Origin of the sequence: Vagococcus allomyrinae (assembly GCF_017829975.1) — a bacterium.
Classification (GTDB): domain Bacteria; phylum Bacillota; class Bacilli; order Lactobacillales; family Vagococcaceae; genus Vagococcus_D; species Vagococcus_D allomyrinae.
Genome location: NZ_JAEEGA010000006.1, coordinates 1 through 57,671 on the forward strand (window position 1 = coordinate 1; position 57,671 = coordinate 57,671).

Sequence of the window (57,671 nt, forward strand, 5' to 3'; positions counted from 1 at the left end):
GAAAGCAATCTCAACTTAATAGATAGTACATCACTTAAGTGTGGTGGCGATAGCAAGAAGGATACACCTGTTCCCATGCCGAACACAGTAGTTAAGCTTCTTAGCGCCGATGGTAGTTGGGGGTTTCCCCCTGTGAGAGTAGGACGTTGCCACGCTTAATTGTATTATTCCGGCATAGCTCAGTTGGTAGTAGCGCATGACTGTTAATCATGATGTCGTAGGTTCGAGTCCTACTGCCGGAGCTTAGACACAAGTTTACTTGTGTCTTTTTTTTTGTTATTTAAGACAATCATACCGCCGATTAATTTTAATGACTTTTTTCAATGCGTATGAAAAAGCGAGTCAAGCTAAATTAGACAGAAAAAAAACACAAGTGGTTTATCGCTTGTGTCTGTCCTCCGTATAAAAGCCAATAATTGTATTGACTCGGTCAATATCCTTGGGAGTTTGAATAATATATAGGTTTGTGTTGAACTCATAAAGCCTCTTTTTTAATTGAGGCATGTTTTTAGAAAAGCGGCGGTTCCATTTAAGCAGGGCAACAGCTCGTTTTAACAGGAAATTTTTGCGATCTTTACTCGCTTTTCGCATACCAAGAACCGTTCGTTTGATAACGCGATACTGTACAACGAAAAGAGGGTAATCCAAAACGATGACAAGGTCGGCCTCGGTAAATGTTTGACGACACCAACGTTGTTCTTGAACACCTTCAATAATCCAGCTGTCATGTTTATTCATTTCATTATGAAGCTTTCGACGTCTTTTCTTTTTGTCTTTTTGTTTAAGAAAGGAGTCGAGCGGAATGGAAGTAAATCCGTACTCAGTTTGAAGGTCTTTACTTAATGTCGTCTTGCCGCTACCAGCATGACCGATTATTCTTATTTTCATTTGCTTAGTTAATCTCCTATTTTGTACACCTATTAAAATCGTACAATAATAAAGAGACAAATGCAAGTTGATTTTACTACTTGTGTTGAAATAGCGCTATCTTATTAGCTTTTCATGAGAGTTGGACTAGGATTCATCAAAAATAAGACGACTACTAGTTAACTTTTCGTTATCAGTGATGATAAAAACTCTTAATAGCTATCAGTGCAATCTGATGGTCATTAAGAGTTTTTTTGGTAGACTCTAGTCTATTTTCAATAGGACTGCATTAATCGCGACAATAACAGTGCTGACTGACATTAGAACGGCACCGACAGCAGGGCTGAGCAATAGACCGATTGGAGCTAAGACACCTGCAGCTAAGGGAAGGGCTACAATATTATATCCAGCACCCCACCAAAGATTTTGAGTCATTTTACGAGTGGTGTTTTTGGCGAGAGCTAACAGATGTAAAATATCAGCTGGATCGCTTTTAACAAGTATGATATCCGCAGAATCGATGGCAACATCTGTTCCAGCACCGATGGCAACGCCGACATCCGCTCTAGCTAAGCTTGGGGCATCGTTGATGCCATCGCCAACCATCATAGTAGTATAGCCTTGTTTGCGATAGTCCTGAATCAGTTGATCTTTATCTTCAGGCATTAACTCAGCGTGCACATTAGTGATACCTAGCTGGCTGGCAACTAGTTCGGCAACCTGTCGATTATCACCGGTTAACATGACAGGCTGAATGCCTTTATTCAGCAATTCTTGAATCATTGTTTTGGCTTCTGGTTTGAGTTGATCTCCTTGTGCGATTAGCCCGACTATCTGATCGTCCACTATTAAATAGCTGATGGTATTTCCTTGATCGGCTAATTGTTGAAATTGATCTTGGTCATAGGCCAGAGCATTTTTTGCCAAGTAGGAGGGACCGACGATCTTAACCTCTTGATTATTTATTTTGCCACTTAATCCGACACCTGGTATAGTCGTAACATCTTCAGCAATCAGTAGTTCTAATTCAAGCTGGTTGGCTTTGGTGATAATGCCATTAGCTAGTGGATGACTTGAATATTGCTCAATCGTTGCCATGAGTGTCAAAATATCGTGCTGGCTAAAGGTTTTGTTAAGGGATTGTACCACGCTGACGGCAAAGTTTCCTTCGGTTAAGGTTCCAGTTTTGTCCATCAAAATCATATCCACATGACGAGTGACTTCTAATGATTGGCGATTTTTAACCAATAATCCATTTTGAGCCCCAATGGACGTTGAACGGGCGACAACTAAAGGAATTGCTAGACCTAGGGCATGAGGACAGGCAATAATTAACACGGTAACTAAGCGTTCTAATGCAATATTGAGATCTTTAGTTAAGCTGAACCAGATGACAAAAGCAAGAAGACCGATGACAATAGCGACGTAAAAGAGCAAGCTTGCGACTTTATCAGAAAGAGATTCTGCTTTTGATTTTTCTTGTTGGGCTTGATTAACTAATTTCATAACTTGTGACAGGTAACCACTTTCTCCAGTGGCGGTAATTTTAATGATAATGGTGCCAGAGCCATTAGTAGAACCACCGATTACTTGGTCATCAATGGTTTTGCTAACTTCTTTGGCTTCACCTGTAATCAGCGCTTCATTAACCGTGGTGGTTCCGTTAATAATAATACCATCTACAGGAATACTTTCTCCAGACTTAACGATGACGTGTTGGCCCTTATGGACTTGGTCAAGCGGCAAAATGGTTGTTTTCCCCTGTTCATCAATTAAGGTTGCTTCGCTAGGCAATAACTCCGCCATTTTTTTGAGAGCATTACCAGCATTGCTGACGGCACTCATTTCTATCCAATGACCTAGTAGCATGATCACAATCAAGCTGGCAAGTTCCCAAAAGAAATCCATAATATGGGTAGGGCTATGAAAAAGTTCATTGGCTATGAAAGCGTAAAGACTGTAAAAATAAGCGACCGAGATCCCTAAGGAAATCAAGGTCATCATCGCTGGCTTTTTTTGGGCTAATTCTGATTTGGCTCCTTGTAAGAAAGGCCAACCACCGTAGAAATAAAGGAAAGTGGCTAACGCTAAAACCAGCCATTCTGACCCTTTAAAAGTCATCTGAAATGGAAGTGTTTTGCCCATCATTGGGGCTGTCATAATTATCGGAATGGCACCAATTAATGAAATAAAAAACTTTTTCTTGAATTGGGCACCATGCCCATTATGATGATCATGTTCTCCCTGGTGTTCCATAGCTGCGTGATCGTGATGTTGATGTTCCATGAGAATCTTCTCCTTTTTTCTATAAGTAGCTGATAACCCAAGTTTACAATTGTAAACTTAAAAAGTCAAGAAAGATGGTTTGGAGAAGTCGATAAACAAAAAAAGTCTCAAGGAAGTGACTTCCTGAGACTTTTGTACGATGTAAGCCGCCTGCCGGATTTGAACCGGCGACCCCCACCTTACCATGGTGGTGCTCTACCTACTGAGCTAAGGCGGCAAATATGTAACACAAGTAATAGAATACCGTTTTACTCAGGTTTTGTCAACATCAAAAATGCTTTTTGTTGAAAAAGTTCCGAAATACTTCTTTTTGGAGTCTTGGTTTTGTTGACAACGACTATGAGCAAAGGATCTGACGGATTAGAGCGCATAGAATTAGTCGGATGATTGAATAAATGGTAAAATAAATTCAAAATAGATCATTTGGAGGGGAAGTAAATGAACATCTTACCAATTGCCGTCAATCAGCATGATTTAGGATTCGAAACCAAATACATCAATCGACACGGCTTTATTACAGGTGCTACTGGAACGGGGAAAACAGTGACCTTAAAAGTGATGGCTGAACAGCTAAGTCAAGCAGGTATACCTGTGTTTTTAGCCGATATAAAAGGAGATTTGGCTAGTTTAGCTCAGGCTGGTGGCGAGGAGAAAATGGTGGAACGGGCTCAGGCCTACGGCATTCAAAATTATGAAGGCCGTGCTTTTCCAGTCAGGTTATGGGATGTTTTTGGCGAATTAGGGCATCCCGTTAGAGCGACAATCTCTGAAATGGGGCCATTACTATTGGCTCGTTTATTTCAATTAAATGATACTCAAACAGATGTCTTACAGGTTATCTTTAAAATTGCCGATGATAAGGGCTACTTACTGATTGATATTAAAGACCTACAGGCGATTTTAGCCGAGGTTTCCAATCATTTGGATGATTATACTGGGACTTATGGTCATGTGACTAAACAAAGCCTAGGAGCCATTCAGAGGCATCTGTTGACGATTGAAGAGCAGGGTGGCGATTTGTTTTTTGGTGAACCAGCGATTCAGTTGAATGATTTTATGCAACACGACAGTCATGGTGATGGGGTTATAAATATATTAATGGCTCAAAAATTATACCAATCACCGATGATTTACGCCACAATGTTGTTGTGGCTGTTATCCGAATTGTTTGAAGAATTACCAGAAGTAGGTGATTTAGAGAAACCAAAATTGGTTTTCTTCTTTGATGAAGCTCATTTATTATTTAAAGATATGTCTAAAGGTTTGGTGGAGCAAGTCGAAAAAGTTGTCCGTCTGATTCGTTCAAAGGGAGTTGGCGTTTATTTTGTCACCCAGAATCCGGTGGACATTCCTGAGATCATTTTAAGTCAATTAGGAAATCGAATTCAACATGCTTTAAGAGCGTATACCCCCAAAGAACAAAAGGCCATTAAAGCGGCTGCTCAGAGTTATCGAAGCAACCCAGAGATAGATATTGAAAAAGTCTTAACTGAATTAGAAGTGGGAGAAGCCCTCGTCTCATTTTTAGATGAGAACGGCACACCAAGGATGGTGGAACGTGGAAAAATTCGACCGCCTCAGAGTAAGATGGGAACGATTGACGAAACACTTTACCAGCAATTAATTACTCAGTCACCTTATGATCGGATTTATCGGGAAATGCTAGATCGGGAATCAGCTTATGAGTTATTGGCCAAAAAAGTGTTATCGGAAAAGGAAGCCGAAGCAGCAGCATCAGCTCAGAAAGAACAGGAGAAGTTAGCGAAAGAAAAACTTAAAGAAACAGAGAAAAAAGCTAAGGAAGACCTTAAGAAGCAGAAAAATAATCCGGTCAATAAATTTACTAATACCTTTATGACGCAATTATTTAGAACGGCTAGTCGAGAAATTATTCGAGGGGCTATGGGGGTCTTCAAAAAGAAATAGCTAGATAGTTCCCCTTAAATAATCATCCAATGGAACTATCTGTTTGATTATTTAACATGATGTATATAAAAAGAAAGTTAGTTACGGGGCTAACTTTCTTTTTTTGTACAAAATTGTTTATTAATGTTTTAACGCATTAACGAAGCATGGGGAATCTTAAGATGAAAACAACTAACAGCCCTCTTAAAAAAAGTTTAGCAAATTTATGACAAAGTTTTAAGAATTTAGCATTGATTAGTCTCTATGGCAAACTATCGAAGTGTTGTATAATGAGAATAATTGAATATCATAGTCGGCAGAGACTCTTATGACAGGTTAATGGGAGAGATGCCATCTTAAAAATTATGTTTAATAGGCAGAGGTGAGTAAAAAATGAAAATATTGTTGGTGGAAGATGATAAAAAGATTGTTCAGCTGGTCCGTGAACATCTGGAAAAATATGACTTTCAAGTGGTGTCACCAGTTGATTTTCAAACAGTAGGAGCTTTTTTTAATGAGCAAGATCCCCAGTTGGTTTTAATGGATGTTAATTTACCTTATTATGATGGATTTTATTGGACACAGCAAATCCGTAAAAACTCCAAGTGTCCTATTATTTTCCTGTCGGCTCGGGAAGGAAATATGGACCAGGTGATGGCTTTGGAGTATGGCGCAGATGATTACATCACTAAGCCTTTTTCCTATGAATTATTGTTGGCCAAGATAAAGAGTCATATCCGCCGGGTTTATGGCGAATATGCGACGAATTCCGAGGAACGGGTTTATACAAAAGCAGGGTTAAATTACTACCCTGAGCGATTGGAATTGGAAAATGGTGAGCAAAAGGAATTCCTTACTAAAAAAGAAGGAGAACTGGTGGAATTGTTGATTGGGGCTTATCCGAATATCGTGACTCGCGAGGCAATTTTAAATAAGTTGTGGGACAATGAAAATTTTGTTGATGACAATACATTATCTGTCAACGTGACGCGTTTACGCCGAAAATTTCATGATCTAGGCTTTAAGCATGGCATCATGACGGTTCGCGGAAAAGGCTACCGATTAGATTTAGGTGAGGAAAGCTGATGAAGTTATTTCTAAGACAACAAGTTCCATTCATTGTTATGTATGTGCTATTGACCGTATTGTTAATTGGAATGGTTTGGTTGGATGGTTATCGCAAGACCGTTTTACTCATGTATGGTGTTTTGTTATCAGCGTTTATTTTGTTATTCTTTTTAGGGTTTGTCTATATGACTCAACGGAACTTGTATCAAACCTTATCTAGAGATCGCAAAAAAGATGTTTATGAAGAAATTGACAATGATGCTTCGCCCTTATCACAATCGATCAATGAATTGCTACAAGGTCAGTATCAACGTTATTTTAATGATCTCAAACAATTAAAAAATGCCAGAGACGAGCACACGCGGTTTATTAATCAGTGGGTTCATCAAATGAAAACCCCTTTGGCTGTTATTGAATTAATGATGCAAGACGAAGAGCTTGATAAAGATAGTTTGATTGAAGAAACTGATCGCATGAAGGAAGGCTTAAATTTGGCGTTGACCATGGCTCGAATTGAATCTTTTCAACAAGACTTTGTGATTGAACGAGTTAATTTAAAGTCTTTGGCCAATCGCGCAGTGGCAGATCATAAACGTAATTTTATTCGCAATTATGTCTACCCAAAAATAGTGATTGATGAAGATATAACTGTAGAAACCGATGAAAAGTGGCTGTCTTTTATACTGTATCAATTGATTTCAAACGCCATTAAGTATTCTGCTATGTCGGAAAAGACCATCGAGATAAGTGCTGCACAAGAATTTGGTAAAACTCAGTTAAAAATTACGGACCATGGCATAGGCATTGCGAAAAGTGATTTGCCCCGGGTTTTTCAAGCCTTTTTTACTGGCGATCAAGGACGGGAACATCATGAGGCGACCGGAATGGGCTTATATTTGGTTCAGCAAATTGCTCAAGAATTAACTCACAGTGTTGAGATAGAATCAGAAGTGGGGGCTGGCACCACGGTCAGTGTTATTTTTTAGCGTGGAGATTTATGATAAGTCCTTTGACTCTGAATGGTTAGATCAAGCTAACATGTGACAAGCAAGCAGTGTTTTATATTAATTGATATGAAAATTGAGAATATAGGGGAGTAGAGGATGACCTTTAAACAATTAGTTTTTCGCAATATCAGACGTCAGCCGCGAGTTTTTTTATCGTATTTTTTTAGCAGTGTCTTTTCGGTGACCATCTTTTTTATTGCGGCCATGCTTTATTGTCATCCCTTGTTGCAAGGTGATACACCAGAGGGAAATATGCAAACATCCCTATTTGCCAGTTTTTTTACAATTAAACAGATATTGGGCTACTCATTGTTATTGCTTGCCATTTTAACCATGCTTTTTTTGGGAACGATGTTCCGTTTATACTTAATTGAGCGCAAGCAGAATTTTTCCTTGTATTTAATCATCGGCATGACTAAGGGAAATTTAAGAAAAATGTTAGTTTGGGAGAACAGCCTCATTGGGGGAACGAGTCTTGTGGTGGGGCTTGCCATTGGTTTGCTAGTAAGTAAGCTAATGTTTCTAGTCGTTCAAAATCTTTTGAGTTTAGATTATACACTGGCCTTTTATCTGCCTGTAAAAGCCATCGTCATCACCTCGTTGATCTATTTGGGGATTTTTCTGTTTATCTCGTTTCTGACGATGTTTTTTATAAGCAGTAAACAGACCAATATGAACTTAAATATTGAGGATCCTAAATTAGTTGAACCAACGGGCAATCAATATTTGACATCGCTGGGGGTGTTGTTACTCTTCTTTAGTTACCTGGCCCTTTTTTCCTTATTGAAAATTACTAAATGGAATTTGAGTTTAAATTATAATTACACTAATGAGAGTGCCAAACCTTATGTTATTTTAGTGAGTCTCTCGATTATTTTTCTGTTTTTATTAGTCGGCGTGTATCTTTTCTTTAGTCAGAGTTTGGTCCATTTTAGCTTATTCATGCGCACTTGGCCAGTCATGCTAAAAAAAGGACGGGTGCTTATTTTAAGCAATCTTAGTTATCGGCTGAAGTATAATAGCTTAGTGTATTCATTAATCGTGACCTCGGCTACGGTTGCCTTTGTGGCGATGACCGTCACGATGGGTTTATCCGATCAAATTGTCTATGGAACGGATCAAGAGGTTAGTTTAGCGTATGTCTATGAGGGAATTGATGTCAAAAATGAGAGCGATAGACAATTTCATCAAAAAAACATTGAGTTTATCAAAGAAGCGATCGAGGCTGAAGGCTATCGATCTAAAGTTACGACACTTCGACAGGATGTCGCCCCTTCTGTTCAAAGTAAGCAATATATTCCAAGATTTTATGATGATAATATGAGTACTAAGGACTCTGTTGCTAATGGTGGCTCTTGGAAGCGTCTGTTTTTAATTCCATTGACTACCTATAATGAAATGGCAAGTTTTAAAGGAGAACCTGAATTGACCTTGAAAAACAGTGATGAACTATTGTTTTTGAATGGTCCGAGTTGGCAAGATCAAAAACATTATCGTGGCGTGATGAAATATTTCGAAGGAGAGGAAGAACGAACCGTCCCAATCAGCTTTCGTTACGTTGAAGGGAAATTTAATTTAGGCGGTGATTTTCCTAATATTACGATCGTTTCCGACAAGTTGTATGACCTAATTGTGACTGGCTGGGGGATGGAAGAGTCGTTTTCTCCCCTGCATATCATTGATTTTAACGAGTGGGCTCAAAGCTCGCAAATTGATAAAAAGATTGAGGCATACCTGATGCCCATTATGAAACAATCATTTGAAACAGCTGATTCAACCTACATGAACTATCAATCAGCTTATCAAACTCAACAACAAAACAAAAAAGAAAAAGGACTTACATTGTTTCTCAGTACGATTATTGGCGCTGTCTTTTTCATTTTTTCTGCTAGTACAGTTTATTTTAGAATATACGGTGAGTTAAATCGTGATAGGCGGTATCATAAAACCTTGCATATTGTCGGCGTACCAGAAAAAACGCGCCGACAGATTGTCACCATTGAGTTGATTTTAGTCTTCTTTTTGCCAATCTTGTTGGCAATGGGAAATTATTTGATGATTATGTGGGCTTTGAATACGATCTTCTCACTCGCAACTCTCATGATTGAAGTGTTACTACTGCTCATTTTTTGTGGTTTTCAATTGGTCTTTTTTCTAGTTATTCGACGGCACTATTTAAATGAAATTAATCTATATGTAAGATAGCTTGAAAAATTGGCGAAGAGGATAAGGTGATGACATGATAAAAAGGACTTACGTGATCTTTTTAAGTATCTGTGCGCTGAGCAACAGTATGCCGGTGGCGGTGTCAGCGACTGAACTGGCAACTGCACCACAAAGAGATGGAGGAGCGATCGAACTGAGAATCTTCTATCAAAAAAAACAATTTTTTGCGAGTAAACCGCCTAAAATGCTCGGCAAATTATCATTAATTAAGACTGAGAAAGCCAAGGGTGGGTATTACGGTTATTACAATTAAAGTTTATTAGCTGATCGCAACGATCTGACTACTATTGGAAGTAGCCAGATCGTTGCTTTTTAGAATCTGACAAAGCTGTCATATTGATGTCATTAAAATCCATACATTTTTCAGGGGCTAAAGGATACAATAATTATAGTTAGAAAACCGCTTTGATTAGGAGGAAACGAGAATGGCTATTTTAGAAATTAAAGATTTATCAAAAGTCTATCAAGGACCAGTGCCTTATGAAGCTTTAAAAAAGATAGATTTAAAAGTGGAAGCAGGTGAATTTGTCAGCATTATGGGGCCTTCTGGTAGTGGTAAAACAACTCTGCTAAACATGGTTGCAACCTTAGATAAACCAACTGCTGGCGTCGTGCTAATTAATGGGCATAACCCTCACGAGTTATCAAAAAACGACTTGGCTGAATTTCGTCGCAAGGAGTTAGGGTTTGTTTTTCAAAATTTTAATTTATTGCCAACATTGACGGTTGAGGAAAATATCATGTTGCCCTTAACACTGGATGATGAGAGTGTGATGTTGATGAAGGAAAAGACTCAGGATATTATGGAGGAATTGGGCATTTTACCGATACGGGATAAACGAACGTATGAAATATCTGGTGGTGAATCTCAGCGGGTGGCAATTGCCAGAGCACTTATTCATCGACCTTCGTTGATTTTGGCAGATGAACCAACTGGAAATCTTGATTCTAGATCTGCGGGGAATGTGATGCACCTTTTGGAAAAGTTTAATGATGAGCGGCAGGTCACGACCTTAATGGTCACTCATGATGCTGTTTCAGCTAGCTATTCTCAGCGAGTGGTCTTTATTAAAGATGGTAATTTTTTTAATGAAATATATTGTGGTGATGATCGTGAAAGGTTTTATCAAAAAATTTTAGACGTTTTAGCCCATTTAGGGGGAACCAATCATGAATTTCAAGCAACTCGTCGTACGTAATGTCTTACGCAATGGTCGCGCCTATGCCTCGTATTTTTTAAGTAGTCTGCTTTCAGTCATGGTCTTTTTTATTTTTGCATTGTTATATTTCCATCCGACATTACAAAAAAGTATGATTGCTAGTGGCGAGGTAATATCATCATTAGCTGCTATGGGTATCATGGTCGCCCAAGTTGTAATTGTCATCATGTCTTTTATTTTTTTGTGGTATACATTTAGTGTTTTTTTGAAAAGTCGAAAACGTGATTTTTCCGTCTATTTAATTTTAGGCATGTCGGAAAAAGACTTGCGAAAGATGATATTCTTAGAGAATCTTATTTTAGGAATTAGCGCCAGTGGCTTGGGCATTTTAGTCAGCACGATCTTTGCTAAATTCATTTTACTAGTCAGCCAAAATTTATTGGCCTTAGAAGAGGGGATGCCCTTTTACCTGCCGACGAAACCGATCGCTTTAACGCTAGTGGTCTATGGGGCGATTTTTCTGTGCATTTCATTGATCACGACCGCTCGGATTCAAACAGAAAATCTAGCTGATATGTCTAAATCAGCAGACAGGCCCTCCCCTGAAGCGAAAACCAACTGGTATTTAGCCTGTGCCAGCCTGCTGTTATTGTTAGGTGGGTACGCTAGTGTGTATCTATTTGTTCGGTGTTTTCGCAGTGCGGGAACTTTGGGAATCTGGCTGTTAGTCATGTGTGTATTGCTAACTATTGCTGGCACCTTTTTATTTTTTAATCAGAATAGCATTCGGGTATTCACTTATTTAAAAGGGCGACCACTTTTTTTTAAGCGAACAAACATGTTAACAATCAGCAATCTAGTGTATCGCATGAAAAGTAATGCCACCCTATATTTCATGATTGGTATTGTGGCATCGGTAGCCTTTGTCGCCATCGGCACAACCATGGCCGTTGGAGGCTCGGATTTTGCCATGACCCAAGATAATAGTTTTGCTTATGTTTACCAAGTTAATGGGGCAGCTGATGGAACAGCTTCAGACTATCATCGAGAGAACGTTCGGTTTATCCAAAGGGCCATTGAAAAGTCAGGGGTTGATCCTTTCGTGATGGAAGTCTTGCCTTTGGGAATCGACTATCGTTCTAAAGACTCAAAGGAATCGACGTATCTGCATGTCGTTCCCTTGAGTCAAGTGAATCAGTTATTGGCAGCCGATCAAAAAAAAGCAGTCAGTTTGGAAAGCGAATCGAGTTTGTTGTTATTCGCCACCTCTAATTCAATGGTTAACAATGTGAAAGAGCATCAATGGGATCAACTAGTCGTTGATGGACTGATGAGTTATTCGGCGAAAGAAGAGCAAGATCCGATCACCTATCAGTATACGACCCAGCAATTGAATCTATCACTGGGCGCGATCGGGGTTGTCAGTGATCAGATGTACCACAAGATTCTTCAAGCCAAGCAAGCGGATTATCTGGCGCAGCCAGCAGACAGTTTTGTGGGGACGCCGACATTTATCGTCCACTATTTAGAATGGGCAAAAGGGGCACAAGCTGATCAGCTTATTCGCAAACAGTTGAATCAATTAGCAGATCAAGTGTCTGAACAAATCGATCAATTTATCGAGGAGACCCCCGTCTCTGCTGAAGGCGAATTTACGGAAGACCAGCTAAAGGAACTAAATGCCTTAGTTGCTAACTCTTTTATGTATTCGTCGATGTATCAAAATTGGCTTAAAACGAAGCAAGGGAATGGCTTAATATTAATGATCAGTGTGTTAATAGGGGCTGTCTTTTTTACATTTGCCGCCTGCATTCTCTATTTTAGGCTTTTTGGTGAACTAGATCGAGATGGAAAATACCATCATTCGCTACATATTTTGGGCGTCTCGCAGCAAGTGCGTCATAAAGTCGTGACTCGCGAAATGCTGATCATGTACTTTGCTCCAATCGGCATAGCCATTGTGCACTTTCTCGTTGCGATGATTTGTCTGCGTGTCTTGATCGACTTACCAGTCATGGCTTACGTCATGCGTGTTTTAGTGGTTTATATGGTCTTTCAACTGATCTTCTTTTTTATTTCTCGCTGGCGCTATTTAAAGCACTTGGATATTAAAGCTGAAAGTAATTGATCGTGTGGTGATAAATATAGGGGAACGTTTAAGAGGATGGTGGCTTTTAGCCCATCTTCTTTTTGCGTTGTTGGCAAAAAGATATTACAACGAGATAGAGGGGTCACTCAATCGTTAATGAAAATAATCTGTCTGTTACCCGCCTGACATAATTTCTCTGTATACTTAAGAAATGGAAGGTGTATTTCTGTTAAATGAGCAAAAGCGTTTAAAAAAAGTAGGTGAGTTAATGAAGAAAGTAGTAACAGCAGATAGGGAATCTTATTTTGACAATGCTAAATTTATGTTAATATTACTGGTTGTTTTTGGTCATTTTATGCAGCCGTATATCGGAGATAATCTCTTGCTAGAAGATTTATATTACTTTGTGTTCACGTTCCATATGCCGGCCTTTGTGTTGATTTCAGGTTATTTTACCAAGGGATTTCGGCGGGCAGGGTACTTAAAAAAATTGCTGAAGAGCATCGTGTTTCCATATATTATCTTTGAAATAATCTACGCTGGCTTTTATTATCTGATTGATTCAAGTCAAGCGCTTAAGATCGATCTCTTAAACCCTGAGTGGTCGTTGTGGTTTTTAGTCAGTCTGTTTTGTTGGCATCTAGGCTTATTCATTTTCACAAAGTTACCAGCAAGTTGGAGTATTTTACTATCCTTTGGAATTAGTGTAGCGGTCGGTTACATTGATTCGATTAATCACATCATGAGTTTATCACGAACTTTTGTTTTTTTTCCGTTTTTCCTAGTTGGACACTTTTTAACGAAAAAGCACATCAGGTACGTTCAAGAGCAATGTCGCAAGTGGTGGGGCATCGTGTTATTTTTTATCTTGGCAACATTGATTCAACAAAACGATGTCATGAATAAGTATTGGGTCTTTGGCTCTCAGCCTTATGATCATTTTCTTGATGACCCCAGTTTTGGCTGGCTGGTCAGAATTTATATTTATTGCTTAAGTTTTATGGGGATTTTGGCGTTTTTAATTCTGGTTCCTCAGAAAATGTTTTTCTTTACTAAATGGGGGCGAAATACGATCTTTACGTATTTGCTCCACGGTTTTATCGTAAAAGGTTTGCGAACCACAAGTCTAACAGATGCCCATTTAACCGCACCTTTATTTTTAGGCTTAGTTGTTTTAAGTCTTTTGACGACGGTGTTACTGTCGTCAAATCTGGTGTCTCAGTTGTGTCGTCCTCTGATTGGTAAAAAGTGGCGATTTGCTTTAAAAAATGAAACGGAGTAAAAAAATCTCTTTCTTTTGCTAAAATCAATGGCAGGATACTTTTAAAAGGAGTAGAATGGATGGTGAGTACAACAGAAGGGAAGGGATTTTAATGTCTCAAGAGATTCAAGCGGCTCAAATTGCTGCTTATGCTGAAAATTTTACAAAATGTAAAAAGAACCGAATGGCGCAACAGGCGGTGGTAAAAAATGGGATTTTGGCTTCCTCAGAAAATCAAGGATCTATTGTCTTAAACACTCCTGTTTTTTCGATCGATTTAGACACAGGAGAGGTTGCCAATCAGAAACAAAGTGGCCGTTGCTGGATGTTTGCAGCTCTGAACACGTTTCGCCACCAAATTGCGACCAGTTTTAACCTAAAAGATTTTGAGTTATCACAGAATTATACTTTTTTCTGGGATAAATTTGAAAAAGCTAATTATTTTTATGAAAACATCATCGCAACGGGAAATGAACAATTGACCAGTCGTAAAGTAGCATTTTTGTTACAGACACCGCAACAAGATGGTGGCCAATGGGATATGTTAGTAGCCCTGATTCAAAAATATGGGGTCGTTCCGAAGGTGATTATGCCGGAAACACATAGTAGTTCAGCCTCTCGCGAGCTTAACACTTATTTAAATAAGAAATTACGCAAGGATGCAGTTGTCTTGCGTCAATTAGTTGCCGATCAGGCCACTGAAGAACAGTTAGGGGAAAAAAAATCAGAGATGCTAGCAGGCGTCTATAAACTATTGGCGACTTCTTTGGGAACTCCTCCAACTAATTTTGATTTTGAGTATCGCGATGAAAATAAAACCTATCACATTGAAAAGGGCTTAACCCCACAATCATTTTATGATAAATTTGTTGGCCTTGATTTAAACGAGTATGTCAGCATTATCAATGCTCCGACTGCCGATAAACCTTACAATCAATTATACACCGTCGAAATGCTAGGAAACGTTGTGGGAGGCAAAGAGGTTCGGCATTTAAATGTTGACATGCCAACCTTTAAAGAATTAGCAATCGCTCAACTTAAAGCCGGGGAAGCGGTTTGGTATGGCTGTGATGTTGGCCAATCTTCAACGCGAGATTCTGGGATTATGGCCACTGACGTTTACGATGTTGAGTTGACCTTGGGAGTTGATTTTTCAATGACCAAAGCTGAACGCTTGGATTTTGGGGAAAGCTTAATGACTCATGCCATGGTGTTAACAGGTGTCGATCTTGTCGATGGACAATCAACCAAGTGGAAAGTTGAAAACAGCTGGGGAGATAAAGTTGGGACGAAAGGGTATTTTGTGATGAGTGATGAGTGGATGGATGAATACACCTATCAAATTGTTGTCAAAAAAGAGTATTTGTCCGAACCATTAAAACAAGTCGTCGCTGAAGATAGTGTTACCGTTCTTGCGCCGTGGGATCCTATGGGAGCCTTGGCCTAAGACTTGAGCTTTGAGTACGTTGGGTTAAGCAACTTACTCAAAGCTTTTTCTTTCTTAAGGGGAGGCGCCCAGATGAGAGGCAGACTTGACAGGGAGGAATGACAATGATGACCTATACATCTTTATCAGATCAGGGAAACGACCAAAATGAGGACGTGGTGCTGGCAACACCGCTGTTCGGTTTTGTGATTGATGGTGCTAGCGGTCTGTATCCTGAAAAAATGACGAATTATGCCAGCGATGCTCAATGGTTTTCTCAGAGCCTAAGCCAACTACTTTTATCTAGCTTAAGTGACTTGAGCAAGCCGATCGCCACTCATGTCCAAGTAGCCTGTGACGTTTTATTAGCAGACTATCAGCGGATGGCTAGACAAAAAAAGCTGGCGGTTGATAGTGAGCAGTTGCCGAATGCGACGTTGTCAATTCTTCGATTTAATGAGATAGTGAATCAACTTGAGGTATTTCAATTAGGGGATTCGCCGATTTTGATCGAACAGCAAGGCAAACTGATCATCCTCGACGATGAGGTTTTAGAGCAAAATGATCAACGAGTTTTGACAAAAATGCTAAGTATTGCTAAGGAGCGACAGATCAGCCCTAAAGAAGCTCGTCCTTTTATCCAAGAGTTGTTAAGGGAAAATCGCCGCAAACGGAACACCTCAGCGGGCTATTGGATACTGGATCCGACAGGGCGAGGCATTGAAGGGGCAAAGGCCCGTACCTATCCCTTAGATCAGGTGACGCGCTTGGCCATTATGAGTGACGGACTATGGGAAGCCTACGATATCTTGAAACTATTTGATAGTCCTCAGCTCTTGTTCGAGCGCCTTTTTGCTGCCGAAGGCTTGGTTAGTTTAATCGATGAGATGAGAGTGATTCAAAAATCTGATCCGCATTTTTACCAATACCCTCGTTTTAAAATGATGGATGATGCAAGCGTTTTAAGGTATTTAGTTACAACTGTTTAATAATTAAAGGTTGACGGATAGTTAAATACGTGATAAAGTATTGAAAAGTTCATTAGAATTTAATTAGAACGAAAAGCTTGGAACAGACCAAGTAGTTATACATAAGTGTTTCTAGAGAGTCCTTGGATGCTGCAAAAGGATAGCACATGTATAATGAACACAGCTGGGAGCTATTTTTCTGAATAACAGTAGGATTAATCGGTATGCTCGTTATCGCATAAGTCTAAAAAGACTTTCTGAGGTAGTTGTTGTAAGACAATTGCAAACAGAGGTGGAACCACGTGATTTGATAATCTCGTCCTCTTAGCATCCATAAGGATGCTAAGGGGACTTTTTTTATTTTATCGGAAAGTCTGCAGTAAGGTGTCATATTAATGAGTTTAACAAAATAAGTGATGAGCCCCATCACAGGAAATGGTTGTGAGTAGTAGTTGGTTGTCATTGTGAATTATCAAGAAAAGGATGTTTCAAGTTTAATAACGAGTTTAAAAAAATATGGTTGTCAAGTAGAGGTTAGTGATCAGCTTGAGGTGATTGCCAAATGTGATTGCCTGATTTTGCCTGATGGCGATAGCTATGCCGAAGCGATGGCAACTTTACGAGAGAAAGAACTGCTTGGGGCGATTAAGGCCCATGCTAAGGCTGGTAAATCGCTTTTAGGTATTGGGTTGGGCATGCATTTATTATTTGAAGGGACGACGGTTAATGGCTTTACAGCAGGTTTGGAACTTTTGGAAGGTCTCAGTGAAAACTTACCTGATGATCCGGCTTTTCCCTTGCCGCACACGGGGCAAAGCACATTGATTGGCGTAGACGAAACCAGTGACTTGACGAGTGGCTTAGCTAATCAAAAGGTAGGTTATCACCATTCTCTGACCGTTGATTGTGACTTAAATCAGATAAAAGCGCTGAGTCAGTACAGCATTAAGTTTCCAGCAATTATTCAAGAGCAAGCCATTGTTGGCTTTCAATTTTTACCTGAATTAAGCCCTGGTGGAGAACAGGCGCTAAGTAATTTTATTAAAGTAAGCTGATGGCTGAAAGGATGTTTCGTGATGGATTTAGCAATTAAAGTATTCCCTTCTTTATTTGAAGGCTTAAAAACAACCTTGTCTTTGTTTGGCTGGACATTAGTTTTGTCCTTGCCTTTAGGATTTCTCGTTGGATTAGGTGCAACGAGTCGCTTTAAACCACTTCGTTGGCTCATTGATGTCTATACTTGGGTGATTCGTGGAACCCCTCTTTTACTGCAAATGTTTTTTATTTTTTTCGGTCTCCCACTACTAAGTGAAGGGTTGGTACTAGATCGTTTTGTAGCAGCCTTGATCGCGTTTGTTATTAACTATACGGCTTATTACGCAGAAATTTTTCGGGGCGGCATTCAGGCAATTCCTCAAGGGCAATACGAAGGCGCCAAAGTGCTAGGGTTAAGCAAAGTTCAAACCGTGATGACGATCGTTTTTCCCCAAGTCTTTAAAATTATTTTGCCGTCAGTTGGCAATGAAATCATCACATTAGTGAAAGACACTTCTTTAGTTTACGCAGTTGGATTAAGTGATGTGATGAAGGCGGGCAAAACAGCCATGACTCGGGAAGTGAGTATCATACCGTTAATTGAAGTGATGCTTTTTTACCTGGTACTAACGGGAATTGTGACACTTGTCTTAAGGAGCATTGAGAAGCGTGTGAATTATTATCAATAGAAGGGAGCAATCACAATGTTAATTATTAAAGATGTCAGTAAGAGTTTCGGCGATAAACAAATATTAACGAAAATGAATTTGACTTTAGCCGATGGTCAAATCATGGCAATTGTTGGTCCCTCTGGTGGCGGAAAAACCACGCTATTACGGTGTATCTGCGGCTTAGAAGAGATGGATAGTGGCCAAATTTTAATCGATGATGAAGTAATCGATCCCTTAGCCCATCAATCAGGTAAGAATCGGATCGGCATCGTGTTTCAAGATTTTAATTTGTTCCCTCATCTATCCATTATGGATAATCTTATTTTGGCCCCAGTCAAAGTCTTAAAAATCAGCAAGACTGAAGCAAAAGAACAGGCTCAAAAAATCTTAAATATTTTAGAATTAAAAGATAAAGGAGACAGCTATCCCTTTGAACTTTCAGGTGGCCAGAAACAGCGAGTGGCCATTGCCAGAGCGTTGCTGATGAATCCGAAGGTATTGTGTTACGACGAGCCAACAAGTGCCTTAGACCCCGGTTTAAGAGACAATGTAGCGGAGAATATTTTAAAGTTAAAAAAAGAAGGGGTCACCCAGATTATTGTGACCCATGATCATGAATTTGCTAAGAAGGTAGCGGATCAGTTAGTTGAAGTAGAACCGATTAAATAAAAGTGAGGATGAGAGAGATGAAAAAATTATTGACGATGATGATGGCAGGAGCGACCTTGGTTGGTTTAGCCGCCTGTACAGACAAAGAAGCAGCTAAAGACAAAGTCACAGACTGGGATAAAATTGAGCAAAAAGGTGAAATAGTGATAGGTGTGGACGACACCTTTGTTCCCATGGGATTTCGAGATGAAAAGGATGAATTAGTCGGTTTTGATATTGATTTAGCTAATGCGGTAGCAGATGAGTTAGGTATCAAGGCTAAAATTCAGCCGATAGATTGGTCGATGAAAGAAACCGAATTAAAAAATGGCACGATTGATTTGATCTGGAACGGCTACACGGTGACCGCTGAACGGAAAGAAAAAGTTGCCTTTACGAAGCCCTATTTAAAAAATGAGCAAGTGATTGTGACCCTAAAGAAGAACAATATCACAGAGTATGCGGACATGAAAGGCAAAGTAATCGGTGCTCAAGAAGGGTCTAGTGGGGAAGCGAACCTTATTGAGGAACCTGAATTGATGTTAGATTTTGTGAAAGATAATGAAGCGGTCCTCTATCCGACTTTTATGGAAACTTTTTTAGATTTGAATAACGGTCGCCTTGATGGATTTATTATTGACAGTGTCTTTGCTGAGTATTACATTTCAAAAGAAGATGATCCTGATAAGTATGTTATTTTACCAAGTGAATTTGGTGAAGAAGATTACGCGGTTGGGGCTCGTAAAGAGGACCAAAAAACAGTGGCGAAAATCAATCAGGCGATCAAGAGTTTGGCCGATCAAGGTAAGACACAAGAGATCAGCATGAAGTGGTTTAACGAAGATAAAGTATTGGCGCAGTAACGCTGAAACGAGCTTGAGTAACTGAAAAGTTACTCTTTCTTTTTTTTCTGGGATTATTAAGTTAACGCCACAATTGTGACAAAATTCTTAATTCTTTAATAAGAAGAAATGACAATCTATGAAAATGATTTTATCTTTAGGAAGCTTTCGTGTATAATGATGGAAGTTATGACTTAGTTTAGATAAGTAGTTAGGAGGTTTCATTTTGGGTAATAACAACTATTCCGACCAAGATGAAAAAAAACATCAAAGTAATCAAACTGACAAATATGATAATGACATCGATATTGATGATATTCCGCGTTCAAGTGACGGTCCAAGTATCCGCGAGCGTGTCTTACAATCCATTAAGGAAGCAAATGAAGGTGCTGAGGAAGGTAAGCTAAGGGATGAAAGCTCTCAAGAGGAGTCTTTTGCAGAAACTAGACCCCTTCCAAGAGAATCATTTTCGTTTCAAGAGAGCCATGAACAACCTGAACCAACAGCGTTTGAAGAAGAAGTTGAGGAGCTGAATCGTGTGGCCCAAACACCAGAAATAAATGCTCGACAAAGAGAAAGCCGTCGACGCAGAGATGAGCGACAAAAAGAAAGTTCTATGGTTAAAAAGATTGTGATTATTGTGGTTATTTCGTTGTTGTTAATGTTAGTCGCACTGGGTTTTTCTTTTTATCGTTATTTTCAAGCTGGTTTAAAGCCCTTGGATGTTAAGAATGAAAAAATGGTGCAGGTTGAAATTCCAATTGGCTCTAGCAATAAAGATATAGGTGGCATCTTGGAAAAAAGTAATGTGATAAAAAGCGGTTTAGTCTTTACTTACTATGTAAAAACTAATAATTTGACTGATTTTAAAGGTGGCTTTTACCAGATGGCCCCCAATATGACCCTAGATGAAATTGGTCAATTATTAAAACAGGGTGGAACAGCTGAACCAGTTGCTTTGGCTGATGCGCAAATCACCGTCCCTGAGGGCTATTCGATTGATCAGATCGGAGATATTTTCGCTAAGAAAACGAAAGTAACCAAAGAAGAATTTTTAAATGTGGTCAAAGATGAGTCGTTCTTTAATGGCTTAGTTGAGAAGTATCCGGATTTATTAGCAAGTGTTAAAGATGCTAAGGACGTTCGTTACCGTTTGGAAGGTTATCTATTTCCAGCTACTTACAATTATTATAAAGAAACAAAAGTAGAAGACATCTTAACCCAGATGGTGGATAAGACCAACACAATCATGGATTCTAAAAAAGAGTTAATTGCTAATAGCGGCTTAACGAATCAACAAATTTTAACCTTGGCTTCCCTAGTGGAAAAAGAAGGGGTTGAAGAAAGCGATCGTCGTAATATTGCGCAAGTCTTCTTTAATCGTATTGCGCAAGATATGCCGTTGCAATCTGATATTTCCATTTTATATGCCATGGAAGAGCACAAGGTCCATCTTTCAAATAAGGATACCCAAGTTGATTCACCTTATAACTTGTACATCAACAAAGGGTTTGGTCCAGGTCCATTTAATAATCCTAGCGAGCAAGCCATTGACGCTGTCTTAAGTCCAGAAGTAAATGACTATCTGTATTTCCTAGCCGATATTACCACTGGAAAAGTTTATTTTGCTAATACGTATGAGGAACATTTGAAATTGAAAGAAGAATATATCGACAATTTAGAACAATAGGAAATCTATTTAAGATCTGCACCCTGGCCATAATTTGGATCGATTAGCTGAGAGATTTTTCTCAGCTAAAACCGACTCAAAAGGTTGACGGTGCAGCTTTTTAGAACTTGGGCAATTAGTTGAAGAAGTTTAAACAGTGTACATTAAAGACAAAAAAACGCTTTTACTATTTACAATTTTAAGAAGACGTGGTAATCTTTGATGTATAAAATTATGAAGCTTTTCCAGATAGCTTTCTGGGAAAGCTATTCATTTTACATTAAACAGGTAATTTAAAAGGAGCAGAATTGATCATGGTAGAAAAGATATACCCAATGACCCTTGAGGGGAAAGAAAAATTGGAACAAGAATTAGAAGAATTAAAAACCGTTAAGCGTAAAGAAATTGTTGAACGGATTAAAATTGCTCGTAGTTTTGGCGATTTATCAGAGAACTCCGAATACGAGTCAGCAAAGGACGAGCAAGCATTTACAGAAGGACGCATCACAACGTTAGAAAATATGATCCGGTTTGCCCAAATCATTGACAATAAAGGTGTCGACAATGATGAAGTCTCATTAGGCAGAACGGTTACCTTTATTGAATTGCCAGATGGCGATGAAGAAGAATATACGATTGTGGGAAGTGCAGAGGCTGACCCTCTATCAGGAAAAATTTCAAATGATTCGCCAATTGCAAAAGCTTTAATTGGCAAACGGTTAGATGATGAAGTGACTATCAGTACACCTGGTGGTGACATGCAAGTCAAAATTTTAAAAGTATCATAGAACCGTTAGTCATTTGGCGATAAAGGTTTTTGCTAGTCTTGTGAGCTTGTCTGCAACATAAGGCCAAGCTGGTGCAACCTTTGAAGCGGGTCTATCGCAGTATTTTTTATGGGAAGAGAGATTGGGCGTTTTGTCCCAATCTCTTTTCCTTTACTTTATAGGAAAGAATCAAACTTTCTCTATCTCGTGGTTTGGATCTAGGGACACGAGACAACGTAGTAAAGCAATTAGAAGCAACGGCAACGCTTCATTCAGCTTTTCTTAGTATTATCAAAAATAGTAGCATTTTTGAGTGGAGTTAGGTATGATTTTATTGAGAGTGAATGAGCTCAGAAGTTTGCTAAGGAACTGCACGGATCTCAGACTAAAGTCGTAGATCATAGTCCTTCTAAAGCAACTCCCGCAATAGATCGTTTATTTGTATAATAGAGGGAGAAATTATTTTGAGATTGGAGCGAATAAAATGAGAAGCTCATGGAAATTTTTCATCGTCGTGGAGGCATTATTATTTATATTAACAGCGTATCAGTTAATCCAAAATCCAGGAGCTATAGCGATCGTTCTTTTTGCCTTAGTAAATTTGGTTTATGCGTTAAAAAGAGAGGTTAAAACGTCCTTTAATCAGTTTCAAATGATCGTAAGTGTTGCTGTTATTATCCTTTGCTTGCTAATAAGTAGCCCGATAATCTGGATTATGATGGTTTTTGCTGTTATCTTTATTGGCTTAAAAGGGGTTGAAGTATCGGGTGTGGCACTTTTTGACAGTGCTCCTTGGCGGAAGAAGCACATGGTTATGGTTGAAACAGCAGAAAGTGATCCGAAAAATGGTCGTCGTTTTAAACGTCCTTGGATCGGCAATCAACGGATTGGTAGCAACGTTTATGAGTGGGATGATATTAATTTCACTATTATTTCAGGTGATACGATCATCGACTTGGGAAATACACTGTTACCAAAAACTGACAATGTTATCATGATCCGCAAAGGATTTGGCCGAACTCGTGTCCTTGTGCCAGTGGGAATCGGCATCGTTTTAGAACACTCAACCTTACTGGGGAATGTGATCTTCGAAGATGAATTTTTCCGAGTGAAAAATGAATCTTTAAAAATTTACAGCGATGATTATGATGGGAACAATCGCCGTTTAAAAATTGTTACCAGCACGTTAATGGGTGATGTTGAGGTGATTCGTATATGATGTCTCGACTAACCCGACCGTTATTGTTTGTCTACACCTTTATGTTTACGAATATTATTTTGGTGCTAACGTTGTATGCCTATTTTTATGCTCAAAGAAAACAGCGTTGGTTATTAGAGTTGATCGAAGCCAAAATTTTTCACATTCCTTTTATTGTCTATATTTTTGTGATTTCTTTAATGGTCAGTTTAATTGTGATTTTGACTGTTTATTTTGTTAGACGGGCACAGTATGGTAAAATTGAAGAGAAAATCCGCTTATTGGCAACTGGTAACTACGATAGCAATTTATTTTTAAAGGGCATCCGTGCTTCAGAAGATGATCCTTATATTACGGATATTGACAAAGATTTGACAAAAGTTCACGACAATATGCGCACGATGTCTAAAGAACTGCAAATTTTAACAAGTCGACCTCAGATGGTCGATGGGGAATCGAAAGAGCAAATTCTCCGTGAAGAACGTCATCGGTTAGCGCGGGAACTTCATGATTCAGTCAGTCAGCAGTTATTTGCAGCTGCGATGATGTTGTCGGCCTTGCAAGAAGAAGCCGTCAAAAAAGAAACATCCGACGTGTTTCAAAAACAATTGGATATGGTCGGGTCGATCATCAATGCCTCTCAATCGGAGATGCGAGCACTCTTACTCCATTTGCGTCCAATCACTCTTGAAGGGAAAACCTTGCAAAAAGGGATTGAGCAATTGTTACGAGAACTGCAAACCAAAATACAAATTGATATGACCTGGGAAATTGAAGATGTGACACTTCCCAATGGAGTAGAGGATCATTTATTTAGAATTGTCCAAGAACTTCTTTCTAATACGCTTCGTCATGCGAAAGCCAACTCACTAGAAGTTTTCCTCAAGCGAGTGGATCAAAATATGATGTTGCGAATGATTGACGACGGCGTCGGTTTTGACGTTGATGAAGGTCGCGTGGGAAGTTATGGTCTAAACAACATTAAAGAGCGTGTCACTGGCATGGGAGGCTCTTGTCGCATCATTAGTTTTAAAGGCAAGGGAACGAGTGTTGAAATTCGCGTCCCCGTCCTAAATATGATTGATGAAGCCAATGAAACAATCACAGCTAACACGGCACTAGAAACGAAGGAAACCTAAATTAAGTAAAACAACAAGAGGGAGAGTGTGAAGGGTGATTAAAGTATTACTTGTAGACGATCATGAGATGGTAAGATTAGGTGTGTCTTCATATTTAGCGATTCAAGACGATATCGAAGTGATTGGTGAAGCTGAAAATGGTCAAATAGGTTATGAAAAAGCCTTGGAATTAAAACCGGACATTATCTTAATGGACCTTGTCATGGATGTGATGGATGGAATCGAATCGACGAAAGCCATACTATCCGATTGGAAAGAAGCTAAAATCATCATCGTGACCAGTTTTATCGATGATGAGAAAGTCTATCCGGCCATCGAAGCAGGGGCAGCAGGCTATCTATTAAAAACATCAACTGCTGGTGAAATTGCCAATGCCATTCGGGCGACTTACCGCGGTGAAACGGTCTTAGAACCTGAGGTAACAGGGAAGATGATGGAACGTCTGACCCGTAAAAACGAACCGGTTCTTCATGAAGATTTAACCAATCGCGAAAATGAAATCCTATTGTTAATTTCTGAAGGGAAAAGCAATCAGGAGATTGCGGATGAATTATTTATTACCCTGAAGACCGTCAAAACGCACGTGTCTAATATCCTGTCAAAATTAGATGTAGAGGATCGGACCCAAGCGGCGATCTACGCATTTAAACACGGCATTGTGAGTTAAGAAAGTCGAGTTAACGAGAAGATGGAGAAATGGAGCAAGAAGATGAAACAAAACTTTGCGATTATAGGCTTAGGACGTTTTGGGGGCAGTCTCTGTGAAACACTCATTGAGTCTGGTCAGGAAGTATTGGCAATTGATCGCGATGAAGATCGGATCAATGAGTATATGAATATTGCGACGCATGCCGTTGTGGCCAATGCCATTGACGAAATGACCTTGCGTTCGCTGGGGCTGCGTAACTTTGATCACGTGATCATTGCGATTGGCGAAGACATTCAAGCTAGTATCTTAGTGACGTTAATGGCCAAGGAAATGGGTGTGCCAAACGTGACAGCTAAAGCACAAAATGAGTACCACGCTAAGGTACTTTATAAAATTGGCGCAGATCGCGTGGTTCATCCTGAGCGAGATATGGGCATTAAAGTAGCTCATAATCTGGTCTCAAAGAACATCTTGGACTATTTGGAATTGTCCGATGAGTATTCATTAGCTGAAGTCAAAGTGACCAATCCTAAGTTTTTTGATAAAAACTTACTGGAATTAAATTTTCGCCAAAAGTTTGGCCTGAACATTGTGGCAATTCGGCGGGGAGAGCGGCTGATTATTTCTCCTTTAGCAGAAGAACTGGTCTTGAAGAACGATTGTCTGCTTTTAATTGGGGCCGATGAAGACGTGGAACGGTTGGATGCTAAGATGCAGTAAGAGAGTTGAAAGCAAAATGACCGAATATTTTTTCTTTTTATGCTAGAATAGAGTTATTAAAAAGGAAAGTGGGTTATTTTATGAAAATTACAGTTTCTCCAAAAGCGCAAAAGTGGTTTACTGAAGAGTTAGAATTGGAAACTGGCGACAATGTCCGCTTCTTTGGTAAGTACGGTGGCGCAACAAATGTTCATGCAGGTTTTACAACAGGGATGGAAGTGACAAAGCCTCATCATGAGTTATTAGGCAGTGTGGCTGAAGGTGGTATTAACTATTTTGCTGAAGAAACAGATGACTGGTTCTTTCATGGCCATGATTTATTAGTGGACTACGATGAGAAAAAAGATGAGCCAACCTATTTCTACACAGAAGATAACTAGCATGAGAATCTTCCATCGAATAAGTAAAGTTTATAACTAAAATAGACACCAAACCGAGAGGGTTTGCTGTCTATTTTTTGTTAGGTGTTTATTGAAAGGTGAGCTTTTAGTAACCTTGGTCAAATTTAACTTGGTTTCGCAACAAGCGACCTGTTTTCAGGTATTCTTGAAGATTATCTGAAAGAATCGCAAAGAACCGTCTGTTGTACTCTGTTGTTTTTCCAGAGATGTGGGGAGTGATCAAAACATTCTCCATTTGCCAAAGGGGATGATCTTCCGCAAGGGGTTCGTCCTCAAACACATCAATTCCCGCAAAACCAATTGTTCCAGAGTGACAGGCGTTAATCAGAGCCTCTGTATCGACTGATGGACCCCGTCCTACATTGATAAAGACTGCTCCGTCTTTCATGTGTTTAAAACGGTTAGCATCGTAAAAATGGTAGGTATCGGGAGTTAAAGGCAAGATGTTGACAACAATATCCATCTCAGGTAACACATGGTTAATTTCCGATTGGGGGTAGGTTGCGTCAAAATCATTTAAAGGATAACCTGATCGATTGATGCCATAGACCTTGACACCAAGAATCGTGGCTACCTTCCCTAGTTGGCGGCCAATGGCGCCAGTGCCGACAATTAACATCGACTGACCATTCAGTTCAGTCGTCGTGATTCGATTGTTCCAGCGTTGCTGGGCTTGGTTGTTGATCGCCGAGCGCAATCCCCGATAGTGGCTGAGCAACATGCCAATAACCGTTTCGCTGATGGGAATACTGTGAACACCACTGGCATTGGACAATAAAATATTTTTTTCTTTTAGTTTCGCCAAAGGTAGATCATCCACTCCAGCTGAATAGACTTGAAGCCATTTTAAGCGACTGGTTGGGGAGTCCAGTATCTTGTTGCCTAAATCATCTCGCCAACTGACAATGATTTCCACGTCGTCCAAATTGACGGAGGTGGCCTCTTCAACCGTGATAATTCGATAGTTTGCTGCGATACCTTTTAGTGAGGCGAGGTAATCATCTGATATACTTCTCATTAATAATATAAGTGGTTGGCTCATGAAACTCCTCCTTGAATTAACTTTATCTACTGTCATTGTAACAAAAGGGCTGACAGTTTGAAACGATCTTGTTTAGCTAAAAAAAAAACGAGCCAGTAGTCACTAGCTCGTTTTGCCGCTTATTCTTTTCGAGTCATATCTGGTAAGGTGGGTTTAATCACTCTCATGTAAATAAAGAAAGTCAACACCATTAAAATATAATTAGCATTAAACGCAGGAATCAGGACCATGGCCAAAGTGGTTAAGATCGTCGGAATTGTGGCTGAAAAGCTGACGATTTTGAATGTTTCTGAAAAGCGCATGGTTCCTCGGCGCATGCGATTAAAAATATTTGCTAATAAGCTAATCATCAAAATATTGAGCAAAAAATCAAAGGCAATCGGCAATAAGGCGATTAAAAAGGAGATGACAACAAGACGACTGACGCTAGTTGAGGACTGAGCTGTACTTGTTAACCACTCTTTTGTTAATATCTGACTGTCAATATTTTTATAGGGAATCTTCATTAACGTTGAAGGGACCAGAGAGGTCAGCAGGTTTTCATCTGTAACAGCAAAAACAAATTGATCTTTTAATAGACCGACTCCGATAATGTTGCCGATCAGGTCATTTTGCAAATCACTGGCTTCGCGTTTCCCCTCTGGATCAAAGGTGAAAATTAAGTAATCAGTTTGATAAATAAAGCCTGCATCTTTTTGATCAGTGCGTAACTGATCATCCGAGATCTCAAAATCAGGTAATTGATCAGTGATGGCCTTTAAGTCATCTTGAACGGTTCCTACGACATTTTCAATTTCAATACCAATTGGGATAAACATCACAACACTTAACAACAACAAGTATAAGAATGTTTTGGGAAATGATTTGTCCTTCGCAAATAACAAGTTTTGCGGCTGCCTAAAAGCGGATTTAAATAATTGAAATAAACTCATGTGTTCTCCTTTTTATGGGTCATTGTGACACCATAGATTTTGACTAATTGAGATGAAAGTGGTCGTCTATGACTTTTACCTCATCCTCGTCATTGTAAACTTTTTAGTTGAGAAATACAAGGAGCGACAGTTTACCTAAAAAGTAAGCATTTCCTTTGATTATGGTTTTGAATAGTGATACAGTTAAGGTGTTGAGATTAACAACAGACTATCTATTGGAGGTATTAGAATGACTTACACTTTACCAGAATTACCTTATGCATACGACGCTTTAGAGCCACATGTTGACGTAGAAACCATGCACTTGCATCACGATAAGCATCACAATACATATGTGACTAACTTAAATGCAGCGATTGAAAAACATCCTGAATTAGGTAGCAAGTCAATAGAAGAATTAGTAGCAGATTTAGCTAATGTACCGGCAGATATTCGTACGGCAGTTCAAAACAACGGTGGTGGACATGCGAATCACAGTTTCTTTTGGGAAATCATGGCGCCTAATGCTGGTGGCGAACCAACAGGAGACGTTAAAACAGCAATCGATGAAACTTTTGGTAGCTTTGATGCCTTTAAAGAACAATTTGCAGCGGCTGCAACGGGTCGATTTGGCTCAGGATGGGCTTGGTTAGTTGTGAATAACGGTAAACTTGAAATCACTTCAACTGCCAACCAAGATTCTCCATTAACAGATGGTAAAACACCGATCTTAGGGCTAGATGTGTGGGAACACGCCTACTATAAAAAATATAGTAACGTTCGTCCTGACTACATTAAAGCTTTTTGGAATGTGGTTAACTGGGATGAAGTTAACAAACGTTTAGCAGCAGCTAAATAATTGTGATTAAGTTGAACTCTGGAGGAAAATCCTCTAGGGTTTTTTTATACACTCTATTTGGGGGCGAAGCCAAGGTGAACGACTTACTAAGCAAACGGCTTTTATAAAAAAACATCCCGTTCTATCTGTCAAAAGTAAAATATTACGCTAGAAGACGAATGAATGAGGAATATTTTAGGGTAAAAGTGTGGTCTACGCTATTAAAAAAGTGTCAATTTGTGCTATAATAAGTGAATTAGATAGGAGGGCCAAACATGGAGACAGAAATCTCAAAAAAGTTCGCGATTGACGTTTTAGATCAGGATGCGAAAAAAATTAGACAATTAATTAGTAATCAACGTAATCACTTATGTATCGCTCAATGTAAAGCTTTTGAGGAAGTAGTCGATACACAAATGTACGGCTTTTCTAGGCAAGTGGACTACGCAGTTCGATTAGGCATCATGAGCTCTAAGGAAGGGATAAGATTTTAGCTGAACTTGAACAAGAGCTAAATCAAGTTTACAATGATGTGTATGATGAACAAAAGGAAAGTAATGCGGAGTAGGAGGTCAGAGACCATTGGCCAAGAAAACTAAAAAAATATTTTACATGGATTATGGAATTTTAATCCCCTATTTAATTTTATCAGTAACCGGAGTAATCATGTCATTTAGCGCCAGCTCGTATCGTTTATTAGTAGGAGGCAAAAATTGGTGGGAAGACGGCGCAAAACAGGCCGCCTTTTTACTTATTGGTCTAGTTGCTATTTGGTTGATTTATAAAATGAAAACAGGGGTCTATCAAAACAAACAATTTATCATGTTTGCCATTTCAATCATCGGTTCGCTCTTGATTTTAACGCGACTGATTGGGACGGAAATAAATGGAGCCTATGGTTGGTTGTATGTTGGCCCCATTGGCATCCAGCCAGCGGAATTTTTGAAGATCATGATTATCTGGTATTTGGCTTATATTTTTGCTAGGCGCCAAGAAGGGATCGTCAAGGATTTTAAAGAAGCAACGTTAAGACCGCTACTGTTAGTCGGATTTTTAATCGGCTTGGTCTTAATTCAACCTGATACCGGGGGCGCTGCTATCTTAGTTTTGATTTTGTTAGTAATGGTGCTTGCTAGCGGTATCAGTTATGTCTATTCATTGGTCATAGGTGGTGGTGGCATTGCCCTAAGTGTTATCGGCATTGAGCTGATTGGGTTAATTCCTAAAAGTTGGTACCCAAGCAGTTTTAGTCATGTCTATGACCGCTTTGCCTCTTTTAAGAACCCTTTTGATTTTGTCTATAGTAGTGGGCATCAGATGGTGAACTCGTATTATGCCATCTATCATGGTGGCTGGTTCGGTCAAGGGTTAGGCAACAGCATCCAGAAAAAAGGCTTCTTACCAGAAGCCCATTCAGATTTTATGTTTTCAATCATTATAGAAGAATTAGGCTTAATCGTGGCGATTCTTTTATTAGGATTATTATTATTTTTAATCTTGCGAATTATTATGGTAGGCATTCGTGCCTCAACCCCATTTAATTCCTTGATGTGTATTGGGATTGGCGGTATGTTGCTAATTCAAACATTTGTTAACGTTGGTGGGATTACCGGGATTATCCCGCTAACAGGAGTGACATTCCCCTTCCTAAGTCAGGGAGGATCAAGTTTGTTAACTTTATCCATCAGTATAGGATTTGTGCTTAATATTCGGGCTGATGAACTGCGCAAACGGCATCAATTACAGCTGCAACAACAAGCTGATTTGGTCCAATTGCCGATAGATTAATGTAAATGAAGAAAAGGTGGGAACTAGTATGGAAAAAGTCTTAGTAGCAAATCGTGGCGAGATTGCCATTCGTGTATTTCGTGCGTGTACTGAATTAAATATTCGCACAGTCGGTATTTATGCCGAAGAAGATGAAGGGTCAATGCATCGCTTTAAAGCAGATGAAGCCTATCAAGTGGGCAAAGGGAAAAAACCAATTGATGCTTATTTAGATATTGAGGGGATTTTGGAAGTAGCCAAGGAATCGGGAGCCGACGCTATTCACCCTGGATATGGGTTTTTATCTGAGAATTTACAATTTGCGAAACGTTGTGAAGAAGAGGGCATTATTTTTATTGGTCCCTCAACTCATCATTTAGATATTTTTGGTGATAAAATCAAAGCCAAAGAAGCGGCTATTGCAGCAGGTATTTCATCGATTCCTGGGACAGATGGCCCTGTCTCATCTGTGGAAGATGTTTTAGCTTTTGGTGATGAATTTGGTTATCCAGTGATGATTAAAGCCGCCCTTGGTGGTGGTGGCCGCGGCATGCGGGTGGCCCACTCAGCGGCAGAAGCTAAAGATGGGTATGAACGAGCGAAAAGTGAAGCCAAAGCGGCGTTTGGTAGCGATGAAGTTTATGTTGAAAAATACATATCAAACCCTAAACATATTGAAGTTCAAATTTTAGGGGACACTCACGGGAATGTCATTCATCTATTTGAACGTGATTGTTCGGTTCAACGACGTCATCAAAAAGTCGTGGAGGTAGCACCTTGTGTTGCCATGACCGATGCTTTCCGTGAACGCATTTGCGGAGCGGCAGTTCAGTTGATGAAACATGTTGGTTACATCAATGCTGGAACGGTTGAATTTTTAGTCGAAGGGGACAATTTCTACTTTATCGAAGTTAACCCACGGGTTCAAGTAGAGCATACGATTACCGAGTTAGTGACGGATATTGACATCGTTGTCAGCCAAATTTTAATTGCTGATGGTCAAGACATTCATAAAGACATCATGATCCCCCAACAACAAGATATTCAATTAAGAGGAACGGCGATTCAGTGTCGGATTACAACAGAAGACCCATTAAACGACTTTATGCCAGATACAGGTACCATTGATACCTATCGCTCGCCAGGTGGTTTAGGCGTTCGTTTGGATATTGGTAATGCGTATGTGGGCTCAAGTGTGACCCCTTATTTTGATTCATTGTTAGTTAAAGTTTGTACCTTTGGCACAGATTTTGAAAAGAGTGTTAATCGGATGAACCGCGCCTTAAAAGAGTTTAGAATTCGCGGGGTTAAAACCAACGTGGCATTCTTGTTCAACGTGATTAATCACCCACGCTTTAAGTCGGGCCAAGCTGAGACGACCTTTATTGACAATACGCCTGAGTTATTTGATTTCCCTGAGTTACGGGATGCTGGAAATAAAACACTGAAATACATCGGTGAAGTGACGGTTAATGGTTTCCCAGGTGTTGGGAAAGAAGTTAAACAGTTTTTTGATAAACCTAAACTACCAACAAATCTAGTAAAAAAAGAATTGATTACCGCTAAAAACATCCTTGATTCTGAAGGCGCTGATGGTGTAGTCAAATGGATCGAACGTCAGGAAAATGTCCTTTTAACGGATACTACCTTCCGTGACGCTCACCAAAGCTTATTAGCCACTCGTGTGAGAACGCGGGATATTAACAAGATCGCTCGTTATACCGAAGAAGCTATTCCAGAGTTGTTCTCAAGCGAGATGTGGGGCGGGGCAACTTTCGACGTAGCCTATCGTTTCCTCAGCGAGGATCCATGGGTTCGTCTCCGTAAATTGCGTGAGAAAATGCCTAATACCTTGTTGCAAATGTTATTCCGTGGTTCTAATGCTGTCGGCTATCAAAACTATCCTGATAATGTGATTGAAGAATTTATTAAAGAATCCGCTCGTCAGGGAATTGACGTTTTCCGTATTTTTGATAGTCTAAACTGGCTGCCACAAATGGAAAAAAGCATTCAGTATGTTCGCGATTCAGGTAAAATTGCCGAGGCAGCCATCTGTTATACCGGGGACATCAATGACCCAAGTCGCGCCAAGTACAACGTACAATACTACAAAGATATGGCCTTGGAATTACAACGTTTAGGGGCTCATATTATTGCCATTAAAGACATGGCAGGCTTGTTAAAACCACAAGCGGCTTACCGCTTAATCAGTGAATTAAAAGCAACCGTTGATGTGCCAATTCACTTACACACCCATGATACTAGTGGTAACGGCATTATCACTTACTCCGCGGCAACCAAAGCCGGCGTCGATATTGTCGATGTGGCCATCAGCGCCATGAGTAGTTCAACCAGCCAACCAAGTATCAGCAGTTTGTATTATGCCTTGGTCAATGGAGAACGGACACCGGATATTAACATTGACAACGTTCAAAAGTTAAATCATTATTGGGAAAGTGCTCGCGCCTTTTATCATTCATTTGAAAATGGTATTAGCGCACCGCAAACTGAAGTTTATTCTCATGAAATGCCTGGTGGTCAATATTCTAACTTACAACAACAAGCGAAAGCAGTTGGCTTAGGCGAGAAATGGGAAGATGTTAAGAAAATGTATGCAACGGTTAACCAGATGTTTGGGGATATCGTGAAAGTGACGCCTTCATCAAAAGTAGTGGGAGACATGGCCTTATTTATGGTCCAAAACGAATTGACAGAAGAAGATGTTTATGAAAAAGGCGAGGACTTAAACTTCCCTGAATCAGTTGTCAGCTTGTTCAAAGGCGATTTAGGTCAACCAACAGGTGGCTTCCCTGAGAAATTAAAAGCCTTGGTCTTAAAAGGGAAACCATCAATTGAAGTTCGACCAGGCTCCTTAGCCGCCCCTGTTAATTTTGAAGAGGTTAAAGCCGAATTAGCCGCATTGATTGGAGCAGAACCAAGCCATGAAGATGTTTTGAGCTATTTAATGTACCCCCAAGTTTTCTTGGATTACACGAAGATGCACAATGAATTTGGCAATGTTACTTTACTGGACACGCCGACATTCTTCTACGGTATGCGTCCAAACGAGACCGTCCATTTGGAAATTGAAAAAGGCAAGACTTTAATTATCACTCTAGATCAAATTGGCGAACCCAACCTCGAAGGTAAACGAATCTTATTCTTCACCTTTAATGGTCAGCGTCGTGAGATCATTGTTAAAGACAGCAACATCAAATCACTTGTGACCTTAAAACAAAAAGCAGAACCGACCAAACGTGAACACGTTGGCGCAACCATGTCAGGCTCAGTCTTAGAAGTTTTAGTGAAAAGTGGCGACAAGGTCCAAAAAGGTGACCCACTCTTAGTAACAGAAGCGATGAAGATGGAAACCACCATTCAAGCACCATTTGAAGGAACCGTAATGACTGTCCACGTTAGTAACGGCGAACCGATCTTATCCGGTGATTTACTAGTTGAAATGGCCGCTAAATAGACTATTCCACTGGGAACTTTAAGTGAAAGGAGGGCTTTTATGAAACGTTTTGGTCAATTTGTACTGTTGTTCCTGGGTTTCATGATTTTAGCCTATGCCCTCCCAGTCATTTTCCCTAAAGAGGAAAGTAACACACCAGCTCTAACAGAGGAAAAGACGGATGTGACAGTGTCGCACACGTCTTTTCCTTATGGGGAACTGAATGCGACCGGCTTTGCTCAGTACATCGATCAACCAACTGAGGAATTTACGAAGGTTTACGGCGAACCGATTGAAATTCAACAAACAGCACTAGGCTATGATTGGTGGATCTTAGGTGAGAACCAACACGATTATTTGCAAGTGGCTGTTAAAAATAATAAAATAGCGTCGATCTTTGCTTTGGGCGACGAGTTGTTAAATGATCCTTTTGAAGTGGGAATGGATTTATCAGATATTTCGGAGATTACTACAATCTATCCCAATTTCGATTTCGATAAAAAAGAAGTCAATTATCGCATTGAGTTAAGTGAAGAAGACATGAACTACCGTCCTTTAGTGGCCTTTGATAATGGCAGTTTTGCGATTTTGCATTTAACCCAGGAAACAGGTAAACTAATAGGGGTTAGATACCTTAATAAGTCTACTTTACTGCGCTTGATGCCCTACCAATTGAATGAAGGGGAATTGACTGATAAAGTCGTGGACGAGGAGACGGATTGGCAATTGGTTAATTCAGATAGTCAGCGACAGCTCCAGTCAATTTTAACCATTCTGCGACAACGAGGAAAATATGAGCCTTACGATTATCCCAAAGACTTAACAGAAGCAACGCAGAAAGCTTTGACGCGGTTTATGAACGATCCTGGAAAGATCCTGAGCAAAGAGCGTTTAGTGGAGTGGCAAGCTCATGAGAATCGTTATGAGTTTAATCAGCCCTTTCGCTTGACCACTGAGGAATTTACCAAAGTGTTGGAAGCCGATGGGGTCAACGCTAAAGATCTTCATGGGATTTTATATACCCCAAGCTATGATGTACCTTTTTTGATGATGACTTGGTACAGTGAAGCCCTAAGTCAATCGCAATTTACTCATAAAAAGGATCGGGAAGTTGGCATAGCCTTTTATCGGGATGCAGTCTTATTCGTTTTTTCGGAGCGCCCGCTAGACACTGTTAACACCACCACAAAAGATCCGGAAAGCAGTTCTGTAGTGGAAAGTGTTGAAGAATCGACTCCTGCGCAAAGTGGCGAGGGGAATTGATTTCGACTAAGGTTTGTGAAGGGAGGATACTAAATGATTTATACTGAAGAAGTCTTTGAAATAGAAGATTGTGTGTTGGAATTGTGTCAAAAAATTATTAGTAGTCCACAGGCGACAGAACACCTACACAATCGTTTTTCAATTGAAAATGATCTAAAAACGAAAGTCAAAGAACAGGAATTTATCAAGGCTCGAGAAGCGTATGAACGGATTGAAGCATACGGTAAACATGCTCCAGATTATACGGAGAAGCGTCGTAAATTGCGACAAGAAAAACGTCAGCTAGATATGGATGAACATGTGTCAGCCTTTCGTGTCAGCGAGCGAGAGTTACAAGAGGTTTTGGATCGAGTGACCTATGGTATTGCACAAAGTGTCTCGAAAGACATCAAGATAGATGCTGGCAACCCATTTTTCGAGTTTGCTGATAAAGGATGCGGAGGTAGTTGTAGTGTCGGATAATATTATTGAAAAAAGTTTAACGTTTAAAGTGATTCCAAGACGATCATTGATCGTTTGGGTCTATAGTTTACGTCAATTGAAAGTGCTAAAACGTTATGGAACAATTTCTCATGTGTCGCGAAAAATGAAGTATGTGGTGATTTACATGGATGAGATTGAGGTAGAGAAAAACGTTGAGGCGTTAAATAAATTGCATTTTGTCCGAAGCGTAGAACGTTCTTACCGTCCAGATATTGCCATGGACTTTGGGAAGCGCGTTGGCACTGATGAAGCTTTAAAAGAAGATGACGGCTTTGAAATCGAAGAATTATCGGCAACGATTACTTTGGTTGAAGAAGTATAAGCATGAATCATTCTCACTAACTTGCTGAAAAACTCATAAGTTAGTGAGAAATTTCATGCTTTTTTCGTATAATTTTGCCATAATATTGGTATAATATAAGCGTTGTGTAAATAGTCAGCTATTGATGCCTAACTGCTACTAATCAATTGTTAGCGTAAGGGCTATCCCATAGGTAAGCAAAGAGCTAGAGAAAGTTGAGTGAGAAATGAGAGTTGTATCTGGAGAGTATGGTGGACGCCGTTTAAAATCTTTACCTGGAGATAATACTAGGCCAACGACAGATAAAGTAAAAGAATCCATTTTTAACCGAATAGGCCCCTTTTTCGATGGGGGGAAGGTGTTAGATTTATTTGCAGGTAGTGGAGGCTTGGCGATTGAGGCTATTTCTCGTGGTTGTCAACATGCTGTCTGCGTGGATAAAAGCTATCAAGCCATTTCAGTTATCAAAGAAAATATTGCTATTACCAAAGAGCCCGACAAGTTTACGGTAATCAAAGGAGACGCCAATCGTGTATTAGAACGCTTAGCAAAGGAGGGCCAGTCATTTGATTATCTCTTTTTGGACCCACCCTATGCCCAACAAGAGATTGTTGTTCAGATAGAAAAAATGCTCTCCCTTGGTTTGGTGAAGGCAGAAGCGTTGCTGATATGTGAAACTGACAAAAGCGTGGCGTTGCCTGATGATATCTCAGGTTTAAGCCTTTGGAAACGCCAAAATTATGGTGGCACGGAAGTTGTCATTTATGAAAGGTAGAGTAAAATGAAAAAAATTGCTTTATTTCCAGGAAGTTTTGATCCTTTTACAAGTGGTCATTTGAACACCGTTGAACGTGCAGCTGAGCTCTTTGATGAAGTCATCGTTGGGATCTTTACCAATACAACTAAAAAAAGTTTGTTCACAATCGACGAAAAAGTGACGTTAGCGGAAGAGGCGACGGAAACGCTCGTAAACGTGCGAATCATGGCTCAATCAGAAGGCTTGACCGTCGATATTGCGGATAAACTTGGTGCCAAATTTTTAATCCGTGGGATCCGCAATATTACGGATTACGAGTATGAAAAAAATATTGCCTTTATGAATGCTAAATTAAACAGCAAGGTTGAGACTGTTTTTTTATTGGCAGATGAAAAATACAGTAATGTCAGTTCGAGCATTATTAAAGAGATTGCCAAATTTCAGGGAGATGTTTCAAGCTTTGTGCCACCCTGTGTCAATCAAGCGATTGTTGAAAAATACCGTAACTAATAGAGAAGATGAGTGTGATGATAGATGAGTCGTAATAAAAAGGATATCATAAAATATGGATTAGTCATCCTGTTGTCAATTTTAGTTGTAGCTAGTGTTATTGTTCCTTTGCCTTATTATATTGAGGTCCCAGGTTCAGCTGAAAATGTTCGAGACTTTGTGTCTGTTGATGATAAACGCAATAAAAACGACGGTTCTTTTATGTTGACTACCGTTGGGATTCGGCGTGGTACCCTAGCTAGTTTGATCACTGCCAAGTTTTTACCGTTTCAGGATGTGATCAGTCAGCAAGATCTGATGGGCGATAGTACCGATGAAGAGTACGATAAACTGACAAAGTTGCAAATGACTTCTTCTGAAAATATGGCCAAGAAGGTTGCGTTGGAATTAGCCGGAGAGCCTTATAAATTTGCGTTTAAAGGGGTCTATGTGATGAACGTGTCAGATACCTCAGATTTTAAGGGGAAGCTGGAGACAGGAGATATCGTCACAAAAGTGGACAATCAGACCTTTGAAAGTGCCAAAGAGTTTATGGATTATGTCAAGAGTAAAAAAGTTGGTGACGTGGTCACAGTTACCTATGAGCGAGATGGCCAAGAAGCTGAAGCTAAAGGGAAACTGATGACGTTAAAGGTCAAAGACGAAGAAGATCGGCCAGGGATTGGTATTACTCTGACAGATTCAACTGAGCTTCAAACAGATCGTGATGTGGTTATTCACACAGAGGACATTGGAGGCCCGTCTGCTGGCTTGATGTTTACCCTTGAGTTATATGATTTATTATCAGGCAAAGACTTGCGGAAGGGCCGTGAGATAGCGGGAACAGGCACGATCAATGAAGATGGTTCTGTCGGTAGCATTGGTGGCATTGACAAAAAAGTGGTGGCGGCTGATAGTGAAGGAGCAACGATCTTCTTCGCTCCAAATGAACCGATTGAGGGCAGTCAGACTAACTATGAAGAGGCTGTTGAAGCAGCCAAGAAGATTGATACAAAAATGAAAATCGTGCCAGTGAAGACGGTGCAAGATGCTTTGAATTATTTGGAAAAATAGCTGAAGGAAGATGATCCAGAAAAAGGGTCATCTTTTTTTGAATCAAAAGCTTGTGATGGCGCTGTTTTTTTTAAAAGTTGGCAAATAGAGAGTGAGAAATTATTGAAAAACGCTTGCATTTTGCTGAATTCTGGTTATAATGAATTTATAAATCGAAACGTTTCGACAAATGGGAGGACTTTTTATTATGAAGCAAAATGACTTACAAGCATTGCTGGGGGAAATGACCCTTGCCGAGAAGATTGGTCAATTACAACAAGTCACAGGCGATTTTTATACCAACGATTCTGCAGAAATCACTGGACCATTAAGTAATAACTTATTGTCTGAAGACGATTTGAAAAACTCAGGTTCAGTTTTAGGTTTATCTGGGGCAACTGATACGAATGCGGTTCAAAAGAAATATTTAGAAAATAACCGCCTACACATTCCCCTATTATTTATGGCAGATATTGTTCACGGTTATCGGACGATTTTCCCAATTCCATTAGGATTAGCAACTAGTTGGAATCCTGAGCTAGTGAAAGAAACAGCGGCCGTTGCGGCTAAGGAATCAGCTGTCTCAGGCTTGCATGTGACGTTCTCGCCAATGGTCGACTTAGTGCGTGACCCTCGTTGGGGGCGTGTGATGGAATCAACGGGTGAAGATCCATTATTGAACTGTCTCTACGCGGAAAGTGTGGTTCAAGGCTACCAAGGGCCAGCCAACGACCTGATCAATAATGCGGATCATATTGCAGCCTGTGTTAAACATTTTGCGGCTTATGGTGCGCCAGAAGGTGGCCGTGAATACAACACAGTCAACATGTCTGATCGGGAATTGCGTGAAAATTACTTACCTTCTTACCAAGCGGCGATCAATGCTGGCAGTAAGTTAGTCATGACTTCATTTAACACCATTGACGGGGTTCCGGCCACTGTAAATACGTATTTAAACCGCCAAATTTTAAGAGACGAATTCAAATTTGAAGGTGTCTTGATTTCAGATTGGGCAGCGATGATGGAAGCCATTAACCACGGGGTAGCTGAAGATCACCGTGATGTGGCTAAACAATCCTTAAAAGCTGGTGTCGACATTGAAATGATGACCTTCTGTTACCATCAATTCGTCGAAGAGTTAATCTCCGCTAAAGAAGTCGATGAAGGGTTGTTAGACGAAGCGGTGTTGCGTATTTTAGAATTGAAAAACGACTTAGGCTTGTTTGAAAATCCTTACCGTTCAGCGGATGCCGTGAAAGAAGCGGCTGTTGTCTATTCAGCAGAACATCAACAAGTGGCGCTTAAAGCGGCGGAAGAGTCGATTGTCTTATTAGAAAATAAAAATAATGTATTGCCGTTAGCTACAAGTGAAAAAGTCGCATTCGTCGGACCTTTTGCCACTAGTTCTGACATTTTAGGAACGTGGAGTTGGAAAGGTGAAATCAGCGAAACGGCTTCAGTAGCCGATGTCTTAGGGACTGATTACCCAACAGCAAAGGTCACAATTAGTCCAGTGGCAGATGTCTTCTCAGTCACGGCTGAAGAATTGGCGGCAGCCAAAGCAGTAGCTAAAAATGCCGACAAAGTAGTAGTCTTATTAGGCGAAACGTCACAGATGAGTGGTGAGGCGAGCAGTCGCACAAGCATTCAACTTCCAGAAGCGCAATTGGCCTTTTGGGATGAGATTTTATCTGTCGGCAAACCAGTTATTGTCGTGAGCTTTAACGGTCGTCCCCTTGATTTATCAGCTGTCAGTGAAAAAGTGACTGGTTTAGTTGAAGCTTGGTTCCCAGGAACAAAAGGGGCAACAGCCTTATTGAATATCCTTTACGGTAAAGTGGCGCCAAAAGCTCGTTTAACCATGAGTTTCCCACGAAATGTTGGTCAAATTCCGGTGTATTACAACCACTTTAATACAGGGCGTCCGATTAACTTTGATGATCTTGGTAATAAATACGTGTCAAAATACTTAGATGTGCCAAACACCCCACTTTACCCATTTGGTTATGGTTTAACTTATACGACATTCGGCTATGATCACTTTAAGGTTGCGGTAGAAGCCGGCGCAGAACCTGTGATCACTTGCCAAGTAAGGGTCAAGAACACCGGTCAAACAGCGGGAACTGAAATTGTTCAGTGGTACCTTCGTGATATTGTCGGACAAGTAGTGCGTCCGATGAAAGAACTCAAAGGTTTTGACACAGTTGAACTACAAGCCGGCGAAGAGCGAGTGGTAACTCATTCCTTTACCTTTGCAGAGCTAGGATATGTGCATCACGATAAAAAACGTTACCCTGATCACGGTGAGTTTGAAGTGATGGTCGGTAGCCATAGCGAGTCAGTTTTAACGACACGTATTACATTATAAAGAAGTGTCAGCGACTTAGACAGAAAACGTCTCAGTCGCTGACAAAGAAGGAGAATAAGATGAGCGAATTATGCTTAAAAGAAGGGTTAACTTCTTTTCAATTTTTAACCACAGGTGATTTAGGTCAAGCAACCATTGGCCGAGCCCAGCTTAATCAGGTCAAAGGTAATCTTTTAGATGGTTCCATGACCAATCTGTATTTGCGAATGAAAGAGGGCAATCAAATCAGTCATTACCCTTTGATCGGTGTCCGCTCTCAGAGTGAGTTTGCAATTGGCGACAACCAAGCTACCTGGCAAGGGGAAGTCGCCGGCGTTACCTATCTCGTGACATTTACACTCGGGATGGATAATACCTGGTTTTGGGATGTTCAACTTGAAGGGGACGGTCAAAAAGTTGATGTGATTTTAGGGCAAGATATCGGCTTAGCAACAGTCGATTCCCTTTTAGCAAATGAAGCCTATATCTCTCAATACGTTGATTATAAAGTCTTTGATGGGAACCACGGGAAAGTGGTTTGTGCTCGTCAAAATCAAGATCAAGGCGGTTTTTTCCCATATCTACAACTAGGATCTTTAACAGGTGCCGCGCATTTTTCAACAGATGGTTATCAATTTTTTGGTAAAGCCTTTAAGATGACCAATCAACCAAGTGTGCTAGCAGAAAGAACCTTAGCAGATGAAATTTATCAATATGAAATGGGTTATATTGCTTTACAAAGCCAAGAGATTACCTTAAACGGTCAGGCCCATATTAATTTCTACGGGGTGGCGGCTGAAAATCACGCAGATAAGATTTCAGAGCTGGAGCATCAAGAGCAAGTCATGGCTATTTACGAAACGATTCGACAAGCTAAAACAGCAACATCTGCCGTTAAACAAACCAAACGTTCTGCGGAGGCCTTTAAAATCATCAACGGATTGCCATTAGAAGCAAGGGAAATCGCTGATCTTTATCCAAACCGCAAACTTGAAGAAGTGGCGGAAGATGGTTTACTTTCTTTCTTTGGTGAAAACGATGAGCACATTGTTTTACAAGGGAAAGAAATGCAAGTCGAACGGTCTCATGGCCACATCATTATGAGTGGTAAACAAGTTGATGCTCGGGAAGAAGTCTTGACCTCAACTTCATATATGTATGGTGCCTTCCAAGCACAAGTTGTTTTAGGCAATACATCAATGAATAAATTTATTAGCAATGTTCGGAACCCATTGAACTTTTTCAAGGCAACAGGCCAACGGATTTATCTGAAAAACCAAGGGATTTATCAACTGTTAGGCATGCCATCCTTATACGAAGTCGGCTTTAACTACTCGAAATGGGTGTATAAATTTGCTGACGATCAGTTGGAAGTCGTGGTTTATTCCATGACCGAGGCGCCAGAAATCGAACTAACTGTCACGTCGAAGAGGCAGCAATCATATGATATTCTTGTGACCCAAGAGGTTATCTGTGACGATGTTCAAACAGCCAATAAGCCAGAACTAACATACGACCTTAAGCACGTGATTGCTCGTCCGAACAATCACTCCTTAGCCTTTGCTAAGTACCCTAAATTGGCGTATCAGTTGGCCTGGTCAGCTAGTGGACAAGCGATTGATAATCAGGTTTGGTTCACTGAGGCGACAGATCGTCAGTTAGTTGATCTTAACTTGGTAACGATTGAGTTTAAAGACGTTAAAGACTTGAACATGACCGTTCAAGGGAGTTTAACTGGTGAATTGATCACTGCTAACCAAGGGTTTACTGAGGCTAAAGCAGATTATCAAGCTTACATCAAGCAGCTGAACAATCAGTTTAATCTCAGCAGTAGTGTTAGCCAAAAAGCGATCGAAGTGGAACGTTTCAATACGGTCATCAATTGGTATACTCACAATATGTTGGTTCACTATCTTGTCCCTCATGGTTTGGAACAGTTTGGTGGAGCGGCTTGGGGCACCCGTGATGTTTGTCAAGGACCAGTTGAATTTTTCTTGGCCACGCAAAACTACGATGTGGTGAAAAACATCCTGTTAATTCTTTTCTCTCATCAGTTTGAAGAGACGGGCAATTGGCCCCAGTGGTTTATGTTTGATGAATTTGCTGAAATTACAGCAGGCGAAAGTCATGGCGACATCATCGTTTGGCCACTAAAAGTCGTGGCTGACTACTTACATACGACAAATGACTATAGTATTTTAGATGAAAAAATTCCTTATATGAATTATCAAACGAAGACCTTTACCAAAGAAACATACACATTAATGGAGCATGTGGAGCGGGAAATTAGCTACATTGAAGATAACTTCTTGCCTAATACCTATTTGTCTTGTTATGGCGATGGCGATTGGGACGATACCTTGCAACCCTTTGATAGTCGTTTGAAAGAAGACATGGCCAGCACCTGGACCGTGGCCTTAACCTATCAAACCTTGCGGAACTTCAGTCAAGCAATTGCGGAAAAACTACCAAAAAGAGCGGCTTACTTAGCTAAATTAGCCGAGAATGTTGGCGCTGATTACCGTCAATACATGCTGAAAGATGGTATTTTACCAGGATTTATTTTGCAAGAAAATGACACCTTTGACTATATTGTTCACCCCCATGATACTAAAACCGGTATTGACTATCGCCTCTTGCCAATGACTCGCAGCATGATCAGCGAGTTATTTACAGCAGCAGAAGTTGACCGTCATTTGCAAGTTATCAATGACAACTTATTGTTCCCAGATGGGGTACACTTGATGAGTCAACCAGCGAATTACGATGGTGGCGTCAGCACGTATTTCAAACGGGCAGAACAAGCGGCTAACTTTGGGCGTGAAGTTGGGTTACAGTATGTCCATGCTCATATTCGTTACAGTGAAGCGATGGCGAAATTAGGTCACGCTGAAGAGATGTGGCAAGCCTTATCGGTGATTAACCCAATCTTGATTCAAGATTATGTGCCGAATGCGGAAATCCGTCAAAGCAATGCTTACTTCAGTAGTTCCGATGGCAAGTTTAACACTCGCTACGAAGCAGCGGCTGGTTTTAAAGAGTTGCAAACAGGCCAGCGAGCAGTGAAAGGTGGCTGGCGTATTTATTCAAGTGGGCCAGGGATTTATATCAATCAATTGATCAGTAACCTGTTAGGGATTCGAGTTGAAAACCAACAATTGGTGATTGACCCTGTGATTGCTGCCGATTTAGGCACGGTGACGTTCGAGTTTGCTTTCTTAGGACAGCCTCTAACGATTGTTTACGGTCAAGGCGAGGCCTCAAGCTTGACGATCAATGGTCAAAAGGTTGACACGGCTTCCCTTAAACGGACAGCTAATCGCTATCGTCAAGGTGGTGTCATCATCAGTCAGGAAGACTTGGCTGGTTACCAAAAACCGGGCCAAAAGACGAGGATTGAATACAGCAAATAGCGATGAGTGAGGAATTAAGCGGAGCGATTGTGTTTCAATCGTCTCTGCTTAAGGCTTCATAAGTAGTCAACGATGATTTAGTTAAAAGAACCAATTTTTTAATGAGTGTTTTATGAAAAAATAACAAAAGAAACCAAGGTGATTTGTTCAATTGTGTTTTTTTTGATTTTAAAAGTGGCTATTAGTAAAGTAAGTGAGGCTAATTTGTTAGCTGGAAAAAAATAAAAAAATATTAAAGAACGATTGAAAACGGTTGCGATATGTGATATTATCATCGTATAGAAACGTTTCGATAAAACGTAAATCAATGGAAGGAGTCGTTATGAAAAAATCAGCAGTCAAAACAAAGAAAAGTTTTAAAGAGCGCTATGAGCTTTTCCTTAGTCAATGGCAATTGCAGTCCATGGTATTACCGGGGATCTTATTCCTGTTTGTCTTTTCTTACATTCCGATGTATGGCTTAGTCATCGCCTTTAAACATTATACCGTGATTGACTCAATGGCAACTGCCCCTTGGGTTGGGTTGGAAAATTTTAGAATTATTTTAGGGGATAAATACTTTTGGGAGGCCGTGGTTAATACCTTAGGGATTAGCTTACTAAAATTAGCCATTGGCTTCTTTATCCCAATCTTTTTAGCCATTATGATTTTCGAAGTCAAAGCTGGGCCCTTTAAGAAAATTGTGCAAACTGTTTCTTACTTGCCTCACTTTCTCTCATGGATAATTTTAGGGGGAATGTTGATTTCATGGTTATCTACCAACGGTTTATTCAACCAAATGTTAATGGCGATCGGCATGATAGAAAAGGGCAGCAACCATTTACTAGACGCTGATAAGTATTGGATGATTGCGGTTCTATCAGACATTTGGAAAGAAGCTGGTTGGGGAACGATCCTTTACTTGGCGACCATGTCAAAAATAGACCCAACTTATTATGAAGCAGCAAAAATTGATGGGGCGAATAAAATTAGTCAGATCAAGAACATTACGATTCCCATGTTAACACCGATTATTTCACTTAATTTAATATTAAACATCAGTGGTTTACTTGGTTCTAACTTAGATCAAACCTTAGTATTAATGAATTCACAGAACTCATCAAGATCAGAAGTCATTAACTCTTATGTTTATCGAATGGGTCTGACTCAAGGGGATTTCTCATACGCAACGGCTGTTGGCTTAGGAATTTCAATCGTTTCGATTATCTTGCTGATCATTACGAACTTTTTAACGAAAAAAATGAACGATAACCAATCTGTTATCTTATAGGGAGGAGCTTAACATATGGAAGCAGCACCAAGAAAAGCGAGTGCCAAAGTCAAAGATGGGCGTGTCTTTAATGCCATCAATGTGACCTTGCTAGTTATTTTCACTTTAATCATTATCGTGCCAATTTGGAACGTGTTAGTCATGTCTGTTAGCTCTGGTCCTGGGATGGCAGAAGGCGGTGTCGCCTTATGGCCTAAAGGGTTTACCTTACAAAATTATCAAAAAGTCTTTGCCGACGAAAGCATTTGGCGAGCCTTCTTTATCTCCGTTAGTAAAACCGTTCTAGGTGCCGGGACACATGTTATCTTTTGTGCCATGGTTGCTTATGGCTTAAGCAAACGCAACTTAGTTGGTCGTGGTTTTTATACGAAGTTTGGAGTCTTCACCATGTATTTTGGAGGCGGCATGATTCCGATGTATTTGTTGATTAAATCATTAGGCTTACTGAATAATTTCTGGGTTTACATCATCCCAGGTTTGTTAAGTTATTATGACGTCATCATCTTGATGAACTTTTTCCGTGATGTACCAGCTTCTTTGGAAGAATCGGCTAAAATTGATGGTGCCAATGATTGGACCGTCTTTACACGGATTTTCTTACCGTTATCAAAACCGGCACTGGCTACCATTACCCTCTTTAGTGGGGTGTCACAATGGAATGACTTTATGACTGCAAAAATGTATATTTCAGATAAAAATTTGTATCCACTACAGATGAAAATTTATGAAATCATCGTCGAGTCGCAAACCAAGGCCTTGGATTTTCAGGGTGGCGTGGATTTATTGGTTCAAACAAGTAGTAAGGGCGTTCAGTTGGCGACGATTGTCATTACAACAGTGCCAATTTTAATGATTTATCCATTGCTTCAAAAATACTTTATTTCAGGAATGATGGCAGGAGCCGTTAAAGAATAGGAAAAGGGGTAATAAAATGGTAAAGATGAAGAAAAAAATCGTTATGGGAGCAGGTATATTAGCACTTGCGTCATTAACACTGGCTGCTTGTGGTGGTAAGGAGAAAGAAGCTAAAAAGGCCTCAGATTTTTCGATTGAAGGGCGCTATGAAGTCGATGCAACAAAACCAGCTTGGCAGTTGGACACGAAAAAAGATAATAAATTAACCTGGTATATCAATGCAGATTGGTTGAAATTAGACTGGGGACAAGATATGGTGACCGCTAAGATTAAAGAAGATTTAAACTTAGACGTTGAGATTATTACTGGCGATGATACAAAACTAAATACGATGTTTTCAGGTGGAGAACTACCTGATATTGTCACATTAACAGATTTCAACTCAGCGGCAGCTAAAAAAGCCAATACCTGGGCGCTGCCTTTAGATGAGTTAGCAAAAAACTTTGACCCTTATTTTAATGAAGTAGCTGCTCAGGAAACCTTAAACTGGTTTACAATGGATGATGGTAAAACATATGGTTATCCCAATTTCTCTAATACGACGCAAGATTACAAAGATAATATCATGCCAGTCAATACTAACTTTATCATTCGCAAGGATGTTTATGACGCAATTGGTCAACCAAAATTGGACACTCCAGAAAACTTCCGCCAAGCGATGAAAGATATTAGTGCTAAATTCCCTGACTTAGTACCATTTGGCTTTAATCCCGTAGTTGACAATACAGGCGCACTTGAAAAACCACTTCAAGATTGGATTGGTGTGCCACTTGAAACAGAAGATGGCGAATTTTATGACCGTAATTTAGATGAAGATTATTTAACATGGTTGAAAACGATCAATGAAGTTTATCAAGATGGCAATGTGGTAGATGATAGCTTTGCTGATGATGGCCCAACCTTTGATGAAAAAGTTAAATCTGGTAAATATGCCACGATGTTGTTAGATGGTATTAGTGGTCAAGGTGGCCGTTTACAAGAGTTTAATAATGCTAATCCTGGCAATGAGTACTTGCCAATTGATGGCCCACAAAGCACCAAAGGCAACGAACCGACGCTTAATGCAACGGGGCTTTCTGGTTGGATGATTAACTATGTGTCAAAAGATGCAAAAGATCCTGCTAAAGCCATTCAATTGTTTACTTACTTGATTAGTGAGCAAGGTCAAATTTTGACTAAATTTGGAATTGAAGGCGAAACATTCCAATACACTGCCGACAATAAAATTGAAATTTTACCAGAGATCCAACAATTACAACTTGAGAAGCCAGAAGAAGCCAGTAAAAAATACCGTTTAACTGAATTCTTGTTATTCAGCCACGATCGGACTAATTTACTAGCAGCACCGAAAAAAGATTTCTCATTGAAAAAAATGCAAGAATGGGGTGTTGGGAAACTTAAACCTCATTTCATTATTGAAAATATCAAACCAGAAGCTGGAACAGCTGAAGCCCGTAGCTTTGAGCAAATTGAGAAAAATTGGCACACAAGTTTAATCAGCATGTTACGTTCTAAAGATTCAAAAGAATTTGATAAAAAATTAGACGCTTACAAGAAGTTCCGCGAAGACAACAGCTGGGATGATATCCTTAAAATTCAAAATGAAAACATGGCTAAAAACCGTGAGAAACTAGATTTGGATAAATAAGCAATAGAATAAAGGCGAAAGAGGGGGAAATGGGCCTCTCTTTTTGTCTTAAAAGTAAAAAGGAATTCATTTAGTGAGTGAAAGAAATCGCTATTATATGGTAATATAATAGAGTAAACGTGATGTGAAAGGTAAAGGTGTTAAAATGGATGGCTTTTTTAAGGTAGATGGTTTTTTCTTTTCGTTTTTGAATCGAGTGGCTAACTTAGTATTGTTAAATATTATGTTTATTCTGTCCTGTCTGCCGATCGTGACGATTGGACCTGCGTTAGCGGCGTTGTATCAAGTGAGTTTGCAATCAGTAAATGATGCGTACCTGACAGTTTATAAGGATTATTCAAAGGCGTTTAAGGAGCATTTTATCACTGGCAGTTTGTTATTTTTAGTTCAATTCTTGGCCGTGGCTATTTTAGGATTGGTACTGTTTGTCGTCAGTCGGTTTAATCTATTATTATCCTTACCTTTTTTCGTTGTCGCGGCGGGGATTTGTCTGTATCTGCCCTATACTTTTGCCTTATTAGCAATTCAAAAAAATAGTCTATTAAATACCATAAAAGCCGCCTTCTACTTGATGCTCTCACATGTGGCAGAGTCGATCTTAATGTTTGGTGAAGCAGTGATTATGTTAGTTATTCTGCCGATTTTTTTACCAAAATCCTTATTTTTTGTCTTGAGTTTTGGTTTTGCTTTTGTGTGTTATCTTCAGTCAATCAGCTTAAAGAAAATTGTTTATCAAGCTGTTGTGACTGAGGAGGACGCAGCCGAAGCAGAACATTAGTTGATTAAAAAGTTACAATAGCTAAAAGGAGGAATGCACATGGCTGGAATAAAAGAGATAGCTAGGCGAGCGAATGTCTCAATCTCGACTGCTTCTTACGCCTTAAATGATAGTCCTAAAGTGAAAGCTGAAACGAAAGCGCGCATTTTGGAAATTGCGAAGGAATTAAATTATATTCCAAATATGGCAGGGCGAACCTTGAAAAAGCAAAAAACGGACTTAATTGGCATCTATTTGACTAATTATGGTGGGGCTTTTTACGGATCTTTGATGAAAGGTATTACCGACGGGCTTAATGCGGAAGGCTACGATGTGATTATTTGTTCGGGAGAAAAATCTCATTTGTTTGTGCCAGAAAAAATGGTGGATGGGGCGATCATACTTGATTCAACCTTTCCGACAGAAGAGATAAAAAACTATGTGGATCGTGGTCATAGTATTGTTGTTTTGGATCGTCGCATTAAGTATAAACAGCTTTGCAATATTTTATTGGATAACAAACGCGGGTCAACGATTGCCATTGATTTATTATCTGAGAATAATCCAGAAAAAATTTATTTAGTGACGGGCCCTAAAGATACATACGATAGCGAAGAACGTTTGAAATACGCAGTGAAGCAATTGGACTATTTAGAAATTGAATTTGAGATTATTCAAGGTGATTTTTCCAAAAATGGTGGTACTCTGGCCGCCGATATCATCTATAAAAAAGGCCAGAAAAATCAGCATGTCTTTTGTTTAAACGATGAAATGGCGATTGGGATGTATGATTTTTTTGCAGAAACAGAGTGGGAAATAGGACAAGATATTCAAATTATTGGGTTTGACGATACCGAAGTCAGTCGCTACGTTAAACCAAGATTGACAACCATTCGCTATTCCAAAGAAAAATGGGGAGCCATGGCTGCGGCAAAATTGATTGCCATGCTTAAAGGAGAATCCGTTAAAAACGAAATTATCAGGACACATTTAGTCCGCGGTGGCTCAGTTAAGTAAGTGTGTCAATCTGTGAAAGGTATGGGGGTATGGTCGAATTAAAAATGATTAATGAGGCAAACTATCAAGCTGTTTGTGCCTTAGAAGTAACCTCAGAACAGAAATCGCAAAATATTATTTCCGAAAATGCCGATTCAATTGCTGAAGGGCGTGCTTTACCAAAAGTTGCTCGACCTTTTGCGATATACGCTGATCATCATGTTGTTGGCTTTACCATGTTTGCCTTTGATGAGGAAAGGGATGAATTTTGGCTATGGCGTTTGATGATTGACAAGGAATTTCAAGGAAAGGGCTACGGCAAGGCTGTTATGCCTGTTATCATTGATTACTTTAAAAATGAAGGGGTTCAGATACTGAAACTAAGCACCAAACCTGAAAATCATTTGGCCTTAAAGCTGTATAAAGATTACGGGTTTGTTGAAACAGGGCAACGGTTAGAGCAAGAAGTCGAGCTTGTTCTAAGACTTGTTTAATTTGTTAATCCTTTTAATCAAAAGGTCGTATTTTCTCAAATGGAAAATGCGGCCTTTTTTAACCATGGTTATTCGACAATTATCCCTCCAGTCCCTTGCTTTATTGGTCGAGACTCTTTATAATTCTAATTGAGAGTGATTCTCATTTTCAATTGGAAGTTAATTAGCTCCCTATTCTTAAGGTTAGATGGTTCGGGAAATGTTATATGCCATCATTATGGGAATAAGGGAAGAAGGGGTTGGATAGAATGAAAGATATTTTTGATGTAACAATTGTCGGTGGCGGACCTGCCGGTTTATTTAGCGCTTTTTATAGTGGGTTAAGAGAGATGAAAACAAAAGTCATTGAATACCACGATACTTTAGGAGGCAAATTGAATGTTTACCCAGAAAAAATAATCTGGGATATCGGCGGTTTGCCGCCACAACCAGCTGGTAAGGTGATTGAGCATTTGGTGGCACAAGCGCTTTTCTTTAAGCCGACGATTGTCACTGGCGAAAAAATAGTCAGTATCGATCATGAAGGCCAGTCTTTCGTGTTGACTAGCGAGTCAGGAACTAAACATTACAGTAAAACAATTATTATGGCGATTGGTTATGGGTTGTTGAAACCGACTAAGCTACAAATCGACGGCGCTGAAAAATTTGAATTGACTAACTTGTTGTACACCGTGCAAAATCCGGCTTCGTTAAAAGGAAAACGAGTGTTAATATCAGGAGGAGGCAATTCAGCGGTTGACTGGGCTAATTTACTTGAACCGATTGCAGCAGAAGTTCATCTTTCTTACCGTAAGGATCAATTAAAAGGCCATGAGGCGGAAGTGACAAAATTATTAGCTAGTCAAGTTTCTTATCATAATAATCATGATATTCAAGCGTTAGTAGCTAGTTCGACTGACTCCACTCAAATCGAGCGGGTGATACTGAAGGAGACCAAAACAGGCGCTCTAAAGGAAGTCGAGGTAGATGTGGTAGTCATTAACCATGGCTTTGAATACGAAAGCACAATTTTTGATAATAACAGCGTGGGCTTATCCACGGTAGAAGATTATTATATTCAAACAGCTGCAAGCAATATGTCAGAGATTCCTGGGATATTTGCCGCTGGCGATGTGGTCAAACACGATGGCAAGCTCCATTTGATCGCCGGCGCTTTTCACGATGCTTGTAATGCGGTTAATCAGGCCAAACGATACATTGAGCCAGAGGCTTATGAATATGGCCGTGTCAGCTCTCACAACGATTCTTTTGCAGAAGAAAATAAGGAATTAGTCAAAGCATTTTTTGTTGATTAATAACGAGCTCATCACTTGAGCTAGAAAAATAGTATGAGCGGTAAAGTGAGCAAACTTTAACTGTTGATACTATTTTTTTGAGGGTGATTTATAGAATGATAGTGGTATAGATGTCTTCCAAGCTTGATAAAAGAACAGAAAAACCTTGCATTTCTTTGTGAAAGCGATACAATGTTTAGTACAACTATCTTTTCAAAAAATGGAGGTAATAACATGGTAAAGAACGTTGAGTTACAAAAAAAATACGGTCTATTCATCAATGGTGAATGGACTCAAGCAACTGAGGGCTCATTGATTACAGCCGTCAGTCCCGCCAATGGCGAGCCATTAGCGGAGTTTGTGGATGCGACTGACGCGGATGTGGATGCAGCTGTAGTAGCAGCTAACGAGTCATTAACTGAATGGCGTCGCTTTAGTATTGAAGAGCGCAGTCAATTACTATTGAAAATCGCCGATGTGATTGAAGAGAACATGGCTCATTTAGCACTGGTTGAATCTTTGGATAATGGCAAACCGATTCGTGAAACAACCAATATTGATATTCCTTTTGGGGCCGATCACTTCCGTTATTTCGCCGGGGTTATTCGCAGCGAAGAAGGGGCGGCACAAACCTTGAGTGAAGATGTGTTAAGCCTGGTTTTAAAAGAACCGATCGGTGTCGTTGGGCAAATAATTCCCTGGAATTTCCCCTTTTTAATGGCCGCTTGGAAAATTGCGCCTGCCTTAGCGGCTGGTAATGCTATTATCATTCACCCATCATCTAGTACTTCATTAAGCATTTTAGAATTTGCGCGCTTAATTGATGGCATCTTGCCAAAAGGCGTTCTTAATGTGATCACTGGCCGTGGCTCCAAGTCAGGAGAGTACATGCTCCATCATGAAGGAATTCATAAGTTGGCCTTTACCGGTTCGACGGAAGTTGGGCGCAACGTGGGCATTGCCGCAGCTAAGCGACTTGTTCCAGCAACCCTGGAATTAGGAGGCAAGTCAGCCAATATATTCTTTGATGACATGCCTTTTGAAAAAGCGATTGATGGGGCTCAGTTAGGTATTCTCTTTAACCAGGGACAGGTTTGTTGTGCAGGTTCTCGAATTTTTGTACAAGAAGGAATCTATGATAAATTTGTCACCCGTTTGATTGCTGAATTCAGCAAAGTCAAAGTTGGCATGCCTTGGGAAACTAGCACACAAATGGGCGCTCAGGTCAATGAAAAACAAGTCAAGGATATTTTGGCCTGTGTTGAAAAAGGCCAAGCAGAAGGGGCCACTGTAGCGGTAGGTGGCCATCGCTTAACGGATGGTGAGCTTGCAAATGGGTGCTATGTAGCCCCCACATTGTTGACCGATGTGACCAATGAGATGGCCGTGGCTCGAGAAGAAATTTTTGGACCGGTTGCTGTGGTGATTAAATTCAAAGATGAAGCTGAGGTGATTGCCATGGCTAATGATTCGATTTACGGGTTAGGCGGTGGTGTTTGGACGGAAAATCTGAATAGAGCACTCAAGGTCAGTAAACAGTTGGAAACAGGGCGAGTTTGGGTCAACACGTATAATGCTATTCCAGCTGGCGCGCCATTTGGTGGGTACAAACAATCAGGGATTGGACGGGAAACTTATAAATCCATGCTGGATGCTTATAGTCAAACAAAAAATATCATGATTAATACTAGTGAAACCGGTTCTGGCTTTTACTCGTTTTAATTAACATAACGAAGCTTTTGATTGACTTGAGGATCAATACCTTGTATTATTTTTATTGGGCACCCTTGAAAAAGGGGCTAGTCAAAACGATTGTTATTTACGCTCCCTATTCAGAAGGAATAGGGAGCTTTTGCGTTGTTAAGAGGTCAATTGTCCAGGGGCTACTTAAAGAGGCCCAGGCGGTAAATTTGGCTGTCTGACAATGTGTGACATGACCATGGTCTTCCCCCCGGAAAAGAAGAAAGAGGGAGTTTTGTAATGACAACGAAGTATATTTTTGTAACAGGTGGCGTGGTGTCGTCAATCGGTAAAGGAATCGTAGCAGCGTCACTTGGACGTTTGCTAAAGAACAGAGGATTGAAGGTAACCATTCAAAAGTTTGACCCGTACATTAACATCGACCCAGGGACCATGAGTCCTTATCAACATGGGGAAGTCTTTGTTACAGATGACGGTGCTGAAACTGACTTGGATTTAGGTCATTACGAGCGTTTTATTGATATTAGTTTAAACAAGTTCTCCAATGTCACAACCGGGAAAGTCTATGAAGAGGTTTTAAAGAAAGAGCGACGTGGTGATTATTTAGGGGCAACCGTTCAAGTCATTCCACACATTACCGATGAACTAAAAAGTCGGATTATGCGGGCCGCGGAAACAACTGGAGCGGATGTGATTATTACGGAAGTAGGTGGTACAGTTGGCGATATTGAATCGCTGCCCTTTTTAGAAGCTTTGCGTCAAATGAAACGAGATGTTGGGTCTGACAATGTTATGTATATCCATACCACCTTAATTCCTTACTTAAAGGCGGCTGGTGAAATGAAAACTAAACCCACGCAACACAGTGTGAAAGAGTTGCGCAGTTTAGGAATTCAACCGAATCTGTTAGTGGTTCGAACGGAGCAAGCAGTCCCTCAGTCGATGAAAGAAAAGTTGGCGTTGTTTTGTGATGTAGAGGCAGAGGCAGTAATTGAGTCGCTGGATGTTGAGACGTTGTATTCCATTCCTTTAAATCTGCAAAAACAAGGGATGGATCAATTGGTTTGCGATCACTTAAAATTAACGACACCAGCGGCTGATATGAGCCAGTGGCAAGCCTTGGAACAACGAGTATTAAATCTGACCAAAAAAACGCGAATCGCTTTAGTAGGAAAATACGTTGAACTGCCCGATGCCTATTTATCGGTGGTTGAGGCGTTAAAACATGCTGGTTTTGAGTATGACACTGATATTGAATTGGATTGGGTTAATTCAGAGCTGGTCACAGCTGATAACGCAGTTGAGTTATTGAAGGATGCCGATGGGATCTTGGTGCCAGGGGGATTTGGTGATCGAGGACTTGAAGGAAAAATCGAAGCCATTCGTTATGCCCGGGAAAATGATGTGCCATTTTTAGGAATTTGCTTAGGCATGCAATTAGCGTGCGTTGAATTTGCCCGTAATGTAGTGAAATTGCCAGATGCTGGTTCAGCCGAAAATAATCCGACGGTCACTCATAATATTATTGATCTAATGACTGATCAAGAAAATGTCACGGAATTAGGTGGTACCTTGCGCTTAGGTTTGTATCCTTGTCAATTAAAAGTTGGCAGTCGTGCTTGGCAAGCTTATGGCGAACAAGCTGTAGTTGAAGAACGTCATCGCCATCGTTATGAGTTTAACAATGAGTATCGTGAGATCATGGCCGAGAAAGGGTTAGTTTTCTCAGGCGTTTCACCAGATAATCGTTTAGTTGAAATTGTGGAACTACCCGCACATAAGTTTTATGTGGCAGCTCAATTCCATCCAGAACTCATTTCACGACCAAATCGACCACAACCCTTATTTAAAGCTTTTATCGGAGCAGCCTTAGGCGATTAATCTAATTTTTTCAGAAATTATCAGAAATTCGAGTGAAAACTCGTGTAAATGTGAAATGTTTTTCAAATAAAGCGATAATTTTCTGCTTTTAGGTAGAAATGTACTCTTATTTCTGATAAAATATGTATGTCAGTTAAGTTCGACTTAACAAAAATTGTTTTCCACTAATAGGAGGAATTGTAAATGGCATTAGTATCAGCTACAGAAATGTTAAAAAAAGCGCGTGAAGGTAAATATGCAATCGGTGCTTTTAACACAAACAACTTAGAATGGACAAAAGCTATTCTAAAAGGGGCTCAAGAGTCTAACTCTCCAGTCATGATTCAAACATCTATGGGCGCTGCAAAATACATGGGTGGCTACCAATTATGTGTTCACTTGGTTGAAGATTTAATTGAATCTATGGGAATTACAGTTCCAGTAGCACTTCACTTAGACCACGGTGAATATGAAGATGCATTAAAATGTATCGAATTAGGTTACACGTCTGTTATGTATGATGGTTCTCACCATCCGTTTGACAAAAACTTAGAAGAAGCAAAAGATGTTGTGGCTAAAGCTCATGCTAAAGGCGTTTCTGTTGAGTGTGAAGTTGGGAGCATCGGCGGCGAAGAAGATGGTATCATCGGTTCTGGTGAATTAGCTGATCCAGCTGAATGTAAACAAATGTCAGATACTGGAATTGATTTCTTAGCAGCTGGTATTGGTAACATCCACGGTTCTTACCCAGAAAACTGGACTGGTTTAAGCTTCGATACATTAAAAGCTATTGCTGATGTGACTGATGGCAAACCTCTAGTATTACATGGTGGATCTGGTATTCCTTTAGAGCAAGTTCAAAAAGCAATTTCTCTAGGCGTATCTAAAATTAACGTAAACACTGAATGTCAAGAAGTGTTTGCAGCGGCAACTCGTAAATACATTGAAGAAGGAAAAGATCTTGAAGGTAAAGGTTTTGACCCTCGTAAATTACTAGAACCAGGCACAACTGCTGTGACTGAACTAGTGAAACAAAGAATCGAATGGTTCGGTTCAAAAGGTAAAGCATAATTAAGTAAGAAAGGCAGAGCTGAGGCTCTGTCTTTTTTGATGAAACTGTCTGTTAATCGCTGGTTATTTAAATTATTAAAATTTTTATAACAATCATGAAAACGCTTGCAAGTCAGCTCGTAATTTAGTATTATAGTAGAATAATAAGTTTTAAGAAAAGATAGACAAGCTAGTACGCCATATAAATTTCGAGAAACAGGAACGACTGATAAGGGAAAGCTCTGGAGCAAATGAGTTCAATCAGCACCAGCTTGTTGATGGAGAGTAAATCAGTTCATGCCGGCGAAATAAATCGCAAAAAAAGATAACAAATTAGAAAACGCCAAAAACAGAGATGAGTGAGGGTATCACTCATGAGATTACTTGTGATGTTAATGGGATTCAATTCAGTGATAATGCGTTATAAAATGAGTGACGGGATCACTCATTGGTTGAGGAAATGATTATTTTAGCACAACATAAAAATTCGATGGAACTGCGAAAAGCTTTGGTGGCAGTGGGAAATTAGGATAGATAAGATAACAAATGAAAAAGTGAGAAAACAAGAATTGTTGATGAAATCACTCATGAAGCTGCTTGTGATGTTAACGGGATTCAACTCAGCGGTAATGCGTTATAAAACGAGTGATGGGATCACTCATTGGTTGAGGAAATGATTATTTTAGCACAACGTAAAAATTCGATGGGACTGCGAAAAGTTTTGGTGGCGGCGAGTAATCAGGATAGATAAGATAACAAATGAAAAAGTGAAAAAACAAGAATTGTTGATGAAATCACTCATGAAGCTGCTTGTGATGTTAATGGGATTTGGTTCAGTGATAATGCGTTATAAAACGAGTGACGGGATCACTCATTGGTTGAGGAAATGATTATTTTAGCACAACATAAAAATTCGATGGACTGCGAAAAGTTTTGGTGGCAGTGGGAAATCAGGATAGATAAGATAACAAATGAAAAAGCGAGAAAACAGGAATGGTTGCTGAAATCACTCATGAAGCTGCTTGTGATGTTAATGGGATTAAACTCAGCGATAATGTGTTATAAAACGAGTGACGGGATCACTCATTGGGTGAGGAAATGATTATTTTAGTACAACAGAAAAATTCGATCGAACTGCGAAAAGTTTTGGTGGCGGCGAGTAATCAGGATATATAAGATAACAAATAAAAAAGTGAAAAAACAAGAATTGTTGCTGAAATCACTCACGAAGCTGCTTGTGATGTTAATGGGATTTAGTTCAGTGGTAATGTGTTATAAAACGAGTGATGGGATCACTCATTGGTTGAGGAAATGATTATTTTAGCACAACGTAAGAATTCGATGGAACTGCGAAAAGCTTTGGTGGCAGAGAGAAATCAGGATATATAAGATAACAAATAAAAAAGTGAGAAAACAAGAACTGTTGATGAAATCACTCACGAAGCTGCTTGTGATGTTAATGGGATTCTATTCAGCGATAATGCGTTATAAAACGAGTGATGGGATCACTCATTGGTTGAGGAAATGATTATTTTAGTACAACAGAAAAATTCGATGGAACTGCGAAAAGCTTTGGTGGCGGCGAG

46 protein-coding genes, 2 tRNA genes, 1 rRNA gene, 1 pseudogene and 1 other annotated feature are annotated in these 57,671 nt (G+C 39.9%); of the genes and pseudogenes, 45 read left to right on the forward strand and 5 right to left on the reverse strand.

Annotated features, from left to right (window positions below; all coding sequences use genetic code 11):
• Positions 1 to 39 precede the first annotated feature (39 nt).
• Both rrf and I6N95_RS10115 read left to right on the forward strand, forming a co-directional pair.
• A 5S ribosomal RNA gene (gene rrf, locus I6N95_RS10110) occupies positions 40 to 155 on the forward strand.
• Between the two features lie 13 nt (positions 156 to 168).
• A tRNA-Asn gene (locus tag I6N95_RS10115) sits at positions 169 to 242 on the forward strand.
• A 136-nt stretch (positions 243 to 378) separates the two neighbouring features.
• On the opposite strand, the gene I6N95_RS10120 is transcribed toward I6N95_RS10115, so the two are convergent.
• From I6N95_RS10120 to I6N95_RS10130, 3 genes are all read right to left on the reverse strand, one after another.
• Positions 379 to 888 (reverse strand): P-loop NTPase family protein, encoded by a 510-nt coding sequence (locus I6N95_RS10120; RefSeq protein ID WP_209527245.1) that lies wholly within the window; start codon positions 886 to 888, stop codon positions 379 to 381.
• 243 nt (positions 889 to 1,131) lie between these two features.
• Entirely contained in the window at positions 1,132 to 3,153 is a 2,022-nt protein-coding gene (locus tag I6N95_RS10125) for a heavy metal translocating P-type ATPase (protein WP_209527246.1), read from the reverse strand.
• A gap of 144 nt (positions 3,154 to 3,297) precedes the next feature.
• Positions 3,298 to 3,370: transfer RNA gene (locus tag I6N95_RS10130), tRNA-Thr, on the reverse strand.
• A 221-nt stretch (positions 3,371 to 3,591) separates the two neighbouring features.
• Between I6N95_RS10130 and I6N95_RS10135 the strand changes: the two genes are divergently transcribed.
• The 21 genes from I6N95_RS10135 to I6N95_RS10235 all read left to right on the forward strand — a co-directional run bounded on the left by I6N95_RS10135 (position 3,592) and on the right by I6N95_RS10235 (position 25,981).
• Positions 3,592 to 5,079 (forward strand): helicase HerA-like domain-containing protein, encoded by a 1,488-nt coding sequence (locus tag I6N95_RS10135; RefSeq protein ID WP_209527248.1) that lies wholly within the window; start codon positions 3,592 to 3,594, stop codon positions 5,077 to 5,079.
• A gap of 372 nt (positions 5,080 to 5,451) precedes the next feature.
• Positions 5,452 to 6,144 (forward strand): response regulator transcription factor, encoded by a 693-nt coding sequence (locus tag I6N95_RS10140; RefSeq protein ID WP_209527251.1) that lies wholly within the window; start codon positions 5,452 to 5,454, stop codon positions 6,142 to 6,144.
• Positions 6,144 to 7,112: a sensor histidine kinase gene (locus I6N95_RS10145; RefSeq protein WP_209527253.1), complete on the forward strand. Its 969-nt coding sequence runs from the start codon at positions 6,144 to 6,146 to the stop codon at positions 7,110 to 7,112. Before I6N95_RS10140 ends, I6N95_RS10145 begins: the two co-directional genes overlap by 1 nt.
• 117 nt (positions 7,113 to 7,229) lie before the next feature.
• The gene (locus I6N95_RS10150) at positions 7,230 to 9,338 is read left to right on the forward strand and encodes an FtsX-like permease family protein (protein WP_209527255.1); all 2,109 of its coding nucleotides are present in this window, start codon (positions 7,230 to 7,232) and stop codon (positions 9,336 to 9,338) included.
• Positions 9,339 to 9,372: 34 nt separating this feature from the next.
• Entirely contained in the window at positions 9,373 to 9,612 is a 240-nt protein-coding gene (locus tag I6N95_RS10155) for a hypothetical protein (RefSeq protein ID WP_209527257.1), read from the forward strand.
• Positions 9,613 to 9,784: 172 nt separating this feature from the next.
• Positions 9,785 to 10,558 (forward strand): ABC transporter ATP-binding protein, encoded by a 774-nt coding sequence (locus I6N95_RS10160; RefSeq protein ID WP_209527259.1) that lies wholly within the window; start codon positions 9,785 to 9,787, stop codon positions 10,556 to 10,558.
• Positions 10,530 to 12,647 carry an ABC transporter permease gene (locus tag I6N95_RS10165; protein ID WP_209527261.1) on the forward strand — a complete coding sequence of 706 codons (2,118 nt, stop codon included), beginning with the start codon at positions 10,530 to 10,532 and terminating at the stop codon, positions 12,645 to 12,647. The genes I6N95_RS10160 and I6N95_RS10165 overlap by 29 nt, the downstream gene beginning before the upstream one ends.
• 229 nt (positions 12,648 to 12,876) lie before the next feature.
• A complete protein-coding gene (locus I6N95_RS10170) occupies positions 12,877 to 13,890 on the forward strand; it encodes an acyltransferase family protein (protein WP_209527263.1) in 1,014 nt (337 codons plus the stop codon).
• Positions 13,891 to 13,981: 91 nt separating this feature from the next.
• The gene (locus tag I6N95_RS10175; RefSeq protein WP_209527742.1) at positions 13,982 to 15,316 is read left to right on the forward strand and encodes a C1 family peptidase; all 1,335 of its coding nucleotides are present in this window, start codon (positions 13,982 to 13,984) and stop codon (positions 15,314 to 15,316) included.
• Between the two features lie 104 nt (positions 15,317 to 15,420).
• Positions 15,421 to 16,284, forward strand: a complete 864-nt coding sequence (locus tag I6N95_RS10180) for a protein phosphatase 2C domain-containing protein (RefSeq protein ID WP_209527265.1) — start codon at positions 15,421 to 15,423, stop codon at positions 16,282 to 16,284.
• A gap of 69 nt (positions 16,285 to 16,353) precedes the next feature.
• Positions 16,354 to 16,590, forward strand: a binding site (T-box leader).
• Positions 16,591 to 16,727: 137 nt separating this feature from the next.
• Entirely contained in the window at positions 16,728 to 17,318 is a 591-nt protein-coding gene (locus tag I6N95_RS10185; protein ID WP_209527267.1) for a glutamine amidotransferase-related protein, read from the forward strand.
• Between the two features lie 21 nt (positions 17,319 to 17,339).
• Positions 17,340 to 17,987: an amino acid ABC transporter permease gene (locus I6N95_RS10190; protein WP_209527269.1), complete on the forward strand. Its 648-nt coding sequence runs from the start codon at positions 17,340 to 17,342 to the stop codon at positions 17,985 to 17,987.
• A gap of 15 nt (positions 17,988 to 18,002) precedes the next feature.
• A complete protein-coding gene (locus I6N95_RS10195) occupies positions 18,003 to 18,638 on the forward strand; it encodes an amino acid ABC transporter ATP-binding protein (protein ID WP_209527272.1) in 636 nt (211 codons plus the stop codon).
• A gap of 17 nt (positions 18,639 to 18,655) precedes the next feature.
• Positions 18,656 to 19,480, forward strand: a complete 825-nt coding sequence (locus I6N95_RS10200; RefSeq protein WP_209527274.1) for an amino acid ABC transporter substrate-binding protein — start codon at positions 18,656 to 18,658, stop codon at positions 19,478 to 19,480.
• A 295-nt stretch (positions 19,481 to 19,775) separates the two neighbouring features.
• A complete protein-coding gene (gene mltG / locus I6N95_RS10205; RefSeq protein ID WP_430727535.1) occupies positions 19,776 to 21,149 on the forward strand; it encodes an endolytic transglycosylase MltG in 1,374 nt (457 codons plus the stop codon).
• Between the two features lie 293 nt (positions 21,150 to 21,442).
• Positions 21,443 to 21,916 carry a transcription elongation factor GreA gene (gene greA / locus I6N95_RS10210; RefSeq protein ID WP_209527276.1) on the forward strand — a complete coding sequence of 158 codons (474 nt, stop codon included), beginning with the start codon at positions 21,443 to 21,445 and terminating at the stop codon, positions 21,914 to 21,916.
• Between the two features lie 463 nt (positions 21,917 to 22,379).
• Positions 22,380 to 23,114, forward strand: a complete 735-nt coding sequence (liaF, locus tag I6N95_RS10215) for a cell wall-active antibiotics response protein LiaF (RefSeq protein ID WP_209527278.1) — start codon at positions 22,380 to 22,382, stop codon at positions 23,112 to 23,114.
• The gene (locus tag I6N95_RS10220; protein WP_209527280.1) at positions 23,111 to 24,232 is read left to right on the forward strand and encodes a sensor histidine kinase; all 1,122 of its coding nucleotides are present in this window, start codon (positions 23,111 to 23,113) and stop codon (positions 24,230 to 24,232) included. The genes liaF and I6N95_RS10220 overlap by 4 nt, the downstream gene beginning before the upstream one ends.
• Before the next feature lie 34 nt (positions 24,233 to 24,266).
• Entirely contained in the window at positions 24,267 to 24,899 is a 633-nt protein-coding gene (locus I6N95_RS10225) for a response regulator (protein ID WP_209527282.1), read from the forward strand.
• A 42-nt stretch (positions 24,900 to 24,941) separates the two neighbouring features.
• Complete coding sequence (locus tag I6N95_RS10230; protein WP_209527283.1) at positions 24,942 to 25,601, forward strand: potassium channel family protein; 660 nt, start codon at positions 24,942 to 24,944, stop codon at positions 25,599 to 25,601.
• Positions 25,602 to 25,681: 80 nt separating this feature from the next.
• On the forward strand, positions 25,682 to 25,981 hold the full coding sequence (locus tag I6N95_RS10235; protein ID WP_209527285.1) for a HesB/YadR/YfhF family protein: 300 nt from the start codon (positions 25,682 to 25,684) through the stop codon (positions 25,979 to 25,981).
• Positions 25,982 to 26,087: 106 nt separating this feature from the next.
• Here the strand turns inward: I6N95_RS10235 and I6N95_RS10240 are convergent, their stop codons facing one another.
• Together I6N95_RS10240 and I6N95_RS10245 are read right to left on the reverse strand one after the other, a co-directional pair.
• Positions 26,088 to 27,044 (reverse strand): phosphoglycerate dehydrogenase, encoded by a 957-nt coding sequence (locus I6N95_RS10240; RefSeq protein ID WP_209527287.1) that lies wholly within the window; start codon positions 27,042 to 27,044, stop codon positions 26,088 to 26,090.
• A gap of 119 nt (positions 27,045 to 27,163) precedes the next feature.
• The gene (locus I6N95_RS10245) at positions 27,164 to 27,976 is read right to left on the reverse strand and encodes a DUF1189 domain-containing protein (protein WP_209527289.1); all 813 of its coding nucleotides are present in this window, start codon (positions 27,974 to 27,976) and stop codon (positions 27,164 to 27,166) included.
• Between the two features lie 229 nt (positions 27,977 to 28,205).
• On the opposite strand from I6N95_RS10245, the gene I6N95_RS10250 reads away from it, so the two are divergent.
• From I6N95_RS10250 to I6N95_RS10355, 22 genes and pseudogenes are all read left to right on the forward strand, one after another.
• Entirely contained in the window at positions 28,206 to 28,814 is a 609-nt protein-coding gene (locus tag I6N95_RS10250) for a superoxide dismutase (RefSeq protein ID WP_209527290.1), read from the forward strand.
• A gap of 254 nt (positions 28,815 to 29,068) precedes the next feature.
• Positions 29,069 to 29,361 (forward strand): annotated as a pseudogene (locus I6N95_RS10255) (Fpa/YlaN family protein).
• 14 nt (positions 29,362 to 29,375) lie between these two features.
• Positions 29,376 to 30,581 carry an FtsW/RodA/SpoVE family cell cycle protein gene (locus I6N95_RS10260; RefSeq protein ID WP_209527292.1) on the forward strand — a complete coding sequence of 402 codons (1,206 nt, stop codon included), beginning with the start codon at positions 29,376 to 29,378 and terminating at the stop codon, positions 30,579 to 30,581.
• Positions 30,582 to 30,609: 28 nt separating this feature from the next.
• Positions 30,610 to 34,035, forward strand: coding sequence for a pyruvate carboxylase (locus tag I6N95_RS10265; RefSeq protein ID WP_209527294.1), 3,426 nt, complete (start codon positions 30,610 to 30,612; stop codon positions 34,033 to 34,035).
• A 39-nt stretch (positions 34,036 to 34,074) separates the two neighbouring features.
• On the forward strand, positions 34,075 to 35,277 hold the full coding sequence (locus I6N95_RS10270; RefSeq protein WP_209527296.1) for a CAP-associated domain-containing protein: 1,203 nt from the start codon (positions 34,075 to 34,077) through the stop codon (positions 35,275 to 35,277).
• A 33-nt stretch (positions 35,278 to 35,310) separates the two neighbouring features.
• Positions 35,311 to 35,739 (forward strand): YlbF/YmcA family competence regulator, encoded by a 429-nt coding sequence (locus tag I6N95_RS10275; protein WP_209527298.1) that lies wholly within the window; start codon positions 35,311 to 35,313, stop codon positions 35,737 to 35,739.
• Positions 35,729 to 36,082 (forward strand): YlbG family protein, encoded by a 354-nt coding sequence (locus tag I6N95_RS10280; RefSeq protein WP_347340545.1) that lies wholly within the window; start codon positions 35,729 to 35,731, stop codon positions 36,080 to 36,082. The genes I6N95_RS10275 and I6N95_RS10280 overlap by 11 nt, the downstream gene beginning before the upstream one ends.
• 205 nt (positions 36,083 to 36,287) lie before the next feature.
• A complete protein-coding gene (gene rsmD / locus I6N95_RS10285; RefSeq protein WP_209527302.1) occupies positions 36,288 to 36,836 on the forward strand; it encodes a 16S rRNA (guanine(966)-N(2))-methyltransferase RsmD in 549 nt (182 codons plus the stop codon).
• A 6-nt stretch (positions 36,837 to 36,842) separates the two neighbouring features.
• Positions 36,843 to 37,328, forward strand: a complete 486-nt coding sequence (gene coaD / locus I6N95_RS10290) for a pantetheine-phosphate adenylyltransferase (protein WP_209527304.1) — start codon at positions 36,843 to 36,845, stop codon at positions 37,326 to 37,328.
• Between the two features lie 24 nt (positions 37,329 to 37,352).
• Positions 37,353 to 38,381, forward strand: a complete 1,029-nt coding sequence (locus I6N95_RS10295; RefSeq protein WP_209527306.1) for a SepM family pheromone-processing serine protease — start codon at positions 37,353 to 37,355, stop codon at positions 38,379 to 38,381.
• A 187-nt stretch (positions 38,382 to 38,568) separates the two neighbouring features.
• Entirely contained in the window at positions 38,569 to 40,728 is a 2,160-nt protein-coding gene (locus tag I6N95_RS10300; RefSeq protein ID WP_209527308.1) for a glycoside hydrolase family 3 N-terminal domain-containing protein, read from the forward strand.
• A 59-nt stretch (positions 40,729 to 40,787) separates the two neighbouring features.
• Positions 40,788 to 44,120 carry a GH36-type glycosyl hydrolase domain-containing protein gene (locus tag I6N95_RS10305; RefSeq protein ID WP_209527309.1) on the forward strand — a complete coding sequence of 1,111 codons (3,333 nt, stop codon included), beginning with the start codon at positions 40,788 to 40,790 and terminating at the stop codon, positions 44,118 to 44,120.
• Between the two features lie 403 nt (positions 44,121 to 44,523).
• Positions 44,524 to 45,390 (forward strand): ABC transporter permease, encoded by an 867-nt coding sequence (locus I6N95_RS10310; RefSeq protein WP_245249412.1) that lies wholly within the window; start codon positions 44,524 to 44,526, stop codon positions 45,388 to 45,390.
• A gap of 15 nt (positions 45,391 to 45,405) precedes the next feature.
• Complete coding sequence (locus I6N95_RS10315; protein WP_209527313.1) at positions 45,406 to 46,305, forward strand: carbohydrate ABC transporter permease; 900 nt, start codon at positions 45,406 to 45,408, stop codon at positions 46,303 to 46,305.
• 16 nt (positions 46,306 to 46,321) lie between these two features.
• A complete protein-coding gene (locus I6N95_RS10320) occupies positions 46,322 to 47,953 on the forward strand; it encodes a type 2 periplasmic-binding domain-containing protein (protein ID WP_430727533.1) in 1,632 nt (543 codons plus the stop codon).
• A 124-nt stretch (positions 47,954 to 48,077) separates the two neighbouring features.
• Entirely contained in the window at positions 48,078 to 48,731 is a 654-nt protein-coding gene (locus tag I6N95_RS10325; protein WP_209527315.1) for a DUF624 domain-containing protein, read from the forward strand.
• Between the two features lie 39 nt (positions 48,732 to 48,770).
• Complete coding sequence (locus tag I6N95_RS10330; RefSeq protein ID WP_209527317.1) at positions 48,771 to 49,727, forward strand: LacI family DNA-binding transcriptional regulator; 957 nt, start codon at positions 48,771 to 48,773, stop codon at positions 49,725 to 49,727.
• 29 nt (positions 49,728 to 49,756) lie between these two features.
• Entirely contained in the window at positions 49,757 to 50,200 is a 444-nt protein-coding gene (locus tag I6N95_RS10335) for a GNAT family N-acetyltransferase (RefSeq protein WP_209527319.1), read from the forward strand.
• Positions 50,201 to 50,448: 248 nt separating this feature from the next.
• The gene (locus I6N95_RS10340; RefSeq protein ID WP_209527320.1) at positions 50,449 to 51,495 is read left to right on the forward strand and encodes an NAD(P)/FAD-dependent oxidoreductase; all 1,047 of its coding nucleotides are present in this window, start codon (positions 50,449 to 50,451) and stop codon (positions 51,493 to 51,495) included.
• A 213-nt stretch (positions 51,496 to 51,708) separates the two neighbouring features.
• Positions 51,709 to 53,196: an aldehyde dehydrogenase family protein gene (locus I6N95_RS10345; protein ID WP_209527322.1), complete on the forward strand. Its 1,488-nt coding sequence runs from the start codon at positions 51,709 to 51,711 to the stop codon at positions 53,194 to 53,196.
• A gap of 258 nt (positions 53,197 to 53,454) precedes the next feature.
• Positions 53,455 to 55,056, forward strand: coding sequence for a CTP synthase (gene pyrG / locus I6N95_RS10350; RefSeq protein ID WP_209527324.1), 1,602 nt, complete (start codon positions 53,455 to 53,457; stop codon positions 55,054 to 55,056).
• A gap of 183 nt (positions 55,057 to 55,239) precedes the next feature.
• Positions 55,240 to 56,106, forward strand: coding sequence for a class II fructose-bisphosphate aldolase (locus tag I6N95_RS10355; RefSeq protein WP_209527326.1), 867 nt, complete (start codon positions 55,240 to 55,242; stop codon positions 56,104 to 56,106).
• Positions 56,107 to 57,671: the final 1,565 nt, after the last annotated feature.

Bases quoted from the DNA above. Each gene is read 5' to 3' on its own strand.
- I6N95_RS10160 (WP_209527259.1), top strand. From the start codon at position 9,785: ATGGCTATTTTAGAAATTAAAGATTTATCAAAAGTCTATCAAGGACCA.
- I6N95_RS10320 (WP_430727533.1), top strand. From the start codon at position 46,322: ATGGTAAAGATGAAGAAAAAAATCGTTATGGGAGCAGGTATATTAGCA.
- liaF (WP_209527278.1), top strand. From the start codon at position 22,380: ATGAGAAGCTCATGGAAATTTTTCATCGTCGTGGAGGCATTATTATTT.
- I6N95_RS10135 (WP_209527248.1), top strand. From the start codon at position 3,592: ATGAACATCTTACCAATTGCCGTCAATCAGCATGATTTAGGATTCGAA.
- I6N95_RS10190 (WP_209527269.1), top strand. From the start codon at position 17,340: ATGGATTTAGCAATTAAAGTATTCCCTTCTTTATTTGAAGGCTTAAAA.
- I6N95_RS10175 (WP_209527742.1), top strand. From the start codon at position 13,982: ATGTCTCAAGAGATTCAAGCGGCTCAAATTGCTGCTTATGCTGAAAAT.
- I6N95_RS10330 (WP_209527317.1), top strand. From the start codon at position 48,771: ATGGCTGGAATAAAAGAGATAGCTAGGCGAGCGAATGTCTCAATCTCG.
- I6N95_RS10355 (WP_209527326.1), top strand. From the start codon at position 55,240: ATGGCATTAGTATCAGCTACAGAAATGTTAAAAAAAGCGCGTGAAGGT.
- I6N95_RS10165 (WP_209527261.1), top strand. From the start codon at position 10,530: ATGAATTTCAAGCAACTCGTCGTACGTAATGTCTTACGCAATGGTCGC.
- I6N95_RS10250 (WP_209527290.1), top strand. From the start codon at position 28,206: ATGACTTACACTTTACCAGAATTACCTTATGCATACGACGCTTTAGAG.
- pyrG (WP_209527324.1), top strand. From the start codon at position 53,455: ATGACAACGAAGTATATTTTTGTAACAGGTGGCGTGGTGTCGTCAATC.
- I6N95_RS10300 (WP_209527308.1), top strand. From the start codon at position 38,569: ATGAAGCAAAATGACTTACAAGCATTGCTGGGGGAAATGACCCTTGCC.
- I6N95_RS10155 (WP_209527257.1), top strand. From the start codon at position 9,373: ATGATAAAAAGGACTTACGTGATCTTTTTAAGTATCTGTGCGCTGAGC.
- I6N95_RS10240 (WP_209527287.1), bottom strand. From the start codon at position 27,044: ATGAGCCAACCACTTATATTATTAATGAGAAGTATATCAGATGATTAC.
- I6N95_RS10220 (WP_209527280.1), top strand. From the start codon at position 23,111: ATGATGTCTCGACTAACCCGACCGTTATTGTTTGTCTACACCTTTATG.
- I6N95_RS10230 (WP_209527283.1), top strand. From the start codon at position 24,942: ATGAAACAAAACTTTGCGATTATAGGCTTAGGACGTTTTGGGGGCAGT.
- I6N95_RS10265 (WP_209527294.1), top strand. From the start codon at position 30,610: ATGGAAAAAGTCTTAGTAGCAAATCGTGGCGAGATTGCCATTCGTGTA.
- I6N95_RS10295 (WP_209527306.1), top strand. From the start codon at position 37,353: ATGAGTCGTAATAAAAAGGATATCATAAAATATGGATTAGTCATCCTG.
- I6N95_RS10150 (WP_209527255.1), top strand. From the start codon at position 7,230: ATGACCTTTAAACAATTAGTTTTTCGCAATATCAGACGTCAGCCGCGA.
- I6N95_RS10235 (WP_209527285.1), top strand. From the start codon at position 25,682: ATGAAAATTACAGTTTCTCCAAAAGCGCAAAAGTGGTTTACTGAAGAG.
- I6N95_RS10140 (WP_209527251.1), top strand. From the start codon at position 5,452: ATGAAAATATTGTTGGTGGAAGATGATAAAAAGATTGTTCAGCTGGTC.
- I6N95_RS10145 (WP_209527253.1), top strand. From the start codon at position 6,144: ATGAAGTTATTTCTAAGACAACAAGTTCCATTCATTGTTATGTATGTG.
- I6N95_RS10125 (WP_209527246.1), bottom strand. From the start codon at position 3,153: ATGGAACATCAACATCACGATCACGCAGCTATGGAACACCAGGGAGAA.
- greA (WP_209527276.1), top strand. From the start codon at position 21,443: ATGGTAGAAAAGATATACCCAATGACCCTTGAGGGGAAAGAAAAATTG.
- rsmD (WP_209527302.1), top strand. From the start codon at position 36,288: ATGAGAGTTGTATCTGGAGAGTATGGTGGACGCCGTTTAAAATCTTTA.
- I6N95_RS10170 (WP_209527263.1), top strand. From the start codon at position 12,877: ATGAAGAAAGTAGTAACAGCAGATAGGGAATCTTATTTTGACAATGCT.
- I6N95_RS10270 (WP_209527296.1), top strand. From the start codon at position 34,075: ATGAAACGTTTTGGTCAATTTGTACTGTTGTTCCTGGGTTTCATGATT.
- coaD (WP_209527304.1), top strand. From the start codon at position 36,843: ATGAAAAAAATTGCTTTATTTCCAGGAAGTTTTGATCCTTTTACAAGT.
- I6N95_RS10335 (WP_209527319.1), top strand. From the start codon at position 49,757: ATGGTCGAATTAAAAATGATTAATGAGGCAAACTATCAAGCTGTTTGT.
- I6N95_RS10340 (WP_209527320.1), top strand. From the start codon at position 50,449: ATGAAAGATATTTTTGATGTAACAATTGTCGGTGGCGGACCTGCCGGT.
- I6N95_RS10195 (WP_209527272.1), top strand. From the start codon at position 18,003: ATGTTAATTATTAAAGATGTCAGTAAGAGTTTCGGCGATAAACAAATA.
- I6N95_RS10200 (WP_209527274.1), top strand. From the start codon at position 18,656: ATGAAAAAATTATTGACGATGATGATGGCAGGAGCGACCTTGGTTGGT.
- I6N95_RS10275 (WP_209527298.1), top strand. From the start codon at position 35,311: ATGATTTATACTGAAGAAGTCTTTGAAATAGAAGATTGTGTGTTGGAA.
- I6N95_RS10310 (WP_245249412.1), top strand. From the start codon at position 44,524: ATGGTATTACCGGGGATCTTATTCCTGTTTGTCTTTTCTTACATTCCG.
- I6N95_RS10245 (WP_209527289.1), bottom strand. From the start codon at position 27,976: ATGAGTTTATTTCAATTATTTAAATCCGCTTTTAGGCAGCCGCAAAAC.
- I6N95_RS10120 (WP_209527245.1), bottom strand. From the start codon at position 888: ATGAAAATAAGAATAATCGGTCATGCTGGTAGCGGCAAGACGACATTA.
- I6N95_RS10345 (WP_209527322.1), top strand. From the start codon at position 51,709: ATGGTAAAGAACGTTGAGTTACAAAAAAAATACGGTCTATTCATCAAT.
- I6N95_RS10180 (WP_209527265.1), top strand. From the start codon at position 15,421: ATGATGACCTATACATCTTTATCAGATCAGGGAAACGACCAAAATGAG.
- I6N95_RS10305 (WP_209527309.1), top strand. From the start codon at position 40,788: ATGAGCGAATTATGCTTAAAAGAAGGGTTAACTTCTTTTCAATTTTTA.
- I6N95_RS10315 (WP_209527313.1), top strand. From the start codon at position 45,406: ATGGAAGCAGCACCAAGAAAAGCGAGTGCCAAAGTCAAAGATGGGCGT.